The sequence below is a fragment of the Janthinobacterium sp. BJB301 genome, assembly GCF_002735685.1.
In the GTDB taxonomy this organism is placed as follows: Bacteria; Pseudomonadota; Gammaproteobacteria; order Burkholderiales; family Burkholderiaceae_D; genus Janthinobacterium; species Janthinobacterium lividum.
In genome coordinates this window covers 396,941-454,611 of the sequence record NZ_PDZJ01000001.1, presented here as the reverse complement: position 1 = coordinate 454,611, position 57,671 = coordinate 396,941, and the positions used below count along the sequence as shown (strand labels likewise).

43 protein-coding genes and 3 tRNA genes (1 of these 46 cut by a window edge) are annotated in these 57,671 nt (G+C 63.8%); 18 read left to right on the top strand and 28 right to left on the bottom strand.

Going from position 1 to position 57,671, the window contains the following annotated elements:
- The first annotated feature begins 183 nt into the window (after nucleotides 1-183).
- The 3 genes from CSQ91_RS02100 (at nucleotide 184) to CSQ91_RS02090 (ending at nucleotide 574) form a co-directional block, all read left to right on the top strand.
- Nucleotides 184-268 (top strand) — tRNA-Leu (locus CSQ91_RS02100).
- Between the two features lie 68 nt (nucleotides 269-336).
- A tRNA-Leu gene (locus CSQ91_RS02095) sits at nucleotides 337-421 on the top strand.
- Nucleotides 422-489: 68 nt separating this feature from the next.
- Nucleotides 490-574: transfer RNA gene (locus CSQ91_RS02090), tRNA-Leu, on the top strand.
- 86 nt (nucleotides 575-660) lie between these two features.
- Here CSQ91_RS02090 and CSQ91_RS02085 read toward each other — a convergent pair.
- The gene (locus CSQ91_RS02085; protein WP_099387231.1) at nucleotides 661-1,512 is read right to left on the bottom strand and encodes an SDR family oxidoreductase; all 852 of its coding nucleotides are present in this window, start codon (nucleotides 1,510-1,512) and stop codon (nucleotides 661-663) included.
- 116 nt (nucleotides 1,513-1,628) lie between these two features.
- Between CSQ91_RS02085 and CSQ91_RS02080 the strand changes: the two genes are divergently transcribed.
- The 4 genes from CSQ91_RS02080 (at nucleotide 1,629) to phaP (ending at nucleotide 5,362) form a co-directional block, all read left to right on the top strand.
- A complete protein-coding gene (locus tag CSQ91_RS02080) occupies nucleotides 1,629-2,057 on the top strand; it encodes a winged helix-turn-helix transcriptional regulator (protein ID WP_034778174.1) in 429 nt (142 codons plus the stop codon).
- Nucleotides 2,058-2,148: 91 nt separating this feature from the next.
- On the top strand, nucleotides 2,149-4,401 hold the full coding sequence (locus CSQ91_RS02075) for an ATP-binding protein (RefSeq protein WP_099387230.1): 2,253 nt from the start codon (nucleotides 2,149-2,151) through the stop codon (nucleotides 4,399-4,401).
- Between the two features lie 47 nt (nucleotides 4,402-4,448).
- The gene (locus CSQ91_RS02070) at nucleotides 4,449-4,643 is read left to right on the top strand and encodes a hypothetical protein (protein WP_034778169.1); all 195 of its coding nucleotides are present in this window, start codon (nucleotides 4,449-4,451) and stop codon (nucleotides 4,641-4,643) included.
- Nucleotides 4,644-4,750: 107 nt separating this feature from the next.
- Nucleotides 4,751-5,362: a TIGR01841 family phasin gene (phaP, locus tag CSQ91_RS02065; protein WP_034778166.1), complete on the top strand. Its 612-nt coding sequence runs from the start codon at nucleotides 4,751-4,753 to the stop codon at nucleotides 5,360-5,362.
- A gap of 122 nt (nucleotides 5,363-5,484) precedes the next feature.
- Here phaP and CSQ91_RS02060 read toward each other — a convergent pair whose 3' ends face one another.
- Both CSQ91_RS02060 and CSQ91_RS02055 read right to left on the bottom strand, forming a co-directional pair.
- Nucleotides 5,485-6,114, bottom strand: a complete 630-nt coding sequence (locus CSQ91_RS02060; RefSeq protein ID WP_099387229.1) for a helix-turn-helix transcriptional regulator — start codon at nucleotides 6,112-6,114, stop codon at nucleotides 5,485-5,487.
- A gap of 8 nt (nucleotides 6,115-6,122) precedes the next feature.
- Nucleotides 6,123-7,340: an MFS transporter gene (locus CSQ91_RS02055; RefSeq protein ID WP_099387228.1), complete on the bottom strand. Its 1,218-nt coding sequence runs from the start codon at nucleotides 7,338-7,340 to the stop codon at nucleotides 6,123-6,125.
- Nucleotides 7,341-7,500: 160 nt separating this feature from the next.
- Here CSQ91_RS02055 and CSQ91_RS02050 point away from each other — a divergent pair, with 160 nt between their 5' ends.
- The 3 genes from CSQ91_RS02050 to CSQ91_RS02040 all read left to right on the top strand — a co-directional run bounded on the left by CSQ91_RS02050 (nucleotide 7,501) and on the right by CSQ91_RS02040 (nucleotide 12,229).
- Nucleotides 7,501-8,205, top strand: coding sequence for an SMI1/KNR4 family protein (locus tag CSQ91_RS02050; protein WP_099387227.1), 705 nt, complete (start codon nucleotides 7,501-7,503; stop codon nucleotides 8,203-8,205).
- Nucleotides 8,206-8,300: 95 nt separating this feature from the next.
- Nucleotides 8,301-9,953 (top strand): VRR-NUC domain-containing protein, encoded by a 1,653-nt coding sequence (locus tag CSQ91_RS02045; RefSeq protein WP_099387226.1) that lies wholly within the window; start codon nucleotides 8,301-8,303, stop codon nucleotides 9,951-9,953.
- Nucleotides 9,950-12,229: an ATP-dependent DNA helicase gene (locus tag CSQ91_RS02040; protein ID WP_099387225.1), complete on the top strand. Its 2,280-nt coding sequence runs from the start codon at nucleotides 9,950-9,952 to the stop codon at nucleotides 12,227-12,229. The genes CSQ91_RS02045 and CSQ91_RS02040 overlap by 4 nt, the downstream gene beginning before the upstream one ends.
- Before the next feature lie 142 nt (nucleotides 12,230-12,371).
- Here the strand turns inward: CSQ91_RS02040 and CSQ91_RS02035 are convergent, their stop codons facing one another.
- The 14 genes from CSQ91_RS02035 to pstS form a co-directional block, all read right to left on the bottom strand.
- The gene (locus tag CSQ91_RS02035; protein WP_099387224.1) at nucleotides 12,372-13,100 is read right to left on the bottom strand and encodes a LytR/AlgR family response regulator transcription factor; all 729 of its coding nucleotides are present in this window, start codon (nucleotides 13,098-13,100) and stop codon (nucleotides 12,372-12,374) included.
- Between the two features lie 11 nt (nucleotides 13,101-13,111).
- Nucleotides 13,112-14,188: a sensor histidine kinase gene (locus CSQ91_RS02030; RefSeq protein ID WP_099387223.1), complete on the bottom strand. Its 1,077-nt coding sequence runs from the start codon at nucleotides 14,186-14,188 to the stop codon at nucleotides 13,112-13,114.
- Between the two features lie 6 nt (nucleotides 14,189-14,194).
- A complete protein-coding gene (locus CSQ91_RS02025; protein ID WP_034778147.1) occupies nucleotides 14,195-14,998 on the bottom strand; it encodes a LiaI-LiaF-like domain-containing protein in 804 nt (267 codons plus the stop codon).
- Nucleotides 14,988-15,371, bottom strand: a complete 384-nt coding sequence (locus tag CSQ91_RS02020; RefSeq protein WP_257217194.1) for a LiaF transmembrane domain-containing protein — start codon at nucleotides 15,369-15,371, stop codon at nucleotides 14,988-14,990. Before CSQ91_RS02020 ends, CSQ91_RS02025 begins: the two co-directional genes overlap by 11 nt.
- Nucleotides 15,372-15,755: 384 nt before the next feature.
- A complete protein-coding gene (locus CSQ91_RS02015; protein WP_099388533.1) occupies nucleotides 15,756-16,670 on the bottom strand; it encodes an NAD-dependent epimerase/dehydratase family protein in 915 nt (304 codons plus the stop codon).
- A 219-nt stretch (nucleotides 16,671-16,889) separates the two neighbouring features.
- The gene (locus CSQ91_RS02010) at nucleotides 16,890-18,836 is read right to left on the bottom strand and encodes a UvrD-helicase domain-containing protein (protein WP_099387221.1); all 1,947 of its coding nucleotides are present in this window, start codon (nucleotides 18,834-18,836) and stop codon (nucleotides 16,890-16,892) included.
- Between the two features lie 33 nt (nucleotides 18,837-18,869).
- Nucleotides 18,870-20,066 carry a selenoneine synthase SenA gene (gene senA / locus CSQ91_RS02005; RefSeq protein WP_257217193.1) on the bottom strand — a complete coding sequence of 399 codons (1,197 nt, stop codon included), beginning with the start codon at nucleotides 20,064-20,066 and terminating at the stop codon, nucleotides 18,870-18,872.
- A 77-nt stretch (nucleotides 20,067-20,143) separates the two neighbouring features.
- The gene (phoR, locus tag CSQ91_RS02000) at nucleotides 20,144-21,460 is read right to left on the bottom strand and encodes a phosphate regulon sensor histidine kinase PhoR (protein ID WP_034778134.1); all 1,317 of its coding nucleotides are present in this window, start codon (nucleotides 21,458-21,460) and stop codon (nucleotides 20,144-20,146) included.
- Nucleotides 21,461-21,471: 11 nt separating this feature from the next.
- Complete coding sequence (locus tag CSQ91_RS01995; RefSeq protein WP_034755074.1) at nucleotides 21,472-22,161, bottom strand: response regulator; 690 nt, start codon at nucleotides 22,159-22,161, stop codon at nucleotides 21,472-21,474.
- 5 nt (nucleotides 22,162-22,166) lie between these two features.
- Nucleotides 22,167-22,877, bottom strand: coding sequence for a phosphate signaling complex protein PhoU (phoU, locus tag CSQ91_RS01990; RefSeq protein ID WP_034778131.1), 711 nt, complete (start codon nucleotides 22,875-22,877; stop codon nucleotides 22,167-22,169).
- A gap of 47 nt (nucleotides 22,878-22,924) precedes the next feature.
- Nucleotides 22,925-23,707 (bottom strand): phosphate ABC transporter ATP-binding protein PstB, encoded by a 783-nt coding sequence (gene pstB / locus CSQ91_RS01985; protein WP_010396817.1) that lies wholly within the window; start codon nucleotides 23,705-23,707, stop codon nucleotides 22,925-22,927.
- A 38-nt stretch (nucleotides 23,708-23,745) separates the two neighbouring features.
- Nucleotides 23,746-24,633: a phosphate ABC transporter permease PstA gene (pstA, locus tag CSQ91_RS01980; RefSeq protein ID WP_099387220.1), complete on the bottom strand. Its 888-nt coding sequence runs from the start codon at nucleotides 24,631-24,633 to the stop codon at nucleotides 23,746-23,748.
- Nucleotides 24,630-25,601: a phosphate ABC transporter permease subunit PstC gene (gene pstC, locus CSQ91_RS01975; RefSeq protein WP_225240714.1), complete on the bottom strand. Its 972-nt coding sequence runs from the start codon at nucleotides 25,599-25,601 to the stop codon at nucleotides 24,630-24,632. Before pstC ends, pstA begins: the two co-directional genes overlap by 4 nt.
- A 223-nt stretch (nucleotides 25,602-25,824) precedes the next feature.
- A complete protein-coding gene (gene pstS / locus CSQ91_RS01970; protein ID WP_371933509.1) occupies nucleotides 25,825-26,859 on the bottom strand; it encodes a phosphate ABC transporter substrate-binding protein PstS in 1,035 nt (344 codons plus the stop codon).
- Between the two features lie 286 nt (nucleotides 26,860-27,145).
- On the opposite strand from pstS, the gene ppk1 reads away from it, so the two are divergent.
- The 3 genes from ppk1 (at nucleotide 27,146) to CSQ91_RS29115 (ending at nucleotide 30,022) form a co-directional block, all read left to right on the top strand.
- Complete coding sequence (gene ppk1 / locus CSQ91_RS01965; RefSeq protein WP_099387219.1) at nucleotides 27,146-29,239, top strand: polyphosphate kinase 1; 2,094 nt, start codon at nucleotides 27,146-27,148, stop codon at nucleotides 29,237-29,239.
- A 26-nt stretch (nucleotides 29,240-29,265) separates the two neighbouring features.
- Entirely contained in the window at nucleotides 29,266-29,724 is a 459-nt protein-coding gene (gene sixA / locus CSQ91_RS01960; RefSeq protein ID WP_070254143.1) for a phosphohistidine phosphatase SixA, read from the top strand.
- Between the two features lie 172 nt (nucleotides 29,725-29,896).
- Nucleotides 29,897-30,022, top strand: coding sequence for a hypothetical protein (locus CSQ91_RS29115; RefSeq protein WP_254926692.1), 126 nt, complete (start codon nucleotides 29,897-29,899; stop codon nucleotides 30,020-30,022).
- 83 nt (nucleotides 30,023-30,105) lie between these two features.
- Here the strand turns inward: CSQ91_RS29115 and CSQ91_RS01955 are convergent, their stop codons facing one another.
- From CSQ91_RS01955 to CSQ91_RS01920, 8 genes are all read right to left on the bottom strand, one after another.
- Nucleotides 30,106-31,221, bottom strand: coding sequence for a polyamine ABC transporter substrate-binding protein (locus tag CSQ91_RS01955; RefSeq protein ID WP_034778116.1), 1,116 nt, complete (start codon nucleotides 31,219-31,221; stop codon nucleotides 30,106-30,108).
- Between the two features lie 161 nt (nucleotides 31,222-31,382).
- Nucleotides 31,383-33,989: an ATP-dependent chaperone ClpB gene (gene clpB / locus CSQ91_RS01950; RefSeq protein ID WP_070254148.1), complete on the bottom strand. Its 2,607-nt coding sequence runs from the start codon at nucleotides 33,987-33,989 to the stop codon at nucleotides 31,383-31,385.
- A gap of 121 nt (nucleotides 33,990-34,110) precedes the next feature.
- Nucleotides 34,111-34,584, bottom strand: a complete 474-nt coding sequence (gene moaE, locus CSQ91_RS01945) for a molybdopterin synthase catalytic subunit MoaE (protein ID WP_034778112.1) — start codon at nucleotides 34,582-34,584, stop codon at nucleotides 34,111-34,113.
- Nucleotides 34,581-37,193 carry a DUF349 domain-containing protein gene (locus CSQ91_RS01940; RefSeq protein WP_257217192.1) on the bottom strand — a complete coding sequence of 871 codons (2,613 nt, stop codon included), beginning with the start codon at nucleotides 37,191-37,193 and terminating at the stop codon, nucleotides 34,581-34,583. The genes moaE and CSQ91_RS01940 overlap by 4 nt, the downstream gene beginning before the upstream one ends.
- A 161-nt stretch (nucleotides 37,194-37,354) precedes the next feature.
- A complete protein-coding gene (locus CSQ91_RS01935) occupies nucleotides 37,355-38,011 on the bottom strand; it encodes a hypothetical protein (RefSeq protein WP_143450919.1) in 657 nt (218 codons plus the stop codon).
- Between the two features lie 116 nt (nucleotides 38,012-38,127).
- Nucleotides 38,128-40,794 carry a bifunctional acetate--CoA ligase family protein/GNAT family N-acetyltransferase gene (locus tag CSQ91_RS01930; RefSeq protein WP_180278314.1) on the bottom strand — a complete coding sequence of 889 codons (2,667 nt, stop codon included), beginning with the start codon at nucleotides 40,792-40,794 and terminating at the stop codon, nucleotides 38,128-38,130.
- 111 nt (nucleotides 40,795-40,905) lie between these two features.
- Nucleotides 40,906-41,898: a DUF2804 domain-containing protein gene (locus CSQ91_RS01925; RefSeq protein WP_099387217.1), complete on the bottom strand. Its 993-nt coding sequence runs from the start codon at nucleotides 41,896-41,898 to the stop codon at nucleotides 40,906-40,908.
- Nucleotides 41,895-43,172 carry a winged helix-turn-helix domain-containing protein gene (locus CSQ91_RS01920; RefSeq protein WP_257217191.1) on the bottom strand — a complete coding sequence of 426 codons (1,278 nt, stop codon included), beginning with the start codon at nucleotides 43,170-43,172 and terminating at the stop codon, nucleotides 41,895-41,897. The genes CSQ91_RS01925 and CSQ91_RS01920 overlap by 4 nt, the downstream gene beginning before the upstream one ends.
- Before the next feature lie 407 nt (nucleotides 43,173-43,579).
- Between CSQ91_RS01920 and CSQ91_RS01915 the strand changes: the two genes are divergently transcribed.
- On the top strand, nucleotides 43,580-46,795 hold the full coding sequence (locus CSQ91_RS01915; RefSeq protein ID WP_099387216.1) for a di-heme oxidoredictase family protein: 3,216 nt from the start codon (nucleotides 43,580-43,582) through the stop codon (nucleotides 46,793-46,795).
- Nucleotides 46,796-46,828: 33 nt separating this feature from the next.
- Here the strand turns inward: CSQ91_RS01915 and CSQ91_RS01910 are convergent, their stop codons facing one another.
- A complete protein-coding gene (locus CSQ91_RS01910; protein ID WP_257217316.1) occupies nucleotides 46,829-48,139 on the bottom strand; it encodes a sensor histidine kinase in 1,311 nt (436 codons plus the stop codon).
- Between the two features lie 202 nt (nucleotides 48,140-48,341).
- On the opposite strand from CSQ91_RS01910, the gene CSQ91_RS01905 reads away from it, so the two are divergent.
- Nucleotides 48,342-50,486, top strand: coding sequence for a TonB-dependent receptor domain-containing protein (locus CSQ91_RS01905; RefSeq protein ID WP_099387214.1), 2,145 nt, complete (start codon nucleotides 48,342-48,344; stop codon nucleotides 50,484-50,486).
- 62 nt (nucleotides 50,487-50,548) lie between these two features.
- Here CSQ91_RS01905 and CSQ91_RS01900 read toward each other — a convergent pair whose 3' ends face one another.
- Nucleotides 50,549-51,217, bottom strand: a complete 669-nt coding sequence (locus tag CSQ91_RS01900; RefSeq protein ID WP_070254154.1) for a response regulator — start codon at nucleotides 51,215-51,217, stop codon at nucleotides 50,549-50,551.
- A gap of 21 nt (nucleotides 51,218-51,238) precedes the next feature.
- Nucleotides 51,239-51,610: a YajD family HNH nuclease gene (locus tag CSQ91_RS01895; protein ID WP_034755042.1), complete on the bottom strand. Its 372-nt coding sequence runs from the start codon at nucleotides 51,608-51,610 to the stop codon at nucleotides 51,239-51,241.
- A gap of 274 nt (nucleotides 51,611-51,884) precedes the next feature.
- On the opposite strand from CSQ91_RS01895, the gene CSQ91_RS01890 reads away from it, so the two are divergent.
- The 3 genes in view from CSQ91_RS01890 to CSQ91_RS01880 are tightly spaced (at most 54 nt apart) and all read left to right on the top strand, a layout consistent with a single transcriptional unit that may run on beyond the window.
- A complete protein-coding gene (locus tag CSQ91_RS01890; RefSeq protein WP_244965437.1) occupies nucleotides 51,885-54,905 on the top strand; it encodes a PAS domain-containing protein in 3,021 nt (1,006 codons plus the stop codon).
- Nucleotides 54,906-54,959: 54 nt separating this feature from the next.
- A complete protein-coding gene (locus tag CSQ91_RS01885; protein WP_099387213.1) occupies nucleotides 54,960-56,186 on the top strand; it encodes an exonuclease SbcCD subunit D C-terminal domain-containing protein in 1,227 nt (408 codons plus the stop codon).
- A 16-nt stretch (nucleotides 56,187-56,202) separates the two neighbouring features.
- Nucleotides 56,203-57,671, top strand: partial view of an AAA family ATPase gene (locus CSQ91_RS01880; protein WP_099387212.1) — the 5' portion only. Its footprint extends 2,290 nt past the window's final position; 1,469 of the gene's 3,759 nt are visible here — the first part of the coding sequence; it begins with the start codon at nucleotides 56,203-56,205; its stop codon lies beyond the right edge, outside the window.

Here is a 57,671-nt window from a genome sequence, read left to right as displayed (position 1 = left end):
GCCTGTTTTTGCTGAAAAAACAGGCAGATTTATCTTGCCTTTCATAGGGAAATGGCTTTTTTCAGGGGAAAAGGGTGTTTCTTGAAGAAAAGTGCAAAATGTTGATTGACCGAATGCACGCCAGCCCTTATGATTTTGTCCTCGCTGCAGAACATGCAGCGACAAGCAGCAAGCAGTAACAATGCCCACGTGGCGGAATTGGTAGACGCGCATGGTTCAGGTCCATGTGCCTTCGGGTGTAGGGGTTCGAGTCCCTTCGTGGGCACCACCAGCAACAAGTTGTCGATTGTTGTGATCCGCAGTAAAGTAGCAGATAGTAGTAACAAGCAGCACAATGCCCACGTGGCGGAATTGGTAGACGCGCATGGTTCAGGTCCATGTGCCTTCGGGTGTAGGGGTTCGAGTCCCTTCGTGGGCACCACCAGCAACGAGTTGTTGTCGTTGTAGTCCGCAGTACAGTAGTGAGATATAGCAACAAGCAGCATCAGTGCCCACGTGGCGGAATTGGTAGACGCGCATGGTTCAGGTCCATGTGCCTTCGGGTGTAGGGGTTCGAGTCCCTTCGTGGGCACCATTACCTAATTCGCAAAAAAGCCGCAAACTTTCACGAGTTTGCGGCTTTTTTCATTTCAAGATGCCGCGCTGCCGCGGCCCTTTCCCTTATTTGGCCAGCGCCGCCTTGACGGCGTCAAACAGGCTCGTCGTCGGACGGCCAATCAGCGCGCTCAATTGCTTGCCATTGTCTTCCAGGCCGCCCTTGGCCGCGCCCGCGTCGGAATCGGCCAGCAGGTCGGCAAACCCTTCCGGCACACCCACGCTCACCAGCGCCGCCTTGAAGTCCGCCTGCGGCATATCCTTGTACGCAATCGCCTTGCCCGACTGGCGGGCCACTTCGGCCGCGTACTCGGCCAGGGTAAAGCCGTCGTCGCCAGCCAGTTCATAGATGGCTTGCGGCTGGGGCGCCGTCAGCACGGCGGCAGCGGCCGCCGCGTAGTCAAGGCGCGCGGCGGACGAGAAGCGGCCGTTTTGCGCCGCACCGAGCACGACGCCATGCTCGAGCACGGGCGCCAGGTGTTCCGTATGGTTTTCCAGGTACCAGCCGTTGCGCAGGAAACTGTACGGCAGACCGGATGCGCGGATGGCCGCCTCCGTGATCACGTGCTCGGCGGCCAGGCCCAGCGGCGACGTGTCGGCGCGCAAGACGCTGGTGTAGGCCAGCAAGGCCACGCCGGCCCGCTTGGCTGCATCGATGACATTCTGGTGCTGCTGCGCGCGCTGGCCCACTTCGCTCGACGAAATCAGCAGGATCTTCGTTGCACCCTTGAATGCCGCATCGAGGCTGGCGCCATCGTTGTAATCGGCCTGGCGCACTTGCACGCCCTGGGCGGCCAGGCCGGCGGCCTTGGCCGGGTTGCGCACGGCGGCGATGATATTGGCTGCGGGGATGGATGTGAGCAGGCTGGCGATGACGTGCTGGCCCAGATTGCCTGTGGCGCCGGTGATGACGATCATGATTTCTCCTTGGTACGTGGGTGGTAAAACCCTATAATAGGACTATTGCTTACTTATTGTAAGTACGTACCTTTTGGTAAGTATGAATGAAATCTACATTTACAGGTCCAACTATCATGTCCACAGACACTCCCGGCGCCAGCCTGCGCACCGCCCTCGCCCGCCAAAACCAGGGGGCGCACCTGCTGGCGGCGGCCTGCCCCTCGCGCGCCGTGCTCAGCCACCTGACCAGCCGCTGGGCCGTGCTGGTGCTGGTATTGCTGCTGAGCGGCACGCGGCGCTTCAGCGAACTGCGCCGCGAAGTGGGCGGCGTGAGCGAAAAAATGCTGGCGCAAACCCTGGAAGCGCTGGCGGGCGACGGTTTCGTGCTGCGCCAGGCGTATCTGGTGATACCGCCCAAGGTGGAATACAGCCTGACGCCGCTGGGACGCGAGGCGGCCGAGCGCCTGGCCGTGCTGGTCGACTGGATCGAGGATAATTATCCGCGCATCGAACAGGCGCGCGCGGCCCTGGAAGCGGCGCCGGCAGCGCAAAAAGCGGCTTGAACAGATTGCTTTTGGTCATCAAGAATTATCGTTTACTCCTACTTGCCTTGATGTAATACTAGGCCCATGAACCGCGTAAGGGCGCGACACCATGAACCAGTTGATTTCCTCCATCACCGACCGGGCCAATGTGCTGCTGGTCAGCAATTCGCCGAATGATGTGCGCGAACTGCTGTATGTGCTGGACCGGCATAACCTGGGCACGGGACTGGCGGGCGATATCGACGAAGGCGTGGAACTGGCGGCCGGCGGCACGGACCTGATCCTGCTCGACGCGGCGCTGGCGGGCACAAATATCGGCGCCACCTGCATGCGCCTGCGCAATGCGGGCGGACGCCACGGCGTGCCCCTGCTGCTGATGTCGGCCACTCCCAGCGCCGAGGAACAGGGCCGCAGCGTGGGCGCCGGCGCCAGCGACTACATCAAGATGCCCTTCAATGCGCGCGACGTGGCGGAAAAAATCCTCATGGAACTGGCGCTGCACAAGGCCGAGGCGCCAGCCGCCCGCCCCTTCGCCGCTCCCGCAACGCCACCGCGCCCCCTGCATCCGCAAACGCTGGAAGTCAATTACCACTCCATCCTGGCCGGTTCGCCCGACGCCGTGCTGCTGTTCGATATCGACAACCGCCTGCTGATCGACGCCAACCACCTGGCCGAAGAACTGTTCGGCATGCCGCTGGCCGAGCTGCTGCAAGGCGGCATGGAGCCCCTGTTCCCCAGGCATCAGAGTGATGGCAGCGCCTCGCCGCAATTGCTGGAAGAAAAGATCCGCGATACCTTGCAAGGCAAGATCGTCGTCTTCCGCGCCAGCTGCTGCCACCGCGACAGCCACCCGATCGCCTGCGAAATCCGCTTGATGCGCCTGTCCGTGCCGGGCCGCCAGCTCGTGCATGCGCGCATCATCGACTTGACCGAACGCAACCTGGCCGAAGCCATGCGCGCGGGCCAGAGCACCCTGCTGGAAATGGTCGCCAAGGGTGCGCCCCTGATCCCCACCCTGAACCAGTTGCTGCTGCTGATCGAAGGCCAGTCGCGCGGCGTGCTCTGCTCCATCATGCTGCTCGACGATGACGGCATCCACATGCACAGCGCGGCCGGCCCCAGCCTGCCGCCCGAGTACATGGCCCTGCTCGAAGGCGTGGCCATCGGCCCTGGCGTGGGCTCTTGCGGCACCGCCATGTTCCTGCGCGAACCGGTGGTGGTCACCGACATCATGCGCGATCCGCTGTGGGCGCCCTACCGCGAGCTGGCCGCGCCGTTCGGCCTGCGCGCCTGCTGGTCGCGCCCCATCTTCGGCCAGGATGGCGCCGTGCTCGGCTCCTTCGCCATGTACTACCGCGAAGTGCGCCAGCCCGACGCGCGCGACCTGGAACTGATCGACACGGCGACCGACCTGGCCGGCATCGCCATCGGCCGCATGCGCCACGAACGCGAGCTGCAGCGCCACCGCGCCCACCTGGAAGAGCTGGTGGCCGAACGCACGGCGGCCTTGACGCAGGCCAAGGAACACTCGGAGCAAACGAACCTCGAACTGGCCGCCGCGCTGGAAAACCTGTCCATCACGCAGGAAGAACTGGTGCGCCGCGACAAGCTGGCCGCGCTCGGCGCGCTGGTGGCCGGCATCGCGCATGAACTCAATACGCCGATCGGCAACGGCCTGGTGGTGGCCACCACCATGGCCGAACGCACGCGCGAAATCCAGGCCAGCTTTCTCGACGGCTTGCGCCGCTCCGAACTGGGCGCCTACCTGACCCAGGCCAGCGAGGCGGACGCCATCATGCTGCGCAACCTGCAGCGCGCCGCCGACCTGGTCTCGAGCTTCAAGCAGATCGCCGTCGACCGCGCCAGTTCGCAGCGCCGCCACTTCCTGCTGCGCCAGTTCGTCGCCGAACTGATGCTGCCCATGTCCACGCCGCTCAAGACCGCCGGCCTGAGCCTGACGCAGGACGTGCCGGACGGCCTGGCCATGGACAGCTATCCGGGCCCGCTGGGCCAGGTGCTGAGCAACCTGCTGGAAAATTGCCTGCGCCATGCCTTCGAGGGCCGCAGCGGCGGCAACATCGCCATAACGGCGCGCGGCAGCGACGATGGGCAGACGATCACCCTGTCCATCGCCGACACGGGCGTGGGCATCGCCGCCGACGACCTGGCGCACGTCTACGACCCCTTCTTCACCACCAAGCTCGGTTCCGGCGGCTCTGGCCTGGGCCTGCATGTGGCGCACAACATCGTCACGGGCGTGCTGGGCGGCCATATCGACGCCACCAGCAACACCGGTGCCGGCAGCGGCACCACCTTCACCCTGCAACTGCCCGCCACGGCGCCGCAATCGCCCGCTCCCTGAACGGCAGGCGCGCTACAATGCCGGCAGGCTTTTCTTTCGGAGCAACTATGAAATACCTGATCGCCACGGCCCTGCTGGCCGCCTGCGCGTGGGCCTCGGCCGGCCCTGCCCCCTGGTACAAATGGCGCAGCAAGATCGACGGCACCCTGTCGTGCGCCCAATCGACCCTGGGATTTGGCTGGGAACTGGCCTCGGGACCGTACAAAGATAGCCGTTGCGAAAAACCGGCGCTTGTTAAATAATGGGGCCATGACCACACGGGGCACCGGCTTGAGATCAAGCGATGGCATTGCGGCGTCGAAAGAGTATGGAACGATAAGAACGTATCTATTCAAACCGAGGAGACCACATGTTTACGAATCCCGAACAATTCGCATCGGCCACCAAGGCCCTGTTTGAATTCCAGCTGATGACCTTCAACACCCTCACCTCCAAGGCCGTGCAAGGCGTGGAACAGGTATTGGCGCTGAACATGGCCACCGCCAAGTCCGGCATCGAGGATGGCCTTGCCGCCAGCAAGGAAATCAGCCAGGCCAAGGATCCGAAGGCCGCCATGGCCGCCGCCGCTGCCCAGCTGCAACCGGGCGTGGCCGGCGCAAAAGCGTATAAACAGCAACTCGACGACATCATCAAGGAAATCCACACGGAATTCACCACGGCCGCCGAAGCCCACGTGGCTGAAGCGAAAAGCAATCTGAGCGCCCTGATCTACGACGTCACGAAAAACGTGCCGCCCGGTTCGGAAAATGCTGTCGCCATCGTCAAGGCCGCCATCGACAACGCCTTCCTCGGCTACGAGCAGGTGACCAAGGCCACGAAACAGGCCGTGAAAACCGTGGAAGAGCAGATCGCCAAGGCCAGCGCGCAAGTGGCGCAGGCAACGGAAAAGGCGACGAGCGGCGCCACCGCCGCGGCTGAAAAGGCAGCGCCTGCCGCCAAGCCGAAGGCTGCCAAGAAGTAAGTGATGTAGGTCGGATTAGCGCGGCAAGGCCGCGCGTAATCCGACGCATTGTTGGCGCCAATGGTGATGTCGGGTTACGCGCGCAGCGCTAACCCGACCTACAACTATCGGGGCCTGACTCCTCAGACCCCGATAGGTATGATCCGGTACACGCAGCGCCTCCCCCCCTCCAGCAGATATTCGCTGCGCTCCACCGTGCAATCGCCCCCCAGTACCCGTTGAAAGATGGCCAGCTCCGAGCGGCAGAAATTCTGGCATGCCGTGGCGGCCGCGCAAATCGGACAATGGTTTTCCACCAACAAGACACTGCCATCGTCCTGCGGTTCCGCATGGGCCATGTACCCCTCGCCATCGCGCGCCCGCGCCAGGCTGTCCACTCGTTGCGCCAGCGCAAGCTGCGGGTCGACCAGCTTGCCGTAAGCGGCTTCGCTGCTGCGCTCGCGCGCGCCGATCAGTTTATCCAGGCCCTCGTCGCCGAACAGGGTTTTCACCTGCGCTATCAATTCCAGGGTCAGGTCGGCATGGCGGTCAGGAAAGCGCGCATGGCCCTCCCGCGTCAGCGTCCAGCGCCGCGACGGGCGCCCCACCTTGTCGTCGGCCACGTCCTCGAAAGCCACCAGGCCACGTTCCAGCGCCGCTTCCAGCTGGCGCCGCGCGCCCATGGACGTGATATCGAGCAAGGCCGCCAGCTGCTGCGCCGTCTGCGGCCCGCGCATCTTCAGCAGGAACAGGATCTGCTCCGACGTATTCATGCTCGCGCTCATGCCACGGCTTGCGTGTCGCCCACGCCGGCCAGCTGGCGGCGCCAGGCCGCCATGCGCCACGCGGCCCAGGCGGCGGACAAGGCGCCCGCGACGAGGATCAGCCGCGTGTCGATCAGGGTCAGCACGGAGCCGCTGAGGGCCACGACGATGTTGGCGATGCAAAAGGTGGTGGCCAGCAAGCCCATCACGGCGCCCTGCCCGTGCGCGCTGAAGCGTTCGGCGCACCAGCCCTGGATCACCGTGTTGTACAAGGCATTCGGAATGCCGAACAGCACGATGGCAGCGATGCCCACCCAGATATTACCCAGTGCCAAGATTCCTACGGCCAGCGCCACGCCGCAGGCATACCAGCTGGCCCGCAGCAGCGGCGCATGGCGGCTGGGCCCGCCCGCCAGCAAGGACGTGACCGTCATCGTGCCGCACAGGCCCACATTCACCCAGGCAATCTCCTGTGCGTGGTAATTCGCCGTCTCGACCAGCCACAGCGGATAGAACTCGTAGAAGCTGGCCACGCCGCACGTCAGCGCCAGCTGCACGATGAACAGGGTGCGCAGCTCCTCATGGCGCAGCAGGTTCAGCGAATGGCGGTCGCGCGCCACTTGCCACCACGACGTCGTCAGCAACGACGGCGTTTCGCGCGGCAAGCCCACGGCCACCAGCACGGCGACGAGCATCAGGGCGGCGGCGGCGATCCAGAACGGCACCGTCACGCCCCAATGCAGGGTCGCCCCCGCCAGGATCGGACCCACCAGCCAGCCCAGGTAAAACGCGCCGTTCAGCCACGACATGGCACGCAGGCGCAGCGGTCCCGTCAACTGGTCGGCCAGCATGGCGCGCGCCACGGCGCCGTTTCCCTCCAGCAAACCCGTGATGAAACGGGCGACGATGAACAGCGGATAGGACTGGATCACCAGCGCCCAGGCCGTGATGGCATGGCCGATGGCGGCACCCACGGCCGTGCGCATCAGCAAGGGGCGGCGGCCATAGCGGTCGGAAAGCGGTCCCAGCAAGGCCGAACCGATCAGCAAGCCCAGCGGGTTGATGGTCAGCGCCAGGCCGAACAGCAATTTGGACGGCAAGCCGAGAAAATTATTGAAGGTATTCGGCGCTTCGGCCGCAAACAGGGGCGGCAGGATCGGATACGGCAGCGAGGCGCCGATGGTCGACAGCAGCGCCAGCAAACAGGCGGCGGAAATCAGGATGATGTTTTTCATGCGGGCTCGATGGATATTGTCTGGCAAGACTACGTGAGCATGCCACATAAGTAAACTAAAATGTTTATTAATTATGCCAAGCGTTCCCGCCATGGCGTGAACCGTGCGCGCCATCGCCTCGGCTATCATTGCCCCATGACTCACGTTTAACAGGGCAAACATGACACTGTCAGAAATTGAACAGCAACACGGCTTCACCTACCCTTCACTGTACCGGCAGCTGGAAAGCGACGGCATGCTGGCCGTGGGTGAATATGGCCCCGACTGGTACAAGCTGGTCTATCCCACGTTGACGGACCGCCCCACCCTGCTGCTGCATGCGGACGATTTTGAGTTGCTCAATATCCAGGCCGTTGCCGCGGAAGTGGAAAGCTTGCTGGACGCGGACGATTACCGGCAGATCGATCCCGCCTTCCAGTTCATCCCGTTCGCGCAAACGGGCGCGGGCGACCACTACTGCTTTTTCGCGTCTGGCCAGCACGATGGCGAGATGCCCATCGTGCTGCTATGGCACGACCAGAATGAAGCCCAGTACCTGGCGAAGAACCTGCAGGACCTCCTGTTTCACATGTTGTTGAACAGCATGGCCGACCAGGATACGTACAACGACGTCGGCGACGAGGAATTCAAGGATCAACTGGCAAAAACCCTGGGCACCCACGCGCGCTACCTGACGGCGCGGCAAGCCGAAGTGCTGCAAACGCTGCTGGCCAGGGACATCATCGATTACGAGGTGGCGCTGCCGAAGGGGCGCACTGAAACGCACCGGGGCTTGCTGAGCAATATCGAACTGGCCAGCCTGCGCGCCGAACTGATTCCCTACGAAAAGTTCGACAGCTGTTTTGCCTACAGCGGGGCTGACTGAACATAAAATCGCTGGGCAAGCGGCGGCTGAAGGTTTAAACTGTATATAAACACAGTAAAACCGATCACCTTGCATCTTGCCCTATTGCCATCCCCATGTTGAGAGTCCTGGAAAATCCCCTGTACTATCTGGATAATTTCCAGGACGTGCTGAACTGGATCAGCGCGCGCTACGCCGATCTGCTGAGTGCTGAAGAAACGCAGTTCATCGCCGCATTCGGCGCACTGCCGCAGCCGTCGCGCGCCCTGTTCGTGCGCCTCGTCATGCGCAAGGGCTGTCTATTTCGCGCCAGCAAGCTCAATTACCCGGAAATCGGCGACACGCGCGCGGCCGCCCTGCCCCTGCTGGAGACAGGCTGGGTCGAGGCCGATCCCGTCATTGCGCTCGATGAACTGTTCGACTTGCTGCTGAAAGCGGAAATCGCCCAGGCCTTCCGCCTCGAAGCGACCCTGAAGACGGCGCGCAAGGCGGAACAACTGGACGCCTTGCGCGTACTGCATGCGGAAAGTCAACCGTTCTCCGCCTGGCATCCGGCCTGCACCGACGTGCTGTACCGCATCGGACTTCAAACGCTGTGCGACCGCCTGCGCCTGATTTACTTTGGCAACTATCACCAGGACTGGTCGGAATTCGTGCTGTCCGACCTCGGTGTGTATCAATATGAAAAAGTGGAATTCTCGCCGCAGTCGAGGGGCTTTCGCACGCGCCAGGATATCGAGCACTATGAAGTGCTGCACCAGTGCCGCGAACGCTACAACGACAGCGCGCCAGCCGACGAGGTGCTGCAGGAACTGGCTGCGCTGCCATTACCCGAGGACAATACCTGGCTGGCCAGCCGCCGCGACAAGCTGCGCTTCCAGATAGCCCAGCACCTGGAGAAATGCCAGGACTGGCCGGCCGCCTACCGCGCCTATGCCGATTGCCGCTATCCGGGCGCGCGTGGCCGCGCCATCCGCGTCCTGGAAAAAGATGAACAGCCGCAAGCGGCCTACGAACGCCTGCTGATCGCCCTGGCCGCGCCGGAAAGCGAAGCGGAACAGCAATTGCTGCTGCGCATGGCCCCCCGTTTGCGGCGCAAGCTGGGCCATGCGAAGCAGGCGGCCAATGCTGCAGCAGCCGTGGAGCGCATCGACCTGCGGCTGCCCTACCCGGAACAAGCGTCCTACGTGGAAGGAGTGGTGCAGCAACACCTGATGCAGGACGGCGCGCCCGTGTATTACGTGGAAAACACCCTGATCAACTCACTGTTCGGCCTGCTGTGCTGGCCCGCCATCTTCAAGGCCATGCCGGGCGCCTTCTTCCACCCGTTCCACCGTGGTCCGGCCGACTTGCATAGCGCCGATTTTTACCTGCGCCGCAGCAGCGACTTTTCCGCCTGCCTGGCGCAGCTGGACGACGGCAGTTACCACGCCACCATCCGCGCCACGCTTGCCGCCAAGCACGGCATCGTCTCGCCCTTCGTCAGCTGGGACGTACTGGACGACGGCTTGCTGGACCTGGCGCTGGCCTGCATTCCGGCAGCGCATCTGAAGAAGGCATTCGAGCGCATCTTGCTCGACATCAAAAGCAACCGCAGCGGCTTTCCCGACCTGATCCAGTTCTGGCCGGCCGAACAGCGCTACCGCATGATCGAAGTCAAGGGTCCGGGCGACCGCCTGCAGGACAACCAGCTGCGCTGGATCGCGTATTGCGCCGAGCACGCCATGCCTGTCAGCGTGTGCTACCTGCAATGGCAGGTGGCCGCATGAGCGCCAGGAGGTACACGATCGCCGTGCGCGCCCTGTGCGAATTCACGGCCAAGGTGGGCGACCTGGACTTGCGTTTCACGCCCTCGCCCACGGCGCAGGAAGGCATGGCCGGCCACGCCACCGTGACGAGCCGGCGCGACGACGATTACCAGCGCGAAATCAGCCTGTCCGGCCACTTCGGCCCCCTGCACGTGCGGGGCCGCGCCGATGGCTACGACCCGGCGCGCCGCCAGCTGGAAGAAATCAAGACCTACCGGGGCGAGCTCGACAAGATGCCTGCCAACCACCGCCAGCTGCACTGGGCGCAGGCGCGCATCTACGGCCATCTGCTGTGCCAGCAACTGAAGCTGCCCATGCTGCGCGTGGCGCTCGTGTATTTCGATATCGTGAGCCAGAAGGAAACCACCATGCACGAGGAATGCACGGCCGAGGCGCTGCGTCTGTTCTTCGAACAGCATTGCGCCCTCTTCCTCGACTGGGCCGAGCAGGAAATGGCACACCGCGCCAGCCGCGACGCGCAGCTGACCAGCATGGCGTTTCCCCATGCGGACTTTCGCCCGGGCCAGCGCCAGCTGGCCGAGGCCATGTACAAGGCCAGCAGCCGTGGCTGCGGCTTGCTGGCGCAGGCGCCGACCGGTATCGGCAAGACGGTGGGCAGCCTGTTTCCCATGTTGAAGGCGACGGCCGCGCATGGCCTGGATAAACTGTTTTTCCTGGCCGCCAAGGTGCCGGGGCGGCAAATGGCGCTCGACGCCTGCGCCATCCTGAAGGACAGCGCGCCCCTGCTGCCCCTGCGCGTGCTGGAGCTGAGCGCCAAGAGCAGCGCCTGCGAACATCCGGACAAAGCCTGTCACGGCGAATCATGTCCGCTGGCAAAAGGTTTTTACGACCGCTTGCCGCTGGCGCGCGAGGTCGCGCTGACCAGCGGCTTGATCCTCGACAAGGAAGCCGTGCGCGCCATCGCCTTGCAGCAGGGTATTTGCCCGTACTACCTGGGCATGGAGCTGGCACGCTGGAGCGACGTCGTCATCGGCGACTACAATTATTACTTCGACCTCAGCGCCATGCTGTACGGCATGACTTTGGCCCACGACTGGAAAGTCAATGTGCTGGTCGACGAAGCCCACAATATGGTGTCGCGCGCGCGCAGCATGTATTCGGCCGAGCTGGCGCAGATCAACCTGAAAATGCTGCGCAAGTTCGCGCCCGACGCCTTGAAAAAGCCGCTGGACCGTCTCTCGCGCCAGTGGACGGCCTTGTTGAAGGAGCAGGATGGCGACTACCACGTGCATGCGGCCTTGCCGGACAAATTCTTTGGCGCCCTGCAAGGCGTGGCCACGGCGATCGGCGACTACTTGGCCGACCACTCGGCGGCGCTGGACGAGGATTTGCAGCGCTTTTATTTCGACGTGCTGCTGATCAACCGCCTGGCAGAGAGCTTTGGCGAGCATTCGCTGTTCGACGTCAGCAAGACGGACACGGGCCCCACTGCTGGCTCCACCGTCTGCATCCGCAATATCGTTCCCGCACCGTTTCTCAAGGAGCGCTTCGCGGCCAGCCACAGCACGGCCCTGTTTTCCGCCACCCTGAGTCCGTGGAATTACTACAGCGACACCTTGGGCATGCCAGCCGACACGGCCTGGGTCGACGTGGAATCGCCGTTCCAGGCGGAACAACTGTCCGTGCGCGTGGCCGACACCATTTCCACGCGCTACCAGCACCGCGCCGCGTCTTTGCTGCCCATCGCCCAGCTGATGGCGAAGCAATACGCGGAAACGCCGGGCAACTACCTGGCCTTCTTCAGCAGTTTTGATTACATGGAAAAGACGGCCCACTTGTTCGCCCAGCATTACCCGGACGTGCCCATCTGGCAGCAGCCGCGCCGCATGGATGACGCTGCGCGCACGCAATTTCTGGGCCGCTTCGGCCTGGACACGCGCGGCATCGGCTTTGCCGTGCTCGGCGGCGCCTTCGGCGAAGGCATCGACTTGCCGGGCGCGCGCCTGATCGGCGCCTTCATCGCCACCCTCGGTTTGCCGCAGATCAATCCCGTCAACGAACAGATCCGCCAGCGCATGGGCGACATCTTTGGCGCCGGCTACGACTATACATATCTGTACCCCGGCATGCAAAAGGTGGTGCAGGCGGCTGGCCGGGTGATCCGCACGCAGTCGGACAAGGGGGTCGTCTACCTGATCGACGACCGTTTTTCGCGCCCGGAAATCCGGCAACTCTTGCCGAGGTGGTGGGATGTACAGCTAAGTAACCCCCAATAAATTATTGTGATTTCTGACTTCCATAACCGGCGCTCTGCGGCGTTGCCCGCTGCTAGCAGTGCTCGCACTGCGTCGCACCCGGCGCCTTGCATAGCATCCGGTTCTGTTCGTCATAATTTCACAATAATTTCCTGAGGATTACTTAGCCAACCAGTAACTTCAGCTTTTGGTAGCCCGCCTTGCTCACGGGTATCCTCGTATCGTCGCGCAGGATGGCCACATGGCTATCTTTCGTTGCCGCCTCGATGCGGCGGATGCCGTCGATATTGAGCAGGTACGACCTGTGCACGCGCAGGAACTTGGTGGGATCGAGCTGGGTTTCCAGCTCCGACAGCCGCTGGCTTTTCAGGTAGGATTTGCCTTCGGAACGGATGCTGATGTAGTCATCCTGCGCCTCGATGTAGTCGATGCGCACGCTGGCGATCACGTGGACCTTGGCGCCGTCGCGTATCAGCACGCGGTCCAGCGGGGCGGCGCGCGTGGCCGCCTCGCGCGCCAGCGTCAGCACCGTCTCGGGCGTGCTGCGGTTCGCGCGCGCATGGGCCAGCGCCTGGTCGAAGCGCTGTTCGCTGAACGGCTTCAGCAGATAGTCCAAGGCATGGCATTCGAACGCCTTCAAGGCGTACTGGTCATAGGCCGTGACAAAGATCAGCTTTGTCTTCGCGCCGATCAGCTCCGCCACTTCAAAACCGTCCAGGCGCGGCATCTGGATGTCGAGAAACACCAGTTCCGGTTCCAGGTCCGCGATGGCCTTGACGGCTTCGAAGCCGTTGGCGCACTCGGCGACGATATCGATATCGTCATGGCGTGCCAGGTATTCGCGCAACACGCTGCGCGCCAGCAATTCATCATCGACGATGGCCACCCGCATTCTTGCCTGCATCATGCTTCCTCCGTGTCGCCGGTCTGCGCCGGCATGGAAATCATCACCTCGAAATGGCCATCGCGCCGGCCCCAGTGCACGCTTGCCTCGTGGCCATACGCGCCGGCCAGGCGCTGGCGCACATTTTCCAGGCCGACGCCATTGCCCCGCTCTGGCCCTTGATCCGCGTCAACCGGGTTGCGCACGGCGATCTGCAACAGGCTGCCCATGCGCCTGGCCTCGATGGCGATCAGGCCGCCCTCCGTCAAGCCGCAGATACCATGCTTGACGGCATTTTCCACCAGCGGCTGTATCAGCATGGGGGGCAGCAAACACGCCAGCGCGGCGGCATCGATGGCTTCCGCCACTTGCAGACGCTCGCCGAAGCGCACTTGCTCGATGGCCAGGAAATGGCGGATCAGCACCAGTTCCTGTTCCACGGTAATGTGCTTGTGCGCTTCCAGGCTCAGGCTCTGGCGAAAGAAGTTGGCCAGCTGCACCGTCATCTGGCGCGCGCCCGCCGCATTGATAGACGTCAAGGCGCTGATGGAGTTCAGGCTGTTGAACAGGAAATGCGGGTCGATCTGCGTGCGCAGCATGCGCAATTGCGCTTCCTGCGCCGTCAGTTGCGCTTCCAGTCCCCGCTGCTCGGCCATCCTGGCGCGCACGAATTCCAGCAACAGATAATGCACGGCGGCAGCCAGGCAATACAGCAGCACGCCCAGGCCGAAGAACAGGGCCAGCAGCGATTGCGTCAGGTTCACGCCCAGCCAGCGCAGCTCCAGCAACAGGCTGACGCTGTTCAAAAATTGCAGCAAGGTGGCCCACAGCAAGCCCGCGAACAGGGCCGCCACGCCCATCACGCCGGCGATGGCGAGCGGATGGCGCGCATGCAAGGGGTAGGCGCGGCACAGGTAAAACGCGGAAAAGCCCGAACCGATCGCATACACGAGCGTGGCGGGCACCACCAGCACGACGGCATTGAGCCAGGGCGCGTGGGCCACCCTGGCCAGGATAAAGGCCAGGGCCAGGCCCAGCGCGATGCAGACCAGGAAAACCACCACGGCGCCGCGCCGCTTCGACAGGGGCCCCGACATGCGCGCCTAGTTGCGGATTTCCAGGCCGCCCATGATGGCGTAGCCCGTCACGTACAGGCGCTTCGCCTGGTTCGGCGGCACGATGGTCTTTTCTTCGAAGCCGCCGAGGATGGGCGTGCCCTGCAGCACGACGCTCCAGTCGGGCGGAATCTTGATGGTGACGCCGCCGCACAGGGCAAATACGTTGAGCACGGCTTCGCCTTCGATCGACGCCTGACGCAAGTCGATTTCGCAGCCGGCCATGATGACATTGATATCGCCGCCCTTGAAGCGCTGCGACGACACGCGCCGCACATAGCCGCCGAGGATGGCCGTCACTTCGATGATGCTGTCATCGTCCGCCTGCCCGCTGGCGCCGGGTGCTGCCGTGTCCTTGTCGAGCGACACGGCGCCATTCCTGGCCTGGCCGAACGAGTCAGGCGCGGCGGTACCGTCTTGCTGCGCGGCAAAGCGCCGGCGGCGCTGGCGCTGCTGCGCGCCGGGCAGGGACTTCGACACCACGGCCACACCCAGGCCGATGATCAGCAAGGGCCACAGCAAGTCCCAGTTCATGTAGAAGATGCCCATGTGCTTGAGGGTCCAGGCCACGCCCAGCAGCACCAGCATGCCGCCCACCAGATAGCCGTTCGCGCTGCGGCTTTGCGACAGTTTCAGCAGGCCAAACACGATCAGCGCCGTGGGCCAGAAGCGGAAGGTGTAGCGCACGTTGATGAAACCAAGGTTATCGAGCAGGAACAGCAGCCCCAGGCCGATGACGATGACGCCCAGCACGATCTGCGATGGCGAGTGCAGCGGCGGTTTATTTTTCATGCTCGGACTCCCGGTAGGCAATAAAATGTTTGTTCAACAGCGGCTCCAGCACGAGACCCACGCCCCAGGCGATCAGCAAGGCGGGCCAGCTGTTATAAAAACTCAGGTTCCACAGTTCTTCATACGACACATACCACCAGGCGGCGAAAAAGATCAGCCACAGGCCGCTCAGCACCTGTTTGGCGGACACGGGCGTGAGCAGCTTGTTCAAGCCGAAGACGACCAGTATCACCGGCCAATAATGCCATAGTGAATAATAATCCTGGAGATAGATCACATCGAGCCGGTCCAGCAGGATGATGGCACCGATGGCGATCAGCAGCACGCCCCACAGCAGCTGGGTACGGCGGCAATAAGCTGGTTCAGGTTTCACGGTCACCCCTTGAAGTTGGTTGATCGTAAAGATACGCGGATTTCGGTGATGGGAAAACACCGCTTCGGCGAATGGCGGACAGGTGGCGGTGAATGGCGCAGCGGCGGAAACAACAGGCAAAAAAAAAGACCGGCTAGGCCGGCCTTGAAGGGGTTCGCAGTACACACCGCGACCTGGAGTTGCAGTGCACAGCCGCGTGGCGCAGGGCGCCAACGCGAACAGAAATCTGGTGCCGATCCTTGAGGCGACCGGCTGACCTGCTGGAAGATCGAACATGCCGCCAACTTCACGGCAGTGCGTCTCAACCAAGCAGAGCCATCATACTCCCGATCGCCATACAGCACCGTTCGCTAGCGCACACTGATGGGGTTTTGCTGAGCTACATCAAACGGCGATGGCGTGCGGCGGATGCAGCATGTCGTTCCCGATCCATGCCAGCACGGACGGGCCCTGCGGCTGCCAGCCCAGCAGCTTGCGCGCCCGCTCGCCGCGCACGCGGCTGTTGGAGCCAAGGCCGTAGGAAGCCATCTCGTAACCCCATTCGGCAATCGCCTCGGGCAGCGGCCAATCCTGCGCGGGCCCCAGGTCCAGTGCCTCGGCGATGGCGGCCGTCATGTCATGGAAAGCTGCTTCGCCCGACTCGACGAAGTAAAACGTGCCGGCCGGCGACTTTTCCAGCGCCAGCAAATACAGGCTGACGACATCGTCGATATGCACGTTGGACCAGATGTTGCGGCCCGGCCCCACGTGGCGCACGATGCCGCTCTTGCGCGCCTGTTTCAGCAGGCGCGGCAGTTGCACGCTGTCGCGCGGCAAGGCGCCATGGCCGTAGATCAGGGTATTGCACAACACGCTGGCGCGCACGCCCTGGCTTGTGCTGGCCAGTATCAGGTCATCGATGGCGACGCGGGCCGCCTTGTCTGCCGTCGGCGCCGGCAGCTTGTCTTCGTAATAGATCTGTTCCGTGCCCTCGCCGCCCGACGCGTCGCCCACGATGGACGAGCCGCTTGTATGCAGGAACACTTTGTTCGTGCCGGCCAGCGCTTCGAGGATCGCTTCGACGGCGGCGCGGTGGTCGCTGCTGGCCGCATTGATGACGGCATCGGCCGCCTTCGCCTGCTCGATGAGCAATGCGCGGTCGTTCAAGGTGCCGACGATACCGTGCACGCCGATGGTGGCCAGCTCGGCCACCTGTTCCGGTTTGCGCACGAGGCCCGTCACCTGATGGCCGGCGCGCACGAGGCCCGCCGCGATGGAACTACCGATAAAACCCGCTGCGCCTGTCAAAAACACTTTCATGTCGTGGACGCCAAACAAAACCTACTGCGCGTCGCGCTTTGCAGCCTGCGATGCTCACCGTGCTCTAGCACGGTTGCGCTTCTTAGCCACAAATCATCGCCGCTCGCTACGGTTTTGTTAGGCGTCGTTCCTCCTTTGTAAGTTCAGATCGATTGTGATCAGTCCGACAAAGTATGCGCCGTTTCCGCCTTCGCAAAAAGCAGCCACACAGCAAAAGATCTATGACTTCGGCGCAACAATCTTCTGCTTGAGCTGCAGGGCGGCGATGTAGCGGCTCTGATAGGCGGGGTCTTCCGGCGTCAGCAGGGTGAGCCTGTCGCGCGCGCGGGTGGCGGCCACATAGAAACGGTTTTCCTCTTCCAGCGGATCGGTCTTGCTGCGCGGGAATTCGTCGACGGCCAGGTAGGGCAAGATGACGTGGTTGTATTCGAGGCCCTTGATCTGATCGATGCAGGCGATGACGAGTTTGGCCTTGCCGGTCGAGACCGTCACGGCTTCTTCCATCTCGCCCAGCCAGCCGGCAAAGCCGCCCAGCGCCACGCCCGCTTCGCGGCACACGGCAATAAAACCATGCAGGGAACGGGCGACGACCCGCGCCTGGGCCGGGTCGACATAGATGCGGCGCGCCGTCTGTTCCAGCTGCATCAGGCCAAAGATGTGCTGCAGCGCATCGCCTGCCAGGGCGTCGGGGGGCAGCGCGCGCAGGTAATCGACGGCGGCCAGGGTCAGCGCCGCCTTGTCCTGGTTCTGCGACTTGGCCAGCTGGTTCGTCAAGAAGCCTTCCAGCAAGTCGGGATAGTTGGCCACATCGGCCTTGGCTTGCTGGAGCTCACCGCGTGTAAACGGGATTTCCGCGAACGCCACCAGGGCTTCGAGGATCTCGCCGCGGCGCGGGCCGCTCTTGATCGTATGTAAATCCTTGCGGGCGATGGCGACCATGCCGCGCAGCATCAGCACTTCCAGGCTCAGCAGATAGCTGTTCATGTCCACCAGGCCATACGCGATGCCGCTCTGGAACAGCGCCGTTTCCACGCGGATGGCCTGGTCGCGGTCGCGCAGCAAAATGGCCGTCGTGCCCGCATGCGCATGTTCGAGCGCGGCGATCAGCTGGGCGCTGCAAGCCTGCGGCTGCATATGCTCGTATTGCAGCACTTCGATGTGCGTGGCGCGCGACAGGGCCGACACGCTGGCCTTGTTTTTCAGCACGCCCACGGCGTGCGCCAGCTGCGGGCCGTAGCGGTAGGAGGCCGTCAACGGCAGGCGCTGCAAGGTGGGGAATTCCTGCTCGAAGCGCTGGCGCAGGAAGCGGTGGTCGGCGCCCGACCACGTATAGATGACTTGATCCTTGTCGCCGGCGCCGCAGAAAAACGCGTTACCGCGGCGTATCAGCATGGTCAGCAGGCGGAACGACGCTTCGTTCAGATCGTGCAACTCATCGGCCACGATGATCTGATAGGCCGGCAATTGCTGGCGCAGCGGCTCGTCGCCGTCGAGCATGCGCACCAGGTCGTAGGTGGCGTCGAATGGCGCGCGGAACTGGATGTCGCCCGTGTCGGCGCCGCGCAAGCCTTCGTATTCGCGCAGCCACAGATAATGCGTGCGCGACATGCCCAGCATTTCCAGATTGTCGTCCAGGGAGTTGCTCTCGAAGTCAGGATTCTGAAAATCCAGGCGCGCCTTGGTGCGCAATTGCAGTTTCAAGAATTCGGCGATCGCCCCGTTCGTCGTATTGATTTCCAGCGGGTAGCGGTGAGCGTATTTTTCCGATACCACTTCCAGCGCTTCCCAGGCCACCGGGCGCAACTCTTCATCGCTGCGCATGGATGCCACCTGCATGTTTTCCAGCTGCCGCAGCACCTTGGCGGCAAAGGCATCGAAAGTGTCGACGGTCAGGCGCTTGACGACGCCCAGCGGCACGCCCACTTCCAGCAGCCGCTGGCGCAGGGCCACGCGCGCAGCCTCCGTGAACACGAGGGCCAGCATGCGCTCGGGCGCGCGGCCCCGGTGCAGCGCTTCGGCCAGGCGCAGGGCCAGGGTCGTCGTCTTGGCCGCGCCGGCATTGGCGTCGATCAACACCACTTTCTTTTGCGCCGTCTGGATGGCGACCTGCTCCGGCGTGGGCGTGATGCGTTTGGGAATGAACTGCGGGGCGTTATCTGTACTCAAGGGTATCCTGAAATGATGTCTGTTCTCGGCGCGCTACCAGGCGCAGGTGCGCAGGCCGGCAAAGATGTCGCCCCGTTCGGGCGCGTGGAAGGCGCGCATGCGGGCCGAATGCAGCCGCGGCGGCGTGGCGAAGGCGGCGCCGCGCAGCACCTGGTGCCGCATGAAATATGGCGCGGAATATTCGCGCCAGGCATCCACCGCAAAGCCCGGATACGGCTCGAACGGCGTCGCCGTCCACTCCCACACCTGGCCCCAATGGAAACGCGGATGACCGGACAGCGCAGCATACTCCCATTCCGCCTCGGTCGCCAGGCGGCGCCCCGCCCAGGCGCAATACGCCTGCGCCTCATACAGGTTGATGTGGCGCACGGCTTCGTTCGGCGGCAAGGTCGTGCGCTGGCCGAAACGCATGGTGCGCCACTGCGTTGCTTCGCGCAGCCAGTACAGGGGCGACGAGCGCTCCTGCTGCATCAGCCAGGCGCTGCCGGCAGCGCTCCAGAACTGGCGGTTCTGGTAGCCGCCATCGGCGACAAAATCGGCAAACTGGGCGTTGGATACGGCGCAGGCATCGATGGAAAACGGCGCCACGTAGCAACTGTAGGGCGGCGATTCATTGTCGAAGGCAAACCCGGCGCCGCGCGGCGAGCCCAGTTCAATGGTGCCACCAGGAAAAGCGATCTCGCCCGCACCCGGCGGCAGGGCCGGGCTGGCCGCCAGGGATTCCGGCGCCTCCAGGCCCATCCATTGCAAGCCGGCCAGCATTTCCTCGCCGCACAAGTCTTCATGCGCCAGCGCCAGCCGGTACGGCGCCAGGGCGCTGTCGACATTGGCTTCGCGCGAGAGTTTATCCAAGACCCTGTCGAGCACCTCGTGGCAATACGTTTTCACGGCGCCCGGGCTGGGCAGTTCCAGCTTCCAGCGCGCGCGATGCTCCACCATGTTGGCGTCGAACAAGTCGTCGCCGCGCGTCAGCAGGGAGTTATAAATGGCGTCGGCCGGATGGCTGGAAGCGGCTTCGCGCAGGATGAACCACTCGGCAAACCAGGCGATGTGCGCAAGTTGCCACAAGGGTGGCGTGAGGCGCGGATGCCGGGGCAAGCCGGCCACCACGTCCAGTCCGGCCGTGACGTAACAGTCGAACAGGGAAAGAGTATCCTGGCGCGCGGCCTGCAGCGACTGGGCCAGTTGCTGCGCGCCGGCGTGGCGAAAAGAGGCGTTGATTAAAGTCATGGCCTGATTGTAACGACTTATGCCATCCTTGCACTAGTCGCACGGGTAACAGGGAGGGGATGCTCCCCTCCCCCGGCCTACTTGACCAGCAGCTCGCCCTGCAGCGGCGTGACGACGGATTTGGGCATGCTGACGATAAAGCTGCTGCCCTTGTCGGCCACGGACTGGATGGCCAAGGTGCCGCCGTGGCGCAGCAGCACGTGCTTGACGATGGCCAGGCCCAGGCCCGTGCCCTGGGTTTCGCGCGACCGGCTCTTGTCGACGCGGTAGAAACGTTCCGTCAGACGCGAGATATGTTCCTGGCTGATGCCGATGCCCGTATCTTGCGCGATGAATTGCGGCCCGGCCGGGCCATCCTGCCAGCGCAGGGTGATGGTGCCGCCGGCCGGCGTGTAGCGCACGGCGTTCGAAGCCAGGTTGCCAAACGCGCTGTACAGCTCGTCATAACTGCCCAGCACATCGGGACCGTTGCATTCCATCGTCACTTCATGCTTGCCCGCCGACAAGCCCTTGGCGTCGCGCAAGACTTGCTGCATGAGCTTTTTGATATCCACGGGCTCGGGGCGCAGCGGATAGTCGACCGATTCCAGGCGCGACAGGGTCAGCATATCCTCGATCAGATGCTGCATGCGGTGGCCCTGCTCCGTCATCAGCTTGAGGTGGGCGGCGCGCGTGGCGGCGTCCAGGTCCAGCTCGGCGGAAGCGATTTCCAGGAAGCCCACGATGACCGTCAGCGGCGTGCGCAGTTCGTGCGAGGCGTTGGCGATGAAGTCGCGGCGCATCATTTCGATGCGTTCCGTCTCCGTCACGTCGTGCGTGACGAGGATCTGGCGGCGGTTTTCGAACGGAATGATCTGCACGATCAGCTTGCGGTTGCGGAAGGTGATCGTCAGCGGCTGGTCGTAGCGGCCCAGGATGATGTAATCCATGAACTCGGGGCTGCGGATCAGGTTCGTCACGCGCATGCCCTTGTCGCGCTCGTGCGTGAGACCCAGATGCTTCTCGGCGGCCGGGTTGCACCATTCGAGGAACAGCACGTCATCCATGATGACGACGCCGTCCGGCAGCAGGTGCATGGCCTGGCGGAAACGCGCCAGCCATTCCGTCAGCTCGGCCTGGTTTTTCTCGTCGTCGCGGCGCATGCGGTACAGGCGCGCGAAGATGCTGGTCCAGGCGCCCCAGCCGTCGGGCAGCTTGGCGCTTTGCGGATTGTCCAGCCAATTACTCAGCTGGAACAGATACGACAGCTGCACGAACACCATCATGGCCATCAGCACGAAGGCGATGCCCAGCGCATACGTGGCGCCAAACAGATACCAGACGACGGCTACGCCCAGCAGCGCCAGCACCATGCGCAAGGCGGCCGGTACCCAGAACAGCAATTTCGGATTCATAGAGGCCAGCTTTACTTTTCAGACAACATGTAGCCGACGCTGCGCACCGTCTTGATCAGGCTTTCCGCCTCCTTCAAGGCTTTGCGCAAGCGCAATACGTGGACATCGACCGTGCGTTCCTCGATCACCACATGGTCGCCCCACACCTTGTCGAGCAGCTGGCTGCGCGAAAACACGCGCTCCGGATGGGCCAGCAGGAATTTCAGCAGCTTGTATTCGGCATGGCCGATATCGATCTTCTGTTCATCCATCATCACCGTGCAGCTGACGGGGTCCAGTGCCACGTTGCCGGCGCGCATGGGCGCCTGCGCGTGTTCCGGGCTCTTGCGTCGCAACAGCGCCTTGGCGCGGGCCAGCAGCTCGCGCGGCGAGAACGGCTTGGTGACGTAATCGTCGGCCCCGCTGTTCAAGCCGGCCAGCTTGTCTTCTTCCATGCTCTTGGCGGTGAGCATGATGACGGGGATGGCGGCGAAATTGCGGTCGGCGCGGATGCGCGACAGCAGGCGCAAGCCCGTCTGATCCGGCAGCATCCAGTCCAGCAGGATCAGATGCGGCGTGCGGTGCTGGATGAATTCCCAGGCATCGGCGACATTTTGTACAGAACAGCAATTCCAGCCGGATTCGCGCAGCGAATAGGTCACCAGTTCAACGATGGCCGGCTCATCTTCAACAATCAATACCGTGGTTTTATCAGATGCCATAAAGCTTACTCAGGGAGCTCCTCGGAAATGGCGGGAGCAGCCACCTTGGTGTGGCGGATGTCCTTGCCTTCAACCACGTAAATCACGTATTCGGCGATGTTTTTCGCATGGTCGCCGATCCGTTCGATGGCCTTGGCCACCCACAGGGTATCGAGCGCCGCCGAAATCGTGCGCGGGTCTTCCATCATAAAGGTGATCAAGTTGCGCATGATAGACCGAAACTCATGGTCGATGATGGCATCTTGTGCAATTAATTGTAAAGCCTGCTTGCCATCGTTGCGCGCGAATGCGTCCAGCGCGTCGTGCAGCATGTCGGTGGCCGTGTTGGCGATGCCGCGCACCATCTCGTAGTGGTTGACGACGCCGTTGCCGCGCTTGTGCAGATTCTTCGCCACGCGGGCGATTTTCGTCGCTTCGTCGCCTACTCGCTCGAGGTCGGTAATCACCTTGATGGTGGCCATGATGGTGCGCAAGTCGTTGGCGGCCGGCTGGCGGCGCACGATCAGGTGGCTGCAGGCGTCGTCCAGCGACACTTCCAGCTGATTGACGACGTCGTCTTCGCGCATCACGCGGTCGGCCCGCTCCGGGTTGCCGATGCGAAAGCACGTCATCGCGTCGAGGAACTGGGTTTCAACGATGCCGCCCATCAGGAGCACTTTCGAGCGGATCGCTTCGAGTTCGTTGTCGTATTGCTTGGATGAATGTTCGCCTATCATGCTGTCTCTCCGTATTCAGTTGTCTTGTAGTCGCTATGCGGGATGGATCAGCCGAAGCGGCCCGTGATGTAATCCTGCGTTTCCTTGCGGGCCGGATTCATGAAGATCTGGTCCGTTTCGCCGAATTCCACCAGCTCGCCCAGGTACATATAGGCCGTGTAGTCGGAGCAGCGCGCCGCCTGCTGCATATTGTGCGTCACGATGGCGATCGTGTAATCCTGTTTCAGTTCGCTGATCAGCTCTTCCACTTTAGAGGTCGAGATCGGGTCCAGCGCCGAGGTCGGCTCATCGAGCAGCAAGACGTCCGGTTTCACGGCCACGCCGCGCGCGATGCACAAACGCTGCTGCTGGCCGCCCGACAGCGACAGGCCGCTCTTGCTCAGCTTATCCTTGACTTCGCCCCACAGCGCAGCCTTTTTCAGGGCCCACTCGACGCGCTCGTCCATCTCGCCCTTCGACAGGTCTTCATACAGGCGCACGCCAAAGGCGATGTTGTCGTACACGGACATGGGGAACGGTGTCGGCTTCTGGAACACCATGCCGACCTTGGCGCGCAGCATGTTGACGTCCTGGTCGGCGTCGAGCACGTTGCGGCCGCGGTACAGGATCGAGCCTTCCGCGCGCTGGCCCGGATACAGGTCGTACATGCGGTTCAGGGTGCGCAGCAGGGTCGACTTGCCGCAACCGGACGGGCCGATGAAAGCCGTGACTTTCTTTTCGTGGATGTCCAGGTTGACGTTATGCAAGCTTTGCGTTTTGCCGTAAAAAAAGTTCAGGCCCGAAATCTCGATGGTCTTTTTCTTTGGTGCCAGGTCTTGGGCTGGATTCATTTGCGTATTCATATGGGTTCGCTTCGCTCGGTATCTGTTTAATTAGGGACTTTTTGGCTGAACACGGTGCGCGACAGGATATTCAAGGCCAGCACGCTGAAGGTGATCAGCAGTGCGCCGCCCCATGCCAGCGAACGCCAGTTGTCGTACGGGCTCATCGCAAACGATGCGATGACGGACGGCAAGTTGGCCATCGGCGCATTCATGTTGAAGCTTTGGAACTGGTTATTCAGGGCCGTGAACAGCAGCGGTGCCGTTTCGCCGGCGATGCGGGCCAATGCCAGCAGTACGCCGGTGATGACGCCGGCCTTGACGGCGCGCAAGCGCACCAGGGTAGCGACCTTCCAGCGCGGCGCGCCGAGGGCAAACGCGGCTTCCAGCAGGCTGTTCGGCACCAGACGCAGCATATTGTCCGTCGTGCGCACGACCACCGGCACGGCGATCAGGGACAGCGCGATGGCGCCCGCATAGCCGGAGAAGTGCTTGACGTGGGCCACATACAGAGCATACACGAACAGGCCGATGACGATCGATGGCGCCGACAGCATGATGTCCGTCACAAAGCGCGTCACTTGCGCCAGCTTGTTTTCTTCGCCGTATTCGGCCAGGTAAATGCCGGCCAGGATGCCGATCGGGGTGCTGACGACGGTGGCCAGGCCCACCATCAGGGCGCTGCCGACGATGGCATTGATCAGGCCGCCGCCTTCGCTGCCGGGAGCCGGCGTCGTTTGCGTGAACAGGTCGACGGACAAGGCGCCGAAACCCTTGATCACCAGGGTGAACAGGATCCACACGAGCACGGCCAGGCCCAAGGCCATGGCGGCCACCGACAGGGCGATGCCGATGCGGTGCATCAACAGGCGCTTGCGGTAGACAGGGTTCATGGCCGGCTTGACCGGAACGTCGAGAGTGCTTACTTGGCTCATTTCGTGCCTTCCTTGCGGGACATGCCAGCCAGCATCAGCTTGGCGGCGGATAAGACGATAAAGGTGATGACAAACAGGATCAGGGCCAGCGAGAACAGCGAGGCCACGTGCAGCTCGGATTGCGCTTCGCCGAATTCATTGGCCAGCAAGGAGGTGATGCTGTTACCGGCGGCAAACAGCGACCACGACAGTTTATTCGCGTTGCCGATGACGAAGGTGACGGCCATGGTCTCGCCCAGTGCGCGGCCCAGGCCCAGCATGACGCCGCCGACGACGCCGGTCTTGGTGTATGGCAAGACGATCTTGCGTACGACTTCCCAGCGCGTGCAGCCCAGGCCATATGCGGATTCCTTCAGCACGGCAGGGACGATCTCGAACACGTCGCGCATCACGGAAGCGATGAAGGGGATGATCATGATGGCCAGCACCAGGCCGGCCGTCAGCAAACCGATGCCCATCATGGGGCCGCTGAACAGCTGGCCGATGACGGGCACGTTGCCGAGGGTGGCTTTCAGGATAGGCTGGACGTGGTCGGCAAACAGGGGCGCAAACACGAACAGGCCCCAGATGCCGTAGATGATCGATGGCACGCCGGCCAGCAATTCGACAGCCGTGCCCAGCGGGCGGCGCAGCCAGGCCGGGCAGATTTCCGTGAGGAACAGGGCAATGCCGAAGCTGACGGGAAAGGCGATCAGCAAGGCGATAACCGAGGTCACCAGGGTGCCGATGATGGGGATCAGGGCGCCGTACTGGTCATTGACGGGGTCCCATTCCGCGGACACGATGAAATGCAGGCCGAAGGTCTTGAAGGCCGGTATCGATTCCATGATCAGCGAAATGATGATGCCGACCAGGACGATCAGCACCGACAGGGCGAACAGCATCGTCACCTTGTGGAACATGAAATCCTGGAAGCGCTGCTTGCGCATGGTGGAAAGCATTTGCGCGTGACTGATGGAATCGGTCATGGTGCCGCCTGGCATGGGGATCGTGGAGGAGGTAGATTGTGCGCTCATATTGTGCCAGATGTGGGTGGTACTGCCGGTGTCGCTATTTTGAACTCTTGTTTTATTGTTGCTTCTTTAGCCAGGACCGCCTGCAAGGGCTTGCGGGCGGTCCTGGCTAACTCCCTGCCCCCGCCGTGCTGCTGGCGGGGACAAGGATGGATATTGCTGTATTCAGACTATCGGATTAGTAGATCGACTTGCCCGATGCGTCTTTCAGGTTGGCTTTCCACGACTCCTGCACCAGTTTCACGACCGATGCCGGCATCGGCACGTAGTCCAGTTCGACGGCAGCAGGGCCGCCGTTTTTGTAGGCCCAGTCGAAGAATTTCAGGACTTCTTTTGCCTTGCCTGCGTCAGCCTGGACTTTATGCATCAGGATGAACGACACGCCGGTGATAGGCCAGCTGTTCTTGCCAGCCTGGTCGGTCAGGACCACGCCGAAGCCTGGGGTTTGCGTCCAAGGTGCCGAAGCGGCTGCTGCCTTGAAGTTTTCGTCGTCAGGCTGCAGGAAGTTGCCATCCTTGTTTTGCAGCTGGGTGTGCGACATCTTGTTTTTCTTGGCGTAAGCCCACTCGACGTAGCCGATCGAACCCTTGATACGCTGTACGTTGGCGGCGACGCCTTCGTTACCCTTGCCGCCCACGCCCACGGCCCATTTCACAGCCGAGCCAGCGCCGATTTTCGATTTGAATTCCGGGTTGGTTTTCGACAGGAAGTCGGTGAACAGGAACGAGGTGCCCGAACCGTCGGCGCGGTGCACCACGGTGATTTCCGTGTCCGGCAGCTTGACGCCACTGTTCAGCGCGGCGATTTCAGGAGCGCTCCACTTGGTGATCTTGCCCAGGTAGATGTCGCCAACGACTTTACCCGTCATTTTCAGCTGACCTGGGGTCACGCCGTCCAGGTTGACGATGGTGACCACGCCGCCCATGATGGCCGGGAACTGCATCAGGCCCGCTTCTTCCAGCTCTTCTGCCTTCAAAGGCATGTCCGAGGCGCCGAATTCAACAGTCTTGGCCTTGATTTGCTTGATGCCAGCGCCGGAACCGACGGACTGGTAGTTCAGGCCGTTGCCCGTGTTGGCTTTGTACGTCTCAGCCCATTTGGCGTAGATCGGGTACGGGAAGGTTGCGCCAGCACCTGTCATATCTGCCGCCATGACGGAAGCGGAAGAAAATGCCATCGCTGCCGAAGCACCCACGACGATAAATTTGAACATTTGCTTCATTTGCATATCAAGTCCTCAGGGTTGTTAGGGCTCAAAGTCCCGGTTGAATGCTGCGCAGTCTAGCAAGCGAATATGACAGCTTTATGACATGGGTAAAAATTCCTGAAATAATTGGCTACGCCCGGAGAAATGCCATTTTCGGCGTGAAAAATGACAGCGCGGGCGACGCTTTATGACAGCTTATGTCACGCTTACGTCATATTTCATGATTACACTCACAACGCGTCATACATGATGAAATACGGCTAGAATTAACTATCTGCAAAGACAAAAGAATATGAAACCTGAACTGCACACGGAAGTGACCAAATCGGGCATCCTGCTTGACCGCGAGCTGTCGCAACTGACTTTCAACCGGCGCGTGATGGCCCAGGCGGAAGATCCGAACATTCCGCTGCTCGAGCGCCTGCGCTACCTGTGCATCGTCAGCAGTAACATGGATGAGTTCTTCGAGGTGCGCGTGGCCAGCCTGCTGGCGGCCGGCAGCATCGGCGGTTCGCTGGCGGGCCACCCTGCCCTGGCTGCCAACCTGGAGCGTATCGGCAAGGAATGCCATGCGCTGGTGGAACGCCAGTACGAGATATTGAATAACGACGTCTTGCCGGCCCTGCGCGAAGCGGGCGTGCATTTGCTGCGCGACAGCGACCGCAACGAGGCGCAGCGCGCGTGGGTCAAGCAATACTTCGACCGCGAAGTGCGCCCCCTGCTGACGCCGATCGGCCTCGACCCGGCCCACCCATTCCCACAAGTGGTCAATAAAAGTCTCAATTTCATCGTCTCGCTGAGCGGCAAGGATGCGTTCGGCCGCGGCACGGCGATCGCCATCGTCAAGGCGCCCCGCGTCTTGCCACGCGTCATCAAGCTGCCGGACGAGATTTCCGGCGATGGCGTGTCTTTCTGTTTATTATCGTCCGTTATCCACGCGCACATCTCGGACCTGTTCGCCGGGCGCGAAGTGATCGCCTATTCGCAATTCCGCGTCACGCGCGACAGCGACCTGTGGGTCGATGAGGACGAAGTCAAGAACCTGCGCCAGGCCTTGAAGGGCGAGCTGGTGGGGCGCCAGTTCGGCACCTCCGTGCGCCTGGAGGTGGCGCGCAATTGCCCACCAGAATTGTCGCAATTCCTGCTCGACCAGTTCAGCCTGGATCAAAGCCGCCTCTACCGTGTCAACGGCCCCGTGAACCTGGTGCGCCTGTCGGAAATGATCGACCACGTCAAGCAGCCGGAGCTGCGCTTTCCGCCGTTTTTCCCCGGTCTGGCCCATAAGGCCATCGGCAACGACATCTTTGCCGCCCTGACCAAGCACGACATCTTGCTGCACCACCCCTACCAGTCGTTCCAGACGGTGATCGACTTCATCCGCAGCGCCGCCTACGATCCCTCCGTCGTGGCCATCAAGCAGACGATCTACCGCACGGGCATGAACTCGGACCTGATGGAGTCGCTGATCACGGCGGCGAAGATGGGCAAGGAGGTGACCGTCATCGTGGAATTGATGGCGCGCTTCGACGAAGAAGCCAATATCAACTGGGCCGACAAGCTGGAACAGGCCGGCGCGCAAGTCGTGTACGGCGTCGTGGGACTGAAGACCCATGCGAAGGTGGCGCTCGTCATCCGCCGCGAAGAAGGCTCCTTGCGCTTCTACGCCCACCTGGGCACCGGCAACTACCACCCCACCACCACCAAGCTGTACACGGATTTTGGCTTGCTGACGGCGAACCAGGACCTGGCAGTGGAAGTGAACGAAGTCTTCATCCACCTGACCAGCCTGACCAAGCCGCACAACCTGAACCATTTGTGGCTGGCGCCGTTCGGCCTGCAAAGCGAGATCATCAAGGCGATCCGCAACGAGGCGAAGATTGCCCGTTCGGGCCGGCGCGGGCGCATCATCGTGAAAGTCAACGCACTGGTCGACGAATCCGTGATCCGCGCCCTGTATGCGGCCTCGACCGATGGCGTGAAGATCGACCTGATCGTGCGCGGCGCCTGCACCCTGAAGCCGGGCGTGCCTGGCCTGTCGGAAAACATCAAGGTGCGCTCCGTGATCGGCCGCTTCCTCGAACACAGCCGCATTTACTACTTCCGCAACGACCTGGCGCACGATGTCTACCTGGCCAGCGCCGACTGGATGAGCCGCAACCTGTTCCGCCGCGTGGAAGTGGCCTTCCCAGTACTGGACCGGGCGCTGAAACGGCGCGTGATCGCCGAGGGCCTGAATCCATATTTGAAGGATAATACAAATGCATGGGAACTGGAGCCGACGGGCCACTATGCGCGCCGCAAGCCACGCGGCAAGCAAATGCCGTTCAGCGCCCAGCAATACCTGATGCACACACTGGGCACGCCGGGCGCGGAGGTCGGCGAATAGGCAATTTCAACACAGAGGAGCACAACATGGATCTCATCTTGTGGCGACACGCAGAAGCCGAGCCGGGCGTTCCCGATCTCGAACGCGCCCTGACCGTCAAAGGGCAGAAACAGGCGCGCCGCATGGGCGAATGGCTCGCTTCGCAATTGCCGGAAAACTGCCGCATCCTCGTCAGCCCCGCCCTGCGCACCCTGCAAACGGCCGAAGCGCTGGGCCGCAAGTTCAAACTGATGCCGGAACTGGCGCCCGGCGCCGAGGCGGAAGATATCCTCAAGGCGGCCAACTGGCCCGGCGGCAAGGAAACCGTGCTCATCGTCGGCCACCAGCCCACCCTGGGCCAGGCGGCCGCCCTGCTGCTGACGGGAGAAGAACAGGAATGGGAACTGCGCAAGGCCAGCGCATGGTGGTTTTCCCAGCGCGAACCGGGCGATCCGATCAGCGTCTATTTAAAAGCCGTGATGGCGCATGACCTGGTAGTGAAATGAAGGAAATGCGCAAAAAGTGCGCTGGGACAAATACTAGCAGGAATTACAACTCGGCAGCCTTGTAAAGCGCTGCCGATCTGCTAGAGTTTAATTGCATCAACTACGTGTTGGAGCACTGCTCTCGCACATTGAGCAACCCAGCGGACAGCCGTCCAACGGCGGCTGAAAGACCATGTTAACCTTCCTCGTTTTTCTCTTCATCGCCATCTTCGCCGCCATCATCGGCTTCGTCGCCTTTGAACTGATCGAAGAAATGCGCGGCAGTCACCACAAGCTGATGGACCGCTACCACGAGTAGTGTTCACCTCGGCAATATCGCATGGCGCCAGCGACGGCCTACAGGCCCGTCCCTCGCGCCATCCTTGTTTTTACGCTCGTACTTTAAACTCCCGTCTTGAACTTCGTATAGATGCGCGTCATCAAGCGGCGGATATCGGCCGTGGTCGCTTCCGGTGCGGCCATGCGCTGCTTGTCGGCGTCCGACAGGAAGATGGCCTTATTCTCGCCGATGTCCTTGCGTACATACTTGATGCTGGCCGGATTCGGATTCGCGTAAAACACCTTGTTGCTCAGGCTGGCATGCACTTGCGGGCGCAAAATGTAGTTGATGAACAGGTGCGCATTGGTCGGATGCGGCGCGTCGGCCGGGATGGCCATGGTGTCGAACATCAGGGCGGCCGTCTTCGGCACCAGCACCTGGATCACATTGCCGTTCTTCGCATCGATGGCGCGCTGACGCGCGATATTGATGTCGCCCGACCAGCCCAGCGCCACGCAGACGGAACCGTTGGCCATGTCATTGATGTAGCCGGACGAGCTGAACAGGGTCACGTAGGGGCGGATGGCCTGCAGCACCTTGCCCGCTTCCTGGTAATCGGCGGCCGCTTTCGAATAGGCGGGCTTGCCCAGGTATTGCAGGGCGGCCGGCAGCACTTCCGACGGCGAGTCGAGGAAGGACACGCCGCAGGACTTCAGCTTCGCCGCGTATTTCGGGTCGAAGATCAGGTCCCAGGCATTGTCCGGCATGGGCATGCCGCCCAGCGCGGCCTTGACCTTGTTGACGTTGATGCCCACCGTCGTGTAGCCCCACAGCCAGTCGACCAGGTAATCGTTGTTCGGGTCGATCTTCGACAGCTTGGCCTGCAGGTTCGGGTCCAGGTTGCCCAAATTCGTCAGCTTGCTCTTGTCGAGTTTACGCAGCAAGCCCGCATCGATCTGCAGGCGCGCCCACTGGGCCGTCGGCACGACGATGTCGTAGCCGGACTTGCCCGCCACCAGTTTTGCATTGAGGATTTCGTTATTGTCGAAAACGTCGTAGCGTACCTTGATGCCCGTTTCCTTCTCAAAATTCTTGATCGTATCGTCGCCGATATAGTCCGACCAGTTATAGATGTTCAGGACTTTTTCTTCCTGGGCGTGCGCAGGCAATGCCAGCACGGCTGCCGCCAAGGTCAATCCCACTCCAATGCGCCGCCCTGCTTGCCATGTGTTTGCCATCGTACCGCCTCCGGAATTAGTCAGAAAATAGTGCCGATGATAGCAAGAAGGGCGCGATCAGGTCTAGCCTGATCGCGCCCTTGCTAAGATTCAACCCAAAAGCAAAGACCGGGGTCGGACCCTCAGGATCCGACCCCAGCCTTTCGCCGCTGGGGTCAACATTACACCTTGTCCAGCCCCACCTGCGCCCCCGTAAATACCAGGTTGCCGTTCTGGGCGTCGATGCGGATCTCGTCTTTCGGGCCAAACTTGCCTTCCAGGATCAGCTTCGACAGCGGATTTTCGATCTGCTGCTGGATCGCCCGCTTCAGCGGACGGGCGCCATATACCGGGTCGTAACCCGCTTCGGCGATTTGCTGCAAGGCCGCGTCCGTCAGACTCAGCTGCATGTCCATGCGCGCCAGACGCTCTTCGAGTATCTTCAGCTGGATCTTCGCGATCGCGCCGATGTTTTTCTCGTCGAGGCCGTGGAACACGACGATTTCGTCGATACGGTTGACGAACTCGGGACGGAAGTGCGAGCGTACCTCGGCCATCACGGCCAGCTTCACGACACCGGGATCATCGCTTTCCATGGCCTGGATCTTATGCGAACCCAGGTTCGAGGTCATGATGATGACGGTATTCTTGAAGTCCACCGTGCGGCCCTGGCCATCCGTCATGCGTCCATCGTCGAGCACTTGCAGCAGCACGTTGAAGACGTCGGCATGCGCCTTTTCCACTTCGTCGAGCAGGATCACGCTGTACGGCTTGCGGCGCACGGCTTCCGTCAGGTAGCCGCCCTCGTCGTAGCCCACGTAGCCGGGCGGCGCGCCGATCAAGCGGGCCACGGAATGCTTCTCCATGAACTCGCTCATGTCGATGCGGATCATCGATTCTTCCGTATCGAACAGGAAGGTGGCCAGCGCCTTGCTCAGCTCGGTCTTGCCCACGCCCGTCGGCCCCAGGAACATGAAGGAACCATACGGACGGTTCGGGTCGCTCAAGCCGGCGCGCGAACGGCGGATGGCGTCAGCCACGGCCGTGATCGCTTCATCCTGGCCCACGACGCGCTCATGCAGCTTCTCTTCGATGTGCAGCAGCTTGTCGCGCTCGCCCTGCATCATGCGCGACACGGGAATGCCCGTCGCGCGCGACACCACTTCGGCGATTTCCTCGGCGCCCACCTCCGTGCGCAGCAGCTTCGGCTGGTCGGGATCGAGTTTCGGGATTCCGCTGTCAGCCTGCTTGAGCTGGGCTTCCAGCTGCGGCAGCTTGCCGTATTGCAGCTCCGACACTTTCTGCCAATTGCTCTCGCGCGTGGCCTGCTCCATCTGCAGCTTGACTTGCTCGATCTCTTCCTTGATGTGCGTGCTGCCTTGCACCACGGCTTTTTCCGCCTTCAGGATTTCCTCGAAGTCGTTGTATTCGCGCTGCAGCTTGACGATTTCTTCCTCGATCAGGCCCAGGCGGCGCAACGATGCTTCGTCCTTTTCCTTCTTGACGGCTTCGCGCTCGATCTTCAGCTGGATCAAACGGCGTTCCAGCTTGTCCATCACTTCCGGCTTCGAGTCGATCTCGATCTTGATCTTCGCCGCCGCTTCATCGATCAGGTCGATCGCCTTGTCGGGCAGGAAGCGGTCCGTGATGTAGCGGTGCGACAGCTCGGCGGCGGCGATGATGGCCGCGTCCGTGATTTCCACCTTGTGATGCAGCGCGTATTTGTCCTGCAAGCCGCGCAGGATGGCGATCGTCGCCTCCACGGTCGGCTCGTCGACGAGCACTTTCTGGAAGCGGCGTTCCAGCGCGGCATCCTTCTCGATGTACTTGCGGTACTCGTCGAGGGTGGTCGCGCCCACGCAGTGCAGCTCGCCGCGCGCCAGCGCCGGTTTCAGCATATTGCCGGCGTCCATCGCGCCCTCGGCCTTGCCCGCGCCCACCATGGTGTGCATCTCGTCGATGAAGACGATGGTTTGCCCTTCATCCATGGCCAGTTCCTTCAGCACGGATTTCAGGCGTTCCTCGAATTCGCCGCGGAATTTCGCACCGGCCAGCAAGGCAGCCATGTCCAGCGACAGTACGCGCTTGCCTTTCAGCGATTCCGGCACTTCGCCATTGACGATGCGCTGCGCCAGGCCTTCGACGATGGCCGTCTTGCCCACGCCCGGTTCACCGATCAGCACGGGATTGTTCTTGCTGCGGCGCTGCAGGATCTGGATGGTGCGGCGGATTTCATCGTCGCGGCCGATGACAGGGTCGAGCTTGCCCTTGCGCGCACGCTCCGTCAGGTCCAGCGTGTATTTTTTCAGGGCTTCGCGCTGGCCTTCGGCCTCTTGCGAATCGACCTTGTTGCCGCCGCGCACGGCGTCGATGGCCGCTTCCAGGGCCTTGCGGGTCAGGCCGTTTTCGCGCGCCAGTTTGCCGCAGTCGGACTTGTCGTCCGTCATGGCCAGCAAGACCATTTCGCTGGACACGAACTGGTCGCCCGCCTTTTGCGATTCCTTGTCGGCCAGATTCAGCAAGGCCACGAATTCGCGGCTGACCTGCACGTCGCCGCCCGTGCCCGATACCTTCGGCAAGCGTTCGATGGACGCGCCCAGGGCCTTGGACAGGCCGCCCACGTTGACGCCGGCCCGCTGCAAGAGCGAACGGGCGCCGCCGTCGTCCTGGTTCAACAGGGCCGTCAGCAGGTGGACTGGTTCGATATAGGGGTTGTCGTTGCCCACGGCCAAGCTTTGCGCATCGGCCAGGGCTTCCTGTAATTTGGTAGTGAGTTTGTCTTGTCGCATGAAAAGCGCTCCCGGTTAATTAGTTGTTAACCAAATTGGGGTGAGGCAGTACTTTTCAAGCATACACAAAGCAGAAAACCGCTGCATTTGGGCAAATGCTAGCGTGCGCGACAGATACGATTCAAATGGTGCTTGCTTTTACAGTCCACTTGTCCAGCGCCGTCTCGTCGCTGTCGCGCGCATCGACCCAGCGCGCCCCTTCGGGCGTGTCTTCCTTCTTCCAGAACGGCGCTTCCGTCTTCAGGTAGTCGATGATGAACTCGCAGGCGGCAAAGGCCTCGCCCCGGTGGGCGGACGAGACCGCCACCAGCACGATCTGCTCCTGCGGCAGCAAGGGGCCCACGCGGTGGATCACCAGCGCACCGGACAAGGGCCAGCGGCCGCGCGCCTGCTCGACGATGGCCTCGATGGATTTCTCCGTCATGCCCGGATAGTGCTCGAGCTCCATGGCGGCCACGTCCAGTCCCTCGTTCATGTCGCGCACCGTGCCGACAAAGCCGACGACGGCACCCACCTTGGGGTTGCCTGCACGCAATTGTGCGATTTCTTGACTCAAGTCAAAATCGGCGTGCTGGACGCGGACACTGGTACTCATTTGGCATGCCCTCCGATACGGCGCAGCAGGGTTTCGATGCGGCTGGCCGTGCGCGCATCGGTGGCGGCGGGAATCGCACACAGCTGCATCAGCTGCGACACTTGCGTGAGCGGCTTCTGGCCCGATTTCAGCGACGATTGCAGCACTTCCACCTGCATCTTCAGGCGGTCGCGGGCAAATTCGGCGCCGCTGTCGACGCCGGCGACGATTTCCAGGCGCAAGACTTCCTCGAGCAAGCGGGCCTCGTTGGCCTGCAATTGCTGCGCGTAGGCGGCGGCGCCCTCGCCCAGCGCGGCCTGGGCGGCGGCAAAGCGCTGCTGCAGGCTGCGTTCGTATTGCGTGTCGAGCGGCGGCAAGGCGCCCCAGCGTTCGGTCCAGGCAGCCGCATCAGTGCCGGCATCGCCCTCGGCCAGCGTAGCTTCCAGCGCCTGCACCAGGCGCAGCTTGTCGCGCAAGGCGTTGGCCTGCGCCGCGCCGGCGCGCTCGGCGATGGCGTCCGCTTGCGCTTGCACGCCAGCCACGGCCGCGTGGTAGCGCTGCTCGATCTTCGCTTCGCTGGCGCGCGGCACGGGACCGCTAGCGTTCCAGGCGGCGCGCGTGTCGCGCAGCAAGTGATTGATGAAGGCCGTGCGGGACTTGTCGTCGCCCTCCGGCACGACGGCCGTTTCCAGCGCGGCGCACAGCGCTTCGCGCGCATGCAGGTGTTCGCGGCGCTCGTGATCGGCCGCGTGGGCCGTTTCCTTGCGCTTGGCGAAGATATCGTCGCAGGCGGCGCGGAAGCGCTGCCACAGCGCCTGTTCCGCGCGGCGTTCCAGCGGCAGGGCTTTCGCCAGTTCCTGCCATTTATCCTGTAAGGCTTTGAGCATGTCGACCGTATTGCGCTCCGATGGCTTGAGCAAGCCCACTTCGACGATCAATTGTTCGCGGCGCGCCGTCTCGATCTGGCGCTGCGTGTCCAGCGGCTTCGACAGGGCGTCCAGCGCGGCGCCGAACTCCGTATCCAGGCGTTTCTTTTCCTTGCGGTCGATGGTGCCCAGGCGCGTCCACGCCTGGCGCAGGCGCTGCGAGGCGGAAGCGACGTGTTTCCAGTCGGTACTCTCTTCGGCCGCCAGGGCCGCCGTTTCCGCGATCAGTTCCTGGGCCTTCGCCGCATTGCCGTGGCGCTCTTCGGCCAATTGCTTGAAATGCTGGGCCGCCGGCGCGTACGCGAGGCTGCAGGCCGCGTCAAAACGTTCCCACAGGGATTTCGGAGCCGGGCCGGACAGGGTGTCGAGCGACTTCCAGCGCTCGCGCAGGCTGCCCACTTTCTTGGCCAGCTCTGCCATTGGGAGTTCTTGCGCCGGCAATTCCTCGCCCGCTTTGACCAGCTCCTCGCGCGAGACGTTGCCGCCCCAGCGCGCCCAGTCGGCCAGGCGCTTGAACTCACCGCGTACGTGGGCCAGGCGGTCCGCCTGGGCAGGCGTCAGCCGGCCGTGCTTGCTATCGCGCAAGGTCTTGTCATGCTCGGAAGCCACGTGCAACAAGCCATCCTGCAGCGCCGCTTCCATGGCGTCGAGTACTTTAAAGAATTGCTCCGTCGCTTCTTTCGACACGGGCGCGTGTTCCTGGCGCGGCTTGCGCGGCGCTGGGTCGGCATGGGCCGCTGCGGCCTCTGGCGTTGCCGCCTGCACGGGCGCCGGCGCGCTGGCCAGCACGGCCGCAAATTGCTGCTGCAGGCTGTCGGACAAGGGCGACTCGGGCAGGCGCGGCAGGGCTTGCCACGCACGCTTCAGGGTATCCACGTCGAGCGTGGCGGCGTCCTGCGCCTGCCATTCGGCCAGCGCGGCCTGGCGCGCATCGAACACGGCTTGGTGCTGCTGCAGGGCTTGCAAGGCGGATTGCGCCTGTTCGCGCGCCTGGCTGAAATCGTTTTCCAGGTGTTTCGGCAAGGAAGCGCGCTCGGGCGATTGCGCATGCTGCGCATGTTCCGCATCCAGACGGGCCAGCGCCTGCGCCAGGTCGCCGGCGGACTGGCCATTGCTGGCCAGCGCGCGCGCGGCGGCGACGGCATCGATCACGGCGCGCTGCAGTACCACTTGCGCTTCCAGGCGGGCGGCCAGGGCGGCGCGCGCGCCGGTGAAGGCGGTCGCCAGTTCCGGCGTGGCCTTGATGACTTGCCATTGGCGATCCAGCTCGGCGACCTGGTTCGGGCTCAGCTTGTCATCGTTCAACAGGCGCTGGGCCGTGTCGATGCTGGCCTGGGCGCGCTGCGTCTCGGCGGCCTGGTGGCGGATCAGGTCGATGCGACCCTGCATCAGCTTGGCCACGCGGCGGTCCGTGTTGCGCATGGCCTGGTGGACTTTTTCCAGCAGGGGCAAGGCATGGACGTGTTCGGCCGCGATCAATCGGGCATCGGCAAATTCGCTGGACAGGATGAATTCTAAGGCGGCGGCTTCGTCGCCGGCCACGGCATGGGCACGCGCAACCTGTTCGGCGCGGCGCGATGCGCTCTGCGCCGAGGCGGCGGCCTGTTCTGCCACGACAGGATCGGGGACGGCAGTCTTGCTGGCAGAACGCTTGAAGAGAAATTCGAACATGACGGGTTTCGCGTGGATCAAAACCACCATCATAACAAAGCCCGGGGTATTGCATCGGACAGGGCTGAACAAGTTATCAAATGAATAAAGCGAATCTTTTCCCTGGATTTTCCCCTATGGCGGCGCGCCAGTCAGCATCACAAAAACGCCCCTCCGGCGGACGCCGCCCGGCGGGGTGTGCGCTCGCTACCCGTTCAAGCCTGCGCGCGCAGCGGCGGTGGCGGCACGGCAGGCGCGGACTGTGCGCCATCCGCTGCCGTTTCAGCGCTGTCGCCGGCTGCCGGCAAGGGTGCTGGCAAAGGCGCTGGCAAAACAAAGGGCAGCACTTGCGCCTTGCCACGGCGCGCTTCCTGCGCGCGCGCATCGTGGGCGAGGAACTGGTAGGCGATGGCAAACCACGCTTCGCCAACGATGACCTTGCGCGCCAGGGCGAACAGTTCGCGCTCTTCTTTTTCCAGGCGCTGCAGCAAGGCTGCGCAAAAGGCGTCGATGGCCGCGCACAGCTGCTCGGCCTGCAATTCGGAATGGTCGATGGCGGCGCCCGCGCGCTGCTGCACGACATTGATGCTTTCCAGCGCCGCGTGGTTCAAACCGTTGATTTCATTCAACAAACCATCGGCATGCGGCGCGGCCTGGCGGATGGCGGGGATCAGATACATCTCCACCTTGCGCCAGTAGCCCCCCTGGTACAGCCGGTTCAGCCAGTCGCCCGCGTACTGCAGCTGCGCCAGGCTGAGCTGTCTCTGGTGGCGCAGCTGCACATGCATGCATTTCTGAAAAGCCAACAAACTCATGCGGATGCTGGCCTGTTCCACCGACAGGGAAACCAATATATATGTTGCCGTAAGCATGCACTCACTCCCGAAAACGCGCTGGATATGTCATCCTGGAAGTGAAAGTGTAAAGACTACCGACAGGGACGGGTTTGATCCTGCACAAACCCGCGGCTGGCCAGCCGCGCTTTCTTTTACGGCGCGCGCAGGCCGATATGCAGATTGACGACGCCAGGCTCTTCCGACGGCGTGACTTCGCCGCCGAAACTTTTCACCAGCCGCTGCATGCCCTTGTTGCGCGCCATCGCCTCGCCCACCAGCGCCTCCGTGCCCCGGCTGCGGAAGTAGTCGACGAGCTTTTCAAACAGGATGTGTCCCAGTCCCTTGCCCTTCAGGGCCGAGCGCACGGCGATGGCGAAGTCGGCATGGATATTGTCCGGGTCGGCCACGGCGCGCACCACGCCCAGGGTTTCCGGCTTGCCGTCCGGTCCCGTGTGCGTGGCGATGAAGGCCATGGCGCGGTCGTAATCGATCTGCGTCAGGCGCGCCAGCTGCGACACGGGCAATTCGCGCATGGACGTGAAAAAGCGCAGGCGCACGTCGTCCGGGTCCAGCGCGTGGAACAGGTCCATGTGCTGCGGCGCGTCCTCGGGGCGGATGGGGCGCAGCAGGATCGGCTGATCCATCCACGTCACCTGCTCTTCCAGCTCCTGCGGATACGGGCGGATGGCCAGGCGGTCGCGCTTCTGGCCCGGCTGCAGGCGGATGCGCGCGTCGAGGGCGATCACGCCATCCGCGTCGGCCACCAGCGGGTTGATGTCGAGTTCGGCCAGCTCGCCGATGTCGGCCACCAGTTCGGCCACCTGGATCAGGGTGTAGCAGATGGCGTCGATGTCGGCCGGCGGCTGGTTGCGGTAGCCGGCCAGCAGTTTCGACACGCGCGTGCGCGCCAGCATGTCGCGCGCCAGCACCATGTTCAGCGGCGGCAGGCCGATGGCGTGGTCGGCCGTCACCTCCACGGCGATGCCGCCCTGCCCCACCAATATCACGGGGCCGAAGGCGGCGTCCGTCGTCACGCCGACGATCAATTCATGCGATTGCGGCCGGCGCGCCATCTGCTGCACCGTAAAGCCGTCGATCAGCGCGTCGGGGCGCATGCGGCGCACGCGCTTGAGCATGGCGGCGGCGGCCGTGCGCAGGATGTCGGGCGTATCGAGGTCGAGCGCCACGCCGCCCACGTCGGATTTGTGGGCGATGTCGGGCGAGTGGATTTTCAGCGCGACGGGATAGCCGATGTCGGCCGCCACGGCCAGCGCCTCTTCCACGTCGGCCGCCATGCGCGTGGTGGCGACGGGAATGCCGTAGGCGGCCAGGATTTCCTTCGAGCGGCATTCGCCCAGCACCGTCTGCCCGGCCGCCAGCGCGGCGGCGACGATTTCGCGCACGCGCGCGCGGCGCGGCGTGGCCGACATGGGCAGCTGCGCCGGCACCTGCATCAGGGTTTCCTGGTTGCGCCGGTATTGCACGATCTGCATGAAGCCATGCACGGCTTTTTCCGGCGTGTCGTAGGTGGGAATGCCGGCCCGGTTGAAGACCTGGCGCGCGGGCGCCACGGTGGTGCCGCCCAACAGGCACGACAGCACCGTGCGCGAGGTGGCCTTGATCAGCGGCGTGACGGCTTCGGCGATGTCGATCGACGAGACCATGGCCGTGGGCGCGTGCAGCAGCAGCAAGGCGTCCGCCTGCGGCTCGTCGAGCAGCGGCTTGATGGCGTCGGCATAGCGCTGCACGGCCGCGTCGCCGGGCAAGCCCACCGGGTTGTCGTGCGACCAGCCGCGTGGCAGCGCCTTTTCCAGCGCGATGACGGTATCGGCCGACAGCTCGGCCAGCTTGCCGCCGCTGCTCACCAGCGCATCGGTGGCCATCACGCCCAGGCCGCCGCCATTGCACAGGATCGCCAGGCGCTCGCCGCGCTGGGAACGGATATGCGTGAGCGTTTCCACGGCGTCGAAGAGCTCTTCGGCCGAATACACGCGCAGCATGCCGGCGCGGCGGATGGCCGCGTCGTACACGGCGTCGGAGCCGGCCAGCGCACCCGTATGCCAGGCCGCCATGGCAGCGCCTTCCGCCTCGCGCCCCGCTTTCAGGACGATGACGGGCTTGCTGCGCGCGGCCGCCCGCGCCGCCGACATGAATTTGCGCGCCGCCTGGATGTCTTCCATATACAGCAGGATGGCGGCCGTGTCGATGTCGCCGGCCAGGTAGTCGAGCAGGTCGCCGAAATCGATATCGTAGCTGGCGCCGAGCGAAATGAACTTGGAAAAGCCCACGCCGTGCGCGTTGGCCCAGTCGAGCACGCCCGACACCAGCGCGCCCGACTGCGACACGAAGGCGATCTTGCCGCTGGTGGCGCCGACATGGGCGAAGCTGGCGTTCAAGCCCAGTTTCGGCACGAGCAGGCCCATGCTGTTGGGGCCCAGTATGCGCAGCAGGTGCGGTTTTGCCGCCTTCAGCATGGCCAGGCGCAGCGACTGCTCGCGCACGGGGTCAAGGCCGGACGTCATGACGATGGCCGCGCGCGTGCCCAGCGCGCCCAGTTCGCGGATCAGTGCCGTGATGGTGGCGGGCGGCGTGCAGATGATGGCCAGGTCCGGCGCCTTGGGCAAGTGCGCCAGCCTGCGGTAGCATTTCAGGCCCATCAGCTCGTCGTACTTGGGATTGACGGGCCAAATCTCTCCCTGGTAGCCGCCGCCCAGCAGGTTGTACAGGGCGATGGCGCCCAGCTTGCGTTCGCGCGCCGTGGCGCCGATCAGGGCCACCGAGGCCGGCTTGAACAGCTTGTCGAGATTACGGATACTCATGTTCTGGCCTCATGGATTGCCGGAATGGCTTACTTGGTAACGCCCCAGTGTATAGGATGCCTTGCCAAAAAAACTTGACCTTGTCGCGCGTTTCGCAAAAAAACAGTGCGCCTACCAGCGCGAGCGGTGGCTTTCCGTTACCCCGGCCAGCTGCGCCACGATGCGCTTGGGAGACTCCGCGCTGGTGCGCACCCAGCCGCTGAAAGTGCCGATCGGCTGGATGTAGCGGCTGGCGGCGATCCACAGGTTTTTATCCTCGCGCCGCGCGCCTTCCGGCTTGAAGTGCAGGTCCAGCAGATCGTCGTCCGTCCATACATGCCACGGCGCCAGCGGATTGTCGGGATTGAAGTCGAAATGCGCGCGGCCCAGCGGATACAGCTGGCCATCGAGCCACAGCGCGTTTTCATGCGCGCCGAAATAACCAGCCTGCAGGTTGAAACCCAGGTCCAGGCTGTGCGCCGAGGCCCAGCGCCATTCCGTCTCGCGCGCCAGCAAGCCGTTCGAATAATCGAAGCTGGCCACGCCGTCGTCCAAGCTGTAGCCCATGGCGCCGCAACGCACCGTGCCCCACAAGGGCAAGCCGCCCGACTTTTGCGTGGCGTGCACGCTGCCGCCCTCGCCCACGGGTCCCACGGCCAGCAAGGTGGGCGCCACGGGCGGGCCGAATTCCGCATCGATGCCGAAATGGCCGCAATCGAGCCGCAATCGGTAGCGCTGCTGCGGCTGGGCTTCGATGCTGATTTTTTGCGAGAAAAACCGGAAACGGCTGCTGGCGCCCGCATGCGGCGCCACGGACGCGCACAGGCCGGGAATGCCATCCTGCGAAAAGCTTGCCACGATCTTGCCCTTGTGGCGGTCGAAGGCATACGCGAAGGCCGTGCTGGTCCAGCCCAGGTCGACGATGGCCACGCCGCAGAACAGGGTCGGCGTGGACAGGGCCACATAGTGCCAGCGCTTGTGGTGGAACAGGCGCCAGAGGGCGCCGCGAGCGTGCGGCGGCGCCAGCGCCACCCAGTCGAAGGCGCTCAATTGGCCCGTGTAGCGGCCAAAGCAGGGAACGCCATCGGCGTCGAGCAGCTGGGGAGGAGCCGGCGGCAGCATCATGCGGCCCGCCTTGCGGCAGCGCCGCCGTCGTGCAGGGCCTCGGCCAGCTGCACACCGAAAGCCGCCGGCTGCGCCTGGACGATCTCGACCTGCGGGCAGGCATGCCAGAGCGCCAGCCGCTGCACGGCGCCAGCCACGTCCTGCACCAGGCGGGAGCTGAGGCGCACGCCCTCTTCCAGCACCAGCGACTTGATCTCGAAGCGCCCCTGCGCGCGGTGCGCCTTGGCGTCCAGGCGCCCCACCAGCGCGCCGCGCCGCAAGATCGGCAGGGTGAAGTAACCATACCGGCGTTTTTCAGCGGGCGTATAGCATTCGAGCCGGTAGTCAAAGCCGAACAATTCCAGCGCGCGGCGCCGATCCCACACGACGGGATCGAACGGCGACAAGATCGTCGTCAGGCTGGGCGCCAGCTTGCCCGCAGCCGCTGCGCGCAGCAAGTCCCCATGCTCGGCATGCACGTACACGGCGTCAATCCAGCCCTCGACCGTGCAGCGCAGCAGCGCGCCCTCGTCCACCAGCGCCTGCAGATCGTGCGCCAGGCTGGCGCGCGCTTGTTTGGTGCGGAAGTAGTCGCTGATCCAGCTGGCCCGCGCCAGGCCCAGCGCCTTCACGCTGGCCAGCAGCAGGCGCCGGCGCACCTGCTCTTCGGGCGGCAGCAAGCCATCGTGCCAGCCCGGCAAAACGCGTTCGGCCAGGTCGTAATAGCGCTGGAAATTGTGGCGCTTGGCGATCATCAGCACGCCCGAGGTAAACAAGACCTCAAGCGAGCGCTTTTCCGGCTTCCAGCTCCACCAGCCGCCCGCCTGGCCATCCGTGCGCTCGAAATCGGCGGAGCGCGCGGCGCCGTTGGCGCGGATATGTTCGAGCACCGAGGCCACGGCCTCGCCCTGCTCGGCCATCCATTTGACGGAGTATTTCCAGCCCATGGCGGCCGGGTCCAGCATGCGGTGGCGGTACAAACCATAGTCTTCGATGGGCACGAAGCAGGCTTCATGCGCCCAGTATTCGAACAGCGCGCCCTCGGCCAGCAATTGCTCCAGCCACGGCTGCGGATAGTCGCCCAGCCGGCTCCACAACACCAGATACGGGCTGCGCGCCACCACGTGGATGGTGTCGATCTGCAGCACGCCCATCTGCCGCACGGCGGCCAGCACATCGGCCTTGACGGCTTTCCTGCGGCGCGCCTGCAGCAAGCCCTGCGCGGCCAGGTGCAAGGCGCGCGCGGCGGGCAGCGAGAGCGGCGGGAGTATCGGTATGGCGGGCGGAATCGGCAAGGTCAGTTCTTCCTCAAAAAAGGGGGCGCGCAGTCGGCAGGCATTTCAGGAAGATACCGCATTCCCGTCGCGCGCCACGCATTTCTTGCTGAATTTTATTCATGCTATCGCCCATTATTATTCATCTTGCGCACCAGCATAGTGCAAAAAACCCGGGCGACATGAACAGTTGATGACAAGTCCACGAGACCGCTTGACATGCCTCATGCGCTTCTATAACTTAAGAAAATTATTGCCATACGGCAATTAAAACTGCTCCCCCCATCTTTGCCGCCATGTCCTTCCTTGCCGCCCCCCGGCCGCAAGGCGCTGCCGTGACGGTGGACCATGCGCAACACCATCGACGGGGATGCGGAGACGTCCAGTCTGACCAATCTTGCATAATCAATAAAAACAAGGAAGATAGCATGCACACATCCCTGCTTCGGCCCCGGCAGCACCCGGCCGGCTTTATCCACTTTTCCAGGCGGCGCTTGCCGCTGGCCCTGGCCCTGCTGCTGGCCGCGTGCGGCGGCGGTGGCGGCGACAACCCGGCCACGCCCTCCACGGCGCAGCGCCTGCTGGCGCAAACGTCGGCGGAAACGGCGCTGACGCCCGTCGCCGCCACGGCCAGCTCGGCGGAACGGGGCGACCTGTCGGCCAGCGCCGCCATCGACCGCAACGACAGCACGCGCTGGGGCAGCGGCTTTACGGACAACGAATATCTGACCCTCGATTTCGGCACCTCGCAGCGCATTACCCGCGTACATATCGCCTGGGAAAACGCGCACGCCAGCGCCTACCTGCTGCAGGTATCGGACGACAATACGCACTGGACCACCATCCAGAACGTCAGCGACAGCAAGGGGGGCATCGAGGACGTCACGGGGTTCGACGCGCAAGGACGCTACCTGCGCATGCAGGGCATCAAACGCGCAGGCCAATACGGCTACTCCATCTTTGAAATCCAGGCATTTTCGGGTACGCCCGTGCTGCCGCCCGTGACGCCGCCCGTCACCGAACCGCCCCCGGTCACCATCGATCCGGGCCAGCCTGGCGTGGATATCCGCCCCGTGGCCGCCACTTCCTCGCCCGTGGAAAACAACGGCATGTCGGCCGCCATGGCGATCGACGGCAAGACGGGCACACGCTGGGCCAGCAAGTTCGAGGACGGCGCCTGGATCCAGTTCGACTTCGGCGCGAAGACGCCCGTCGGCTACATGAAACTGCAGTGGGAAAACGCATACGGCAAGCAGTACGCGCTGCAGGTCTCCGACGATGGCCAGAAATGGTCGCAAGTGCGCTACGTGACGAATGGCCACGGCGGCACCGAGGAATTCTTCAACCTGGGCATCAATGCCCGCTACATCCGCCTGCAGGGCGTGGCGCGCGCCACGCAGTATGGCTACTCGCTGCTGGAAGTGGGCTTCAAGACGCCGGGCAGTGACAACAGCCTGCCGTCGACTGCGACGTCGGCGCTGAAATTCCCCGCCAACGGCACCGGCTGGACACCGCTGCCGGCCGCCGCCCAGCCGCTGGAAAGCCTGCAATTCACCCTGGCAGACGGCACCCTGGTGACGCGCTTCGGCGCGCGCGGCCTGGCGCGCCATGGCCGCGAACGGGGCGAGGAATGGAATGAAATCGGCTACGGCCCGAATGAAACGGTCGATCCCGTCACGGGCCTGCCGCAAGACAAGGGGCCGGGTAATTACCTCACTTTCGTGCCGCAATACTTCAAGAACCGCACCTGGGGCGTGGAAATCATCGACAACAGCAAGGTACGCGGCGTTACCAAGCCCACGCTGATCGTCAACCAGTACACCACCGTCGATTTTCTGTCCGGCAGCGTGGCCTTCTTCCGCGGTTTCGACCGTCCCGGCGTGACGGGCTACGGTTGGATGTCGCCCGGCGAACTGGTGGACCGCAATGTCCCCGTCTGCAAGCCGACGGCCTACCCGGCCAACGACAGGCTGACGAACGCCAACGGCATCAATGGCGCCTGCACACTGCTGATCAAGGAGTACCCGGGCCATGGCGGCCTCGATGCCGGCGGCATGCCGAATGGCACGGACGTCAAGGCGCGCGCGCTGACGGCGGGCGACATCATCGAAGTGTCGCCATCGATGTTTTCCACCACCGCCTCGATGGCGTCGAAAGGCGATGCCGGCGGCATTCGCTACTACTCGTACGAATGGACGTATGTGGTGGGCGCGGGACTGCGGCCCTGGTATGGCGTGCAGCCGCGCCTCAATTCCGTGCCACTGCCGGAGGAAACGCTCTCCGGCGGCCTCGGTTCCGTGTCGTATAACTACTCGGACAACGCCCTGTTCATGTTCCAGCAGCCGCACAACAATATCGGCATGCAGAACATGCAGCGCTTCGTCGAGGGCCGGCGCCTGGTGCATACCAACTTCACCACCGGCGAGCATAACGAAGGCGGCAACGACCGTTACGCGCCCGCCGTCGGCCTGCAGGGACAGCGCTACGGACAGTCGGCCTGCATCGCCTGCCACGTCAACAATGGCCGCAGCCCCGCGCCGATGGCCCTGAACCAGCGCCTCGACACGATGGCCGTGCGCGTCGCCAGCATCAATGCGGCGGGGCAGCAGGTGCCGCACCCGCAATACGGCACCGCGATCCAGATGAATGCCGTCTCGCCTTCCGGCGTGCCGCAAAACTGGGGCAACGGCGTCAGCGTGGGCGGTTTCACGACGAGCAAGACCACCCTGGCCGACGGCACGCAGGTCGAACTGCGCAAGCCGACGCTGGCCTTCGAAGGCCCCGTGCCGCAAGTCGTTTCGCTGCGCGCGGCGCCGCCCATGATCGGCGCGGGCTTGCTGGAAGCCGTGCCGGAAGCCGACATCCTGGCGCGCGCCCGCAGCACGCCGGATGCCGACGGCGTCAAGGGCCTGCCCAACTATGTATATGAACCAGAGACGGGCGCCGTGCGCGTGGGCCGCTTCGGCTGGAAGGCCTCGAAAGCCACCTTGCGCCACCAGGCCGCCGACGCGCTGCTGCTGGACATGGCCGTCACTTCGCCCGTGTACCGCAACCGCGCCTGCATGGCGGGGCCGGTAGCCTGTGCGGCGGGCGGCGCCCAGCCAGGCATCTCGGAAGCGGACCTGCAATCGATCACGCAATACCTGGCCCTGGTGGCCGTGCCGGCCCAGCGCAGCATCGCCAGCGGTTTCCCGAAAGGCGTGGCGCCGATCGAGGAGCTCAAGGTCGACCCGCAGCAGGTTTCCGCCGGCTCGAAGCTGTTCCAGGGCATGCGCTGCGCTGCCTGCCACACGGTGGAAATGAAGACGGGCGCGGGACATTTGTTTGCGGAACTGCGCAACCAGACCATCCGTCCGTACACCGACCTGCTGCTGCACGACATGGGTCCCGAGTTGGCCGATACCTTCACGGAAGGCCAGGCGCAAGGCAGCATGTGGCGCACGGCACCGCTGTGGGGCATCGGCTACACGGAAAAAGTCATGGGCAATGGCGGCAAGGCGGGCTACCTGCATGACGGCCGCGCGCGCAGCCTGACGGAAGCGATCTTGTGGCACGGCGGCGAAGGGACAAAAGCGCGCCAGCGTTTCGAGAACCTGTCGAAGACGGACCGCGACGCGCTGCTGGCGTTCCTGAAGTCGCTGTAAAGTCGGCCTAAACGCCTTGCCCTGGCGGGACCGTCATGGAAACACGACCGTCACCGCCAGCCCCCTGCCCTGCAAACCTGCGCCGAGGAGGATGTCCGCGCCATGCCGTTCGGCGATGCGGCGCACGATGGACAGGCCCAGGCCGCTGCCGGGCAGCTGCCCGCCGCCCAGGCGCACAAAACGCTCGAACGCGCGCGCGTGCAGTTCCTCGGCGATGCCCGGACCGGAATCGGCCACGCGCAAATAGCTGCGCCCCGCTTCCACGCCGCAGTTGATGACGACACAGCCGGGCGCCGGCGTATAGCGCAGCGCATTATCGACCAGGTTGCGCAGCAACATCTGCAGGCTGTCCGCATGCAGCGCGCAGGGCGCCGGTGCCATGATCACGCTCAGCGACAGCCGGTACGTCGCGGCCAGCGCCTGCCACTGCGCGGCCTGCTCGGCCAGCAGGTCGGACAGGTCCCCCGCGCGCAAGTCGGCCGCCGCGCCCGAATGCGGGTCGAGCTGCGCCAGCGCCAGCAACTGGTTGACGAGGCGCGTGGCGCGCTCCACGCTGACACCCAGGGCTGCAATGAATTCCTCGCGCTCAGCCTCGCTGCGGGCCCGCTGCAGCACTTGCAGATTGGTCTTGATGGCGGCCAGCGGCGTGCGCAATTCGTGCGCGGCATCGGCCGTGAAGCGCTGCTCGTTGTCGCGGCTTTGCCGCACTCTGCCGAACAGGCGGTTAATTTCCAGCAACAGCGGATGCAGCTCGGTGGGTGCGCCAGCCAGCCTGACGTCGGCCAGGTCATCGGGCGTGCGCGCCGACACTTCATCGGCGGACGCCTGCAGCACGCGAAACACGCGGTGGATGCTCCACCAGATGGCGATGGTGGCCAGCGCCACCAGCAGCAGGCCGAACACGGCGATGCGGTAAAAGAAGCCGCGGCTGATATCGTCGCGGTGGCTGGTCGGCTCGGCCACCAGCAGCTGCAGGGTGCGCTGCGGGTCCCACAACGAAAACAGACGCCAGCGCTGGCCGCCAATGAGGGTCCAGGACAGGCCGTCCGGCGCGCTGCGCGACAGGGCGATATCGGACGCCGCGTCATTACGGTACAGCACGCGCTGCTGCGCGTCGCGCACCTTGAACAGCAAATACTGATGGGGATTCGGATGGCCGCGCAGCGGCACGTCGATGGGCCCCGTCAAGCCGTGTTGGCGCGCATCCTTTTCCACCAGCGACAGCAGCAGGTGGCCCGTCTCGATCAGCGACTGGTCGAACAGTTCCTGGCTTTCGCGGCGCGCTTCCACGTACACGATGGCGGCGCTGCCCACCCACAGGGCCAGGGTCAGGCCCAGCAGCACGCCCAGCAAAGTGCGCCGCAGCGACCAGGTTTTCAGGTCGCCGCCAGCCGTTAAGAATCTCTTAAGAACTTCTGCGCAAGATCCGGAGCGAAATATTTTTTGGGAAGCCATGGCTGCAATTGTAAATGATTCTTATTGCCTCAATGATTCCCATTAGCTTGCACCAGCAAAACCAATAACTCATCCACCATCAGGAGTTTGCATGTCCAACAGCACCCGCAGCGCGCGCCTGCCGCGTCCCACCACCTTGGCCCTGGCCTTGGCCGCCCTGTCCTGCCTGCCGGCTCACGCCCAGACGGGCACGCCTGCCAGCATGCCGGAAGTGGTGGTCTCCGCCTCCGGTTTCGAGCAGGATATCAAGCAGGCGCCGGCCTCGATCACGGTGCTGACGCGCCAGGAGCTGTCGAAGGAGCGCTTCGGCAACCTGACGCAGGCGCTGGAAAGCGTGGAAGGCATCGACGTGGGCGCGGCGGGCGACAAGACGGGCGGCATGAACATCAGCATCCGCGGCATGCCCAGCGACTACACCCTGGTGCTGATCGACGGACGCCGCCAGAACGCGGCCGGCAATGTCACGCCGAACGGCTTCGGCGGCACGCAGACGAGCTTCATGCCGCCGCTGGCCGCCATCGAGCGCATCGAAATCATCCGCGGCCCCATGTCGACCCTGTACGGCTCGGACGCCATGGGCGGCGTGATCAACATCATCACGCGCAAGGTGGGCAAGCAGTGGATGGGCTCCGTCTCGGCCGACTACACCTTGCAGGAAGAGTCGGACTTCGGCGACGTGAAAAGCGGCCGCTTCTACCTGAGCGGCCCCATCGCCACCGACCTGCTGGGCCTGTCCCTGCGCGGCAGCAAGCAGCGCCGCGATGCGGCCGACATCCGCGTCCCCAACGCGGCCGGCGCGCAAGTGCCCGCCAGCATGGGCGCCAACCCCGTGCGCTCGGACATCGAGAACTTTGGCGCGCGCCTGGCCTTCACGCCGAACCGCTACCACACCGTCATCCTCGACGCGGACGCGGGCCGCCAGACCTACGACAATTCGAAGGGCCAGCTCGGCACCAATACCGTACAGGGCGGCTACGGCCCGGAACAGAAATACAAGCGCGACCAGTGGACCCTGTCGCACACGGGCCGCTTCGGCTTCGGCACGCTGGACAGCAGCTACATGGTGAACAAGACGGAAACCCTGGGCCGCACGATTCCGCCAGGCACGCCCGGCGCCGTCGCTGGCAGCGCGCGCACCCTGGAAGTGGAAAGCCAGGTGTTCGACACCAAACTGGTCATGCCGTTGGGCAAACACATGGCCACCGTCGGCGCACAATGGTGGAAAGCGGAAATGACGGATGGCGTGGCGCCGAAAAAATTCGAATTCACGCAAAAAGCCCTGTTCGTGGAAGACGAATGGCAGGTGCTGGACAACGTCGCGCTGACCGTCGGCGCCCGTTATGACGATCACAGCATCTTCGGCGGCCAGACCAGCCCCCGCGCCTATGCCGTGTGGAACGCAGCACCAAGCTGGACCATCAAGGGCGGCGTCAGCAAGGGCTACAAGACGCCGCGCGTGGAACAATTGTCGCCAGGAATCAACGGTTTCGGCGGCCAGGGCACGATCCCCCTCGTCGGCAGCCCGGACCTGAAGCCGGAAACGAGCACGACGACGGAAATCGCCGCGTATTTCGACAACCTGGCCGGCTGGACCGCCAGCGGCTCCCTGTTCAACAATCAATTCAAGGACAAGATCACGACGGGCACGGGCCTCGTCAACTGCGACTACCGCCCCTCGCCGAACCGTCCCGGCTGCGTCAGCTTCGGCAACTGGCCCAACGTGGACGCATTTGGCCAATCGGTCAATGTGGATGAGGCCGTCACGCGCGGCGTCGAGCTGAACACACGCTTCCCACTGGGCAAGACCCTGTCGGCCAGCGCCAACTACACGTACACGGAAAGCGAACAGAAGAGTGGCAGCAATGCCGGCAAGCCCCTGAGCGACACGCCCAAGCACACCGTCAATGCGCGCCTGTCGTGGGATATCTCGCGCGAGTGGAACGGCTGGCTGCGCGCCGAGTACCGCAGCGAACGCTTCCGCGATCCGGGCACCTCGGCTTCCACGCGCGCCGCCAAGGCCGCGCTGGGCGACTACAAGGGTTACACCATGTTGCACCTGGGCAGCAGTTATCAGCTGAACAAGCGCGTCACCCTGAACGCGGCCGTGTACAACCTGCTCAACAAGGACTTCATCGACTACCAGCCATACCGCGCACCGGCATTGAACTACGCCAACCGCTATGTCAACAGCCTGGACGGCCGCCGTCTGTGGCTGTCGGCCACCGTCGATTTCTGATGCCGTAACGCGCCATCAGCGTCAACATCGAACGGGCTGCCTCAGGGTAGCCCGTTTTTGTGTCAAGCCGCTTTGGGCTTGTCGATGCAATAACCGATCGCATGCACGGTGCGTATCAAGTCCCGCCCCAGCTTCTTGCGCAGGTGGTGGATATGCACTTGCACGGCATTGCTTTCCACTTCGTCACCCCAGCTGTACAGGTTTTTTTCCAGCTGTTCCCGGCTCAGCACCCGGCCGCCGTGCTCCAGCAGCAGTTGCAGGATGCGAAATTCCTTCACCGTCAAGGTCACGGGCAAGCCCCCTTGCGTCACCTGCCGGTCCGCGATATCGAGCACCAGGTCGCCATGCACGAGGTGCTCGCGCAGGCGGCCGGCGGCGCGGCGGCAGGCGCTGCGGATGCGCGCGGCCAGCTCGTCGAGGTCGAACGGTTTCACGATGAAGTCGTCGGCCCCCGCGTCGAGCCCGGCGATGCGCTCGCCCACCTGGTCGCGCGCCGTGACGACCAGCACGGCGCCGCTGTAGCCATTGTCACGCAGCACGCCCAGCGCCTGCATGCCATCCTGCCCCGGCAAGCCCAGGTCGAGCAAAATACAGCCATAGTCGTGCAGGCGCACGGCCGTGTGCGCGTGTTCGGCGCTCGTGACCCAGTCGACGGCATAGCCGCCCTGTTCCAGGCCGATCTGCGTGGCGCGGCCCAGCTGCGGGTCGTCTTCGGTCAGCAAGATGCGCATGGGGGAAGCGGCGCGGCCCGCTCAGTCCTTTTTCTTGATCAGGCCAGCGAGCGCGGCAAACGGATTGTGCGTGGCGGGCGCCACCTCGGCCGACAGCAGGCCGGCGCCACGGTCCGCTTCCAGGTAGCGCGAGTGCTCATTGTCGTGGCAATACAGGCACAGCAGTTCCCAGTTGCTGCCGTCCGGCGGATTGTTGTCGTGGTTATGGTCGCGGTGGTGCACCGTCAGCTGCTGCACGTTGGCGCGCGTAAATTCGCGCATGCAGCGGCCGCAGACCCACGGATACATCTTCAGCGAGCGCTCGCGGTAGCCGCTCTCGCGCTGGTCGGCGGCGCGGCGCGCTTCGGCCACGATCTTGTCCAGTCTTGCCGCGTCGGGCTTTTTACTCTGCATGACAACTTTCGATATGGGAGGTAGAAGCGCCCATTTTAATGAGGATGGGGTCGCAATTGTACTTTTTCTGCCACGCCGCCAGCCCGTGTCGCCGCCGGCGTGCTTTTTTTAGCGTGCGCGGCACCACAGATACTTGATTTAACGCAAAATAAGGCCAGCGACAGACTACGAACAGACGCTGGGGCAGCAGGCAGCGCGCAGGTCAGCATATTTCGGCTATGATGCGCGCCACGCCGCCCTTCCCCTTTTCCATGACCCTAGCCTGCAAGCGCCCGTGATAGCGATAACAAGACCCCTGCAACGCCTTGCCCGCCGCCTGTACCGTCTCAGCCTGGTACCCCTGTTCGCGCTCATCTTGCTGCTGGCGCTGTGGGCGGCCGTCTTTTACCAGGTTGGCCAGGAGCGGGCCAGCGCCGTGCGCGACGCCGTGGCCGTCAGCCAGTCGCTGGCGCGCACCCTGGCCGACCATACCAGTTTCACCCTGCGCCAGACGGACCACGCCACCCAACTGTTCAAGCTCAAATACGAGGAAACGGACGGTGGCCTGCGCCTGAATGAATTCACGCGCCGCCAGGGCCTGCTCGACAGCGTGCTGCCATCGAAGCTCGAATTGCCGATCGCCCTCATCGACGCGCACGGCAATGTGGTCGACAGCGCTCACGCCTATCTGCCGGAAAACCTGGCCACGCAGGCATTTTTCAGGGCGCTGGCCGCGAATGCGTCCGACACGGCCCTGGTCGACACGCCCATGCTCGATGCCGAGAGCAAGCGCTGGACCATCCGCCTGGCGCGCCGCCTGAACGATGCCCAAGGCCGCTTCGCCGGCGCCATCGTCATCCTCGTCGACCCCACGTATTTTGTCGACGACTACGACCGCCTGAACCTCGATGAACAGGGCGCGCTGATGCTGGTGGCGCGCGACAGCGGGCTGACGGTGGGACGCATCGGCGAGCAATTGATCCTCAGCGACCGCATCGACTTCCGCATACCGGGACCGCCGCAGCACGCCCCCGAAGAACTGCTGATCGAGCCGCCCGTCGACGCGACGTCACGCATCTACAGCTACCACGAGCTGCCGCGCTACCCGCTGCTGGCCGTGGTGGGCGTGAACCGCGCCGTCGCCCTGGCACGCTTCGAACACCGCCGCCTGGTCTATGTCGGCGCGCTGCTTGCCGCCAGCGTGCTCATTGCCGGCTTTACGACCCTGCTGATGCGCCAGAGCGCGCGCCTGCGCCGCAGCATCCGCCAGGCCAAGGAGACGCAGGCCTTGCTGCGCGCGGCGCACCAGGGCAGCCTCGATGCCGTGCTGCTGCTGAAAGCCTGGCGCCCCGCGCCGGGCAAGCCGGTGGAAGATTTCATCTTCGCCGACATCAACGAGCGGGCCGCCGACATGCTGGGCAAGCCACGCTCCGAACTGCTGGGCCAGCGCGTGCTGCAGCAGATGCCGCTGCTGCGCGGCGAGCGTTTTTTCGAGCGCTTCGTGCTGGTGATGGAAACGGGCCAGCCGCTGGAAGATGAATTCGAGCTGCCGCTGGCCTCGGGAGGAACGCGCTGGCTGCGCCACCAGGTGGTGCCGATTGCCGACGGCGTGGCCGTCACCTCGCGCGACATCAGCGCGCGCAAGCACGACGAACTGGCGCTGCAGGACAACCGCAGCTTCCTGCAGTCGCTGATCGACCATTTGCCCGTGCTGGTCTACGTGAAAAGCGCGCGCCCGGAAAATTTCGGCAAGATGGAAGTGTGGAACAAGGCCGCCGAGGATATCACCGGCCACCTGGCCGCCGACGTCATCGGCAAGACCGATTGCCAGGCCTTCCCGCCCGACTTCGGCCTGCACGACGCCGAGGACGACCGCGCCATCCTGGCCGAACGCGGGGTCATCGACCATACGGAAAAACCGCTGCGCCTGGCTGACGGCAGCCTGCGCTACCTGCGCGCCGTCTCCGTGCCCGTGTTCGACGAGCGCCAGCAGATCGAACATATCCTGTGCATCGCCGAAGATATCTCGCAGCGCCGCCAGCAGGAACTGGAACTGCGCCAGAAACAGGCCGAACTGGCCGCCGTCAACGACGCTTCGCCGCTCGGGCTGGTGCGCCTGGACCGCCAGCGCCGCTGCACCTACGTCAACCGCACCTTCGAATCGATCACGGGCTTGCCGCGCGCCGCCGCCCTGGGCGCCGGCTGGACCAGCGCCCTGCACCCGGACGACTATCCGCTGATGCACGTGGCGCTGGAACAGCTCACGCGCAGCCACGCGCCGTTCCAGTCCACCCTGCGCTGCCTGCAGCGCGACGGCAGGCTGGTCTGGGTCTCCGTCAAAATTGCCCCCATCCTCATCGACGGCCGGATCGAAGGCTACGTAGGGACCCTGGACGACATCACCACCTTGCGCGAATCGGAAGTGGCGCTGCTGGAAAGCGAAGCGCGCCTGCGCACCATCGCCGACACCTTGCCGGCCATGATCGCGTACATCGACGCCGACCAGGTCTACCGCTTCCTGAACATCGCCTATGAACGCGAATTCGGCCTGACGGGCCGGCAGGCGCTGGGAAAAAGCGTGCGCGACACCGTGGGCGAGGCGCGCTACCGCACGGTGGCGCCGTATATCGAAAGAGTGCTGGCGGGCGAAACCCTGAGCTTCGAGGAAGAAGACGACAAGGAAGGCATCGAGCGCTGCATGGAAGTGATCTACATCCCGCAGATCGGCGAAGACAAGCTGCAGGTGGTGGGTTTTCACGTGATGCGCCAGGATATCACCGTGCAAAAGCGCGAAAAACAGCGCCTGCTGAAGCTGGCCCAGGTCGATGCGCTGACGGGCTTGTCGAACCGCGCCGGCTTCCAGCAAAAACTCAGCGACGCCATGCACGCGAGCCGCCAGCAGCAGCACCTGATGGCGGTCATGTACATGGATATCGACCGCTTCAAGCCCGTCAACGACACGCATGGCCACGGCACCGGCGACGCCCTGCTGCGCGCCTTCGCCCAGCGCCTGACGCAGACCATGCGCGCCACCGATATCATCGCCCGCCTGGGCGGCGACGAATTCACCATCATCATGGAACAGATCACCCGGCCCGACGACGCGGCCGTGCTGGCGGAAAAAATCGTCGCCGCCATGCAGCAGCCGTTCGAACTCGATGGCATCAGCGTGCGCATTTCCGCCAGCATCGGCCTGGCCTTCTACCGCGACGAAGACATTTCCCCCGCCGTGCTGCTGCAGCGGGCCGACGTGCTGCTGTATCAGGCGAAACAGGATGGGCGCAATACTTATCGCGCAGGCGTGCTGACGGCGTGAGACAGGCGCCATTCCTGCTATATTGGCGCCTGTCCTCCCTACCCTTGCCCCACCATGCGCCTGCTGCACACTTCCGACTGGCATCTGGGCCAGACCCTGCACAATTATGAGCGGGGCTACGAACACCAGCGCTTCCTCGACTGGCTGCTCGACACGCTCGTGGCCGAACAGGTCGACGTGCTGCTGGTTGCCGGCGACGTGTTCGACAACGCCAACCCTTCCGCCGCCTCGCAAAAGCAGTTATATGTATTCCTGCAGCAGGCGCGCGCGCGCCTGCCGGCGCTGCAGCTGGTCGTCGTCGCCGGCAACCACGATTCGGCCGGCCGCCTGGAAGCGCCCGGCCCCCTGCTGGCCGCGCATGGCACGCACGTGGTCGGCCATGTGCTGCGTGGCGACGATGGCCAGATCGACCTGGAACACCTGCTGCTGCCGCTCACCGGCTCCGATGGGCAAGTGCAGGCCTGGTGCCTGGCCGTGCCCTTCCTGCGCCCCGGCGACGTGCCGAGACTGCCGGCCGGCGATACCCAGGATGCCTACCTGGGCGGCATCGCCCTGCTGTACCGCCAGCTGGCGGACCTGGCGCTGGCGCGCCGCCAGCCCGGCCAAGCCATCATCGCCATGGGCCACTGCCATATGGTGGGCGGCGAAATGTCGAACGACTCCGAACGCCGCATCGTCATCGGCGGCACGGAAATGCTGCCGTCGGGGATTTTCGACACCGCCATCGCGTATGCGGCGCTGGGCCATTTGCACAAGGCGCAGGCCGTGGGCGGCCAGCAGCATATCCGCTACTGCGGCAGCCCGATTCCCCTGTCCTTCGCGGAAGTGAATTACCGCCATCAGGTACTCTGCCTCGATATCGACGGCGAGCAATTACGCGAGGTACGCGCCATCGAGGTGCCGCGCGCCGTGCCGCTGCTGCGCGTGCCCGCCACGCCGGCGCCGATTGCCGAAGTGCTGGAACAGCTGGCCGCCCTCGACGTGCCGGACGCGCCGGCCGAAGCACAGCCTTTCCTGGAAGTGCGCGTGCGCCTCGATGCGCCGGAGCCGGGCCTGCGCACGCGCATCGAAACGGCGCTCGACGGCAAGCACGTGCGCCTGGCGAAGATCGAAACATCGAGCGCCGCGCGCAGCAGCTCGCCCGAAAACATGACGCTCGACCAATTGGGCCAGCTGCAGCCCGACGACATCTTCCGCCGCCTGTACCTGCAAAAATACGGCCGGCCCGCGCCGCCCGAACAACTGTCGGCCCTGGCCGAACTGCTGCTGCCTGGCGCTTGAGCACACCTGAAGAACCATGAAAATACTGAAAATCAGCGGCAAGAACCTGGCCTCGCTGGCCGGCGAATTTGAAGTCGACTTCCAGCAGGAGCCGCTCGCGTCTTCCGGCCTGTTCGCCATCAGCGGGCCCACGGGCGCGGGCAAGAGCACCCTGCTCGATGCCCTGTGCCTGGCCCTGTACGACGCCACGCCGCGCCTGCTGAAAGTGCTGGGCCGGGGCAGCGCCCTGCCCGACGTGGGCAAGGAAACCGTCAACGCCCAGGATACTCGCACCCTGCTGCGGCGCGGCACGCCGGACGGCTACGCGCAAGTGGACTTCGTCGGCAACGATGGCGCAAGCTACCGCGCGCGCTGGAGCGTGCGCCGCTCGCGCACCAAAGCCGAAGGCGCGCTGCAAGCCACCGCCATGAGCTTGCACCAGCTGCCAGCGCTGCAGCCCATCGGCGGCACCAAGACGGAAGTCAAGGAAGAGATCGAAAAGCGCATCGGCCTGTCGTTCGACCAGTTTACGCGCGCCGTGCTGCTGGCGCAAAACGAGTTTTCCACCTTCCTCAAGACGGAAGACAATGAACGGGGAGAGTTGCTGGAAACCCTGACGGGCAGCAGCATCTATACCGACATTTCCATGCGCGCCTTCGAGCGGGCAAAAAAAGAAAAGCAGGTCCTCGAACGCCTGGGCGAAAAACTGGCCGACCAGCGGCCCTTGTCGCCGGAAGAACGTACCGATACCGAGGCCCTGTGCAGCGCGGCCGAGACCACCCTGCAAACCATCGACTTGCGCAAGGCGGTGCTGGAACTGCAGCAGCGCTGGCACCAGGAAACGCACAAGCTGCAAAGCCAGGCGACGGCGGCGCAAGAGGCGCTCGATGGCGCGGATGCCGAACGGGCTGCTGCCGAAGAGCGCCGCACGGCGCTGGCGCAGTGGGAATTGCTGCAGCCGGCGCGCCCCTTCGTCGATGACGTGGCACGCCTGGCGAACGACATCGCCAGCAGCGGCGCCGCGCTGGAAACGGCGCGCGCGCAGGCGGCGCAAGCCGTGGCCAGCGAAACGCAACTGGCTGCCGGCGTGCAGCAAGCGGCAGCGGCCTTGCAGGCCAGGGAAGCGGCGCAGCGCGACGCGGCACCGCAGCTCGATGCCGCCAAGGCGCTCGATGCCGGCATTGCCGCCCACTTGTCCGCGCACCGCCAGGCCAGGGAGGCGGCAATGGCGGCAGACCAGGCCAACGAGACGGCGCGCGCCACCTTGCACGATCTGCAGCAGCACCAGCACGCCGTGCAGGCGGAGCAGGAGACGGGACGCCTGTGGCTGGCATCGCACCAGCATTGGCAAGCGCTGGCCACGTCGTGGCAATTGTCGGACCAGCTGTTCGCCCAGGCCGGCCAGGCTGCCGCGCAAGCCGATGCGGCCGACGCCAAGGCTGCCGAAGCGGCGCAGCTGGTGCGCGCGGCAACCAACGCGGGCCACGCGGCGCAAGCCGCATTGAC

What these genes read in the sequence shown, in the direction of transcription:
- CSQ91_RS02085 (WP_099387231.1), bottom strand. Translation starts at nt 1,512, where the DNA reads ATGATCGTCATCACCGGCGCCACAGGCAATCTGGGCCAGCACGTCATC.
- CSQ91_RS02080 (WP_034778174.1), top strand. Translation starts at nt 1,629, where the DNA reads ATGTCCACAGACACTCCCGGCGCCAGCCTGCGCACCGCCCTCGCCCGC.
- CSQ91_RS02075 (WP_099387230.1), top strand. Translation starts at nt 2,149, where the DNA reads ATGAACCAGTTGATTTCCTCCATCACCGACCGGGCCAATGTGCTGCTG.
- CSQ91_RS02070 (WP_034778169.1), top strand. Translation starts at nt 4,449, where the DNA reads ATGAAATACCTGATCGCCACGGCCCTGCTGGCCGCCTGCGCGTGGGCC.
- phaP (WP_034778166.1), top strand. Translation starts at nt 4,751, where the DNA reads ATGTTTACGAATCCCGAACAATTCGCATCGGCCACCAAGGCCCTGTTT.
- CSQ91_RS02060 (WP_099387229.1), bottom strand. Translation starts at nt 6,114, where the DNA reads ATGAATACGTCGGAGCAGATCCTGTTCCTGCTGAAGATGCGCGGGCCG.
- CSQ91_RS02055 (WP_099387228.1), bottom strand. Translation starts at nt 7,340, where the DNA reads ATGAAAAACATCATCCTGATTTCCGCCGCCTGTTTGCTGGCGCTGCTG.
- CSQ91_RS02050 (WP_099387227.1), top strand. Translation starts at nt 7,501, where the DNA reads ATGACACTGTCAGAAATTGAACAGCAACACGGCTTCACCTACCCTTCA.
- CSQ91_RS02045 (WP_099387226.1), top strand. Translation starts at nt 8,301, where the DNA reads ATGTTGAGAGTCCTGGAAAATCCCCTGTACTATCTGGATAATTTCCAG.
- CSQ91_RS02040 (WP_099387225.1), top strand. Translation starts at nt 9,950, where the DNA reads ATGAGCGCCAGGAGGTACACGATCGCCGTGCGCGCCCTGTGCGAATTC.
- CSQ91_RS02035 (WP_099387224.1), bottom strand. Translation starts at nt 13,100, where the DNA reads ATGCGGGTGGCCATCGTCGATGATGAATTGCTGGCGCGCAGCGTGTTG.
- CSQ91_RS02030 (WP_099387223.1), bottom strand. Translation starts at nt 14,188, where the DNA reads ATGTCGGGGCCCCTGTCGAAGCGGCGCGGCGCCGTGGTGGTTTTCCTG.
- CSQ91_RS02025 (WP_034778147.1), bottom strand. Translation starts at nt 14,998, where the DNA reads ATGAAAAATAAACCGCCGCTGCACTCGCCATCGCAGATCGTGCTGGGC.
- CSQ91_RS02015 (WP_099388533.1), bottom strand. Translation starts at nt 16,670, where the DNA reads ATGAAAGTGTTTTTGACAGGCGCAGCGGGTTTTATCGGTAGTTCCATC.
- senA (WP_257217193.1), bottom strand. Translation starts at nt 20,066, where the DNA reads ATGACTTTAATCAACGCCTCTTTTCGCCACGCCGGCGCGCAGCAACTG.
- phoR (WP_034778134.1), bottom strand. Translation starts at nt 21,460, where the DNA reads ATGAATCCGAAATTGCTGTTCTGGGTACCGGCCGCCTTGCGCATGGTG.
- CSQ91_RS01995 (WP_034755074.1), bottom strand. Translation starts at nt 22,161, where the DNA reads ATGGCATCTGATAAAACCACGGTATTGATTGTTGAAGATGAGCCGGCC.
- phoU (WP_034778131.1), bottom strand. Translation starts at nt 22,877, where the DNA reads ATGATAGGCGAACATTCATCCAAGCAATACGACAACGAACTCGAAGCG.
- pstB (WP_010396817.1), bottom strand. Translation starts at nt 23,707, where the DNA reads ATGAATCCAGCCCAAGACCTGGCACCAAAGAAAAAGACCATCGAGATT.
- pstA (WP_099387220.1), bottom strand. Translation starts at nt 24,633, where the DNA reads ATGAGCCAAGTAAGCACTCTCGACGTTCCGGTCAAGCCGGCCATGAAC.
- pstC (WP_225240714.1), bottom strand. Translation starts at nt 25,601, where the DNA reads ATGACCGATTCCATCAGTCACGCGCAAATGCTTTCCACCATGCGCAAG.
- pstS (WP_371933509.1), bottom strand. Translation starts at nt 26,859, where the DNA reads ATGTTCAAATTTATCGTCGTGGGTGCTTCGGCAGCGATGGCATTTTCT.
- ppk1 (WP_099387219.1), top strand. Translation starts at nt 27,146, where the DNA reads ATGAAACCTGAACTGCACACGGAAGTGACCAAATCGGGCATCCTGCTT.
- sixA (WP_070254143.1), top strand. Translation starts at nt 29,266, where the DNA reads ATGGATCTCATCTTGTGGCGACACGCAGAAGCCGAGCCGGGCGTTCCC.
- CSQ91_RS29115 (WP_254926692.1), top strand. Translation starts at nt 29,897, where the DNA reads ATGTTAACCTTCCTCGTTTTTCTCTTCATCGCCATCTTCGCCGCCATC.
- CSQ91_RS01955 (WP_034778116.1), bottom strand. Translation starts at nt 31,221, where the DNA reads ATGGCAAACACATGGCAAGCAGGGCGGCGCATTGGAGTGGGATTGACC.
- clpB (WP_070254148.1), bottom strand. Translation starts at nt 33,989, where the DNA reads ATGCGACAAGACAAACTCACTACCAAATTACAGGAAGCCCTGGCCGAT.
- moaE (WP_034778112.1), bottom strand. Translation starts at nt 34,584, where the DNA reads ATGAGTACCAGTGTCCGCGTCCAGCACGCCGATTTTGACTTGAGTCAA.
- CSQ91_RS01940 (WP_257217192.1), bottom strand. Translation starts at nt 37,193, where the DNA reads ATGATGGTGGTTTTGATCCACGCGAAACCCGTCATGTTCGAATTTCTC.
- CSQ91_RS01935 (WP_143450919.1), bottom strand. Translation starts at nt 38,011, where the DNA reads ATGCTTACGGCAACATATATATTGGTTTCCCTGTCGGTGGAACAGGCC.
- CSQ91_RS01930 (WP_180278314.1), bottom strand. Translation starts at nt 40,794, where the DNA reads ATGAGTATCCGTAATCTCGACAAGCTGTTCAAGCCGGCCTCGGTGGCC.
- CSQ91_RS01925 (WP_099387217.1), bottom strand. Translation starts at nt 41,898, where the DNA reads ATGATGCTGCCGCCGGCTCCTCCCCAGCTGCTCGACGCCGATGGCGTT.
- CSQ91_RS01915 (WP_099387216.1), top strand. Translation starts at nt 43,580, where the DNA reads ATGCACACATCCCTGCTTCGGCCCCGGCAGCACCCGGCCGGCTTTATC.
- CSQ91_RS01905 (WP_099387214.1), top strand. Translation starts at nt 48,342, where the DNA reads ATGTCCAACAGCACCCGCAGCGCGCGCCTGCCGCGTCCCACCACCTTG.
- CSQ91_RS01900 (WP_070254154.1), bottom strand. Translation starts at nt 51,217, where the DNA reads ATGCGCATCTTGCTGACCGAAGACGACCCGCAGCTGGGCCGCGCCACG.
- CSQ91_RS01895 (WP_034755042.1), bottom strand. Translation starts at nt 51,610, where the DNA reads ATGCAGAGTAAAAAGCCCGACGCGGCAAGACTGGACAAGATCGTGGCC.
- CSQ91_RS01885 (WP_099387213.1), top strand. Translation starts at nt 54,960, where the DNA reads ATGCGCCTGCTGCACACTTCCGACTGGCATCTGGGCCAGACCCTGCAC.